44 protein-coding genes and 3 pseudogenes are annotated in these 50,455 nt (G+C 70.3%); 28 read left to right on the top strand and 19 right to left on the bottom strand.

Annotation, left to right across the window (positions count from 1 at the left end):
• Positions 1–603 precede the first annotated feature (603 nt).
• Positions 604–1,203 (bottom strand): short chain dehydrogenase, encoded by a 600-nt coding sequence (locus tag NQU55_RS32360; protein ID WP_168096049.1) that lies wholly within the window; start codon positions 1,201–1,203, stop codon positions 604–606.
• Between the two features lie 167 nt (positions 1,204–1,370).
• Between NQU55_RS32360 and NQU55_RS32355 the strand changes: the two genes are divergently transcribed.
• Positions 1,371–2,240, top strand: coding sequence for a LysR family transcriptional regulator (locus NQU55_RS32355; protein ID WP_168096050.1), 870 nt, complete (start codon positions 1,371–1,373; stop codon positions 2,238–2,240).
• A gap of 530 nt (positions 2,241–2,770) precedes the next feature.
• Here NQU55_RS32355 and NQU55_RS32350 read toward each other — a convergent pair.
• Entirely contained in the window at positions 2,771–3,697 is a 927-nt protein-coding gene (locus NQU55_RS32350; protein WP_256791646.1) for a helix-turn-helix domain-containing protein, read from the bottom strand.
• A 24-nt stretch (positions 3,698–3,721) separates the two neighbouring features.
• The gene (locus NQU55_RS32345; RefSeq protein WP_168096052.1) at positions 3,722–4,465 is read right to left on the bottom strand and encodes a helix-turn-helix domain-containing protein; all 744 of its coding nucleotides are present in this window, start codon (positions 4,463–4,465) and stop codon (positions 3,722–3,724) included.
• A 614-nt stretch (positions 4,466–5,079) separates the two neighbouring features.
• Here NQU55_RS32345 and NQU55_RS32340 point away from each other — a divergent pair.
• Positions 5,080–5,346 (top strand): peptidoglycan-binding domain-containing protein, encoded by a 267-nt coding sequence (locus NQU55_RS32340; protein WP_256791645.1) that lies wholly within the window; start codon positions 5,080–5,082, stop codon positions 5,344–5,346.
• Positions 5,347–5,992: 646 nt separating this feature from the next.
• Here NQU55_RS32340 and NQU55_RS32335 read toward each other — a convergent pair.
• Complete coding sequence (locus NQU55_RS32335; protein ID WP_256791644.1) at positions 5,993–6,652, bottom strand: hypothetical protein; 660 nt, start codon at positions 6,650–6,652, stop codon at positions 5,993–5,995.
• An 887-nt stretch (positions 6,653–7,539) separates the two neighbouring features.
• On the opposite strand from NQU55_RS32335, the gene NQU55_RS32330 reads away from it, so the two are divergent.
• From NQU55_RS32330 to NQU55_RS32290, 8 genes are all read left to right on the top strand, one after another.
• The gene (locus NQU55_RS32330) at positions 7,540–9,897 is read left to right on the top strand and encodes a sensor histidine kinase (protein WP_308402298.1); all 2,358 of its coding nucleotides are present in this window, start codon (positions 7,540–7,542) and stop codon (positions 9,895–9,897) included.
• Positions 9,894–10,298: a roadblock/LC7 domain-containing protein gene (locus tag NQU55_RS32320; RefSeq protein WP_168094701.1), complete on the top strand. Its 405-nt coding sequence runs from the start codon at positions 9,894–9,896 to the stop codon at positions 10,296–10,298. Before NQU55_RS32330 ends, NQU55_RS32320 begins: the two co-directional genes overlap by 4 nt.
• Entirely contained in the window at positions 10,298–10,669 is a 372-nt protein-coding gene (locus NQU55_RS32315) for a DUF742 domain-containing protein (protein WP_168094700.1), read from the top strand. The genes NQU55_RS32320 and NQU55_RS32315 overlap by 1 nt, the downstream gene beginning before the upstream one ends.
• On the top strand, positions 10,656–11,249 hold the full coding sequence (locus NQU55_RS32310) for a GTP-binding protein (protein WP_256791643.1): 594 nt from the start codon (positions 10,656–10,658) through the stop codon (positions 11,247–11,249). The genes NQU55_RS32315 and NQU55_RS32310 overlap by 14 nt, the downstream gene beginning before the upstream one ends.
• A gap of 286 nt (positions 11,250–11,535) precedes the next feature.
• Positions 11,536–11,664, top strand: a complete 129-nt coding sequence (locus NQU55_RS32305) for a hypothetical protein (protein WP_256791642.1) — start codon at positions 11,536–11,538, stop codon at positions 11,662–11,664.
• A 95-nt stretch (positions 11,665–11,759) separates the two neighbouring features.
• On the top strand, positions 11,760–14,927 hold the full coding sequence (locus tag NQU55_RS32300) for a lantibiotic dehydratase (protein ID WP_256791641.1): 3,168 nt from the start codon (positions 11,760–11,762) through the stop codon (positions 14,925–14,927).
• A complete protein-coding gene (locus tag NQU55_RS32295; protein ID WP_168094010.1) occupies positions 14,924–16,240 on the top strand; it encodes a lanthionine synthetase C family protein in 1,317 nt (438 codons plus the stop codon). The genes NQU55_RS32300 and NQU55_RS32295 overlap by 4 nt, the downstream gene beginning before the upstream one ends.
• A gap of 373 nt (positions 16,241–16,613) precedes the next feature.
• Positions 16,614–17,960, top strand: coding sequence for a wax ester/triacylglycerol synthase family O-acyltransferase (locus NQU55_RS32290; RefSeq protein WP_372504855.1), 1,347 nt, complete (start codon positions 16,614–16,616; stop codon positions 17,958–17,960).
• A 214-nt stretch (positions 17,961–18,174) separates the two neighbouring features.
• On the opposite strand, the gene NQU55_RS32285 is transcribed toward NQU55_RS32290, so the two are convergent.
• The 8 genes from NQU55_RS32285 to NQU55_RS32245 form a co-directional block, all read right to left on the bottom strand.
• A complete protein-coding gene (locus NQU55_RS32285; RefSeq protein WP_168094011.1) occupies positions 18,175–18,666 on the bottom strand; it encodes a DinB family protein in 492 nt (163 codons plus the stop codon).
• A gap of 409 nt (positions 18,667–19,075) precedes the next feature.
• The gene (locus NQU55_RS32280; protein ID WP_168094012.1) at positions 19,076–19,441 is read right to left on the bottom strand and encodes a hypothetical protein; all 366 of its coding nucleotides are present in this window, start codon (positions 19,439–19,441) and stop codon (positions 19,076–19,078) included.
• A 444-nt stretch (positions 19,442–19,885) separates the two neighbouring features.
• Positions 19,886–20,902 carry an NADAR family protein gene (locus NQU55_RS32275; RefSeq protein WP_168094013.1) on the bottom strand — a complete coding sequence of 339 codons (1,017 nt, stop codon included), beginning with the start codon at positions 20,900–20,902 and terminating at the stop codon, positions 19,886–19,888.
• A gap of 896 nt (positions 20,903–21,798) precedes the next feature.
• Entirely contained in the window at positions 21,799–22,413 is a 615-nt protein-coding gene (locus NQU55_RS32265) for a hypothetical protein (protein WP_168094014.1), read from the bottom strand.
• A gap of 376 nt (positions 22,414–22,789) precedes the next feature.
• A complete protein-coding gene (locus tag NQU55_RS32260; RefSeq protein ID WP_168096757.1) occupies positions 22,790–23,146 on the bottom strand; it encodes a hypothetical protein in 357 nt (118 codons plus the stop codon).
• Positions 23,147–23,279: 133 nt separating this feature from the next.
• The gene (locus NQU55_RS32255; protein ID WP_168096755.1) at positions 23,280–23,492 is read right to left on the bottom strand and encodes a hypothetical protein; all 213 of its coding nucleotides are present in this window, start codon (positions 23,490–23,492) and stop codon (positions 23,280–23,282) included.
• A 158-nt stretch (positions 23,493–23,650) separates the two neighbouring features.
• Positions 23,651–24,169, bottom strand: coding sequence for a hypothetical protein (locus tag NQU55_RS32250; RefSeq protein WP_168096756.1), 519 nt, complete (start codon positions 24,167–24,169; stop codon positions 23,651–23,653).
• 570 nt (positions 24,170–24,739) lie between these two features.
• Positions 24,740–26,413: a TIGR03767 family metallophosphoesterase gene (locus NQU55_RS32245; protein WP_256791640.1), complete on the bottom strand. Its 1,674-nt coding sequence runs from the start codon at positions 26,411–26,413 to the stop codon at positions 24,740–24,742.
• A gap of 325 nt (positions 26,414–26,738) precedes the next feature.
• On the opposite strand from NQU55_RS32245, the gene NQU55_RS32240 reads away from it, so the two are divergent.
• Complete coding sequence (locus tag NQU55_RS32240) at positions 26,739–27,356, top strand: CBS domain-containing protein (RefSeq protein WP_372504856.1); 618 nt, start codon at positions 26,739–26,741, stop codon at positions 27,354–27,356.
• Positions 27,357–27,751: 395 nt separating this feature from the next.
• On the opposite strand, the gene NQU55_RS32235 is transcribed toward NQU55_RS32240, so the two are convergent.
• Positions 27,752–28,204, bottom strand: coding sequence for a MerR family transcriptional regulator (locus tag NQU55_RS32235; protein ID WP_168096478.1), 453 nt, complete (start codon positions 28,202–28,204; stop codon positions 27,752–27,754).
• A 101-nt stretch (positions 28,205–28,305) separates the two neighbouring features.
• Here NQU55_RS32235 and NQU55_RS32230 point away from each other — a divergent pair, with 101 nt between their 5' ends.
• The 3 genes from NQU55_RS32230 (at position 28,306) to NQU55_RS32220 (ending at position 30,439) form a co-directional block, all read left to right on the top strand.
• Entirely contained in the window at positions 28,306–29,112 is an 807-nt protein-coding gene (locus NQU55_RS32230) for an SDR family NAD(P)-dependent oxidoreductase (protein WP_308402297.1), read from the top strand.
• 171 nt (positions 29,113–29,283) lie between these two features.
• Positions 29,284–29,430, top strand: a complete 147-nt coding sequence (locus tag NQU55_RS32225) for a hypothetical protein (RefSeq protein WP_240977109.1) — start codon at positions 29,284–29,286, stop codon at positions 29,428–29,430.
• Positions 29,431–30,292: 862 nt separating this feature from the next.
• A complete protein-coding gene (locus NQU55_RS32220) occupies positions 30,293–30,439 on the top strand; it encodes a hypothetical protein (RefSeq protein WP_256791639.1) in 147 nt (48 codons plus the stop codon).
• A 181-nt stretch (positions 30,440–30,620) separates the two neighbouring features.
• Here the strand turns inward: NQU55_RS32220 and NQU55_RS36985 are convergent.
• A pseudogene (locus tag NQU55_RS36985) lies at positions 30,621–30,908 on the bottom strand (pentapeptide repeat-containing protein); the annotation flags it as partial.
• Between the two features lie 15 nt (positions 30,909–30,923).
• Complete coding sequence (locus tag NQU55_RS36980; protein WP_308402296.1) at positions 30,924–31,280, bottom strand: pentapeptide repeat-containing protein; 357 nt, start codon at positions 31,278–31,280, stop codon at positions 30,924–30,926.
• 575 nt (positions 31,281–31,855) lie between these two features.
• Between NQU55_RS36980 and NQU55_RS32210 the strand changes: the two genes are divergently transcribed.
• Entirely contained in the window at positions 31,856–35,212 is a 3,357-nt protein-coding gene (locus NQU55_RS32210) for an AfsR/SARP family transcriptional regulator (protein ID WP_168095200.1), read from the top strand.
• A 157-nt stretch (positions 35,213–35,369) separates the two neighbouring features.
• Positions 35,370–35,783, top strand: a complete 414-nt coding sequence (locus NQU55_RS32205; RefSeq protein WP_168095199.1) for a hypothetical protein — start codon at positions 35,370–35,372, stop codon at positions 35,781–35,783.
• Between the two features lie 214 nt (positions 35,784–35,997).
• On the opposite strand, the gene NQU55_RS32200 is transcribed toward NQU55_RS32205, so the two are convergent.
• Positions 35,998–37,197 carry an IS110 family RNA-guided transposase gene (locus NQU55_RS32200; protein ID WP_168095198.1) on the bottom strand — a complete coding sequence of 400 codons (1,200 nt, stop codon included), beginning with the start codon at positions 37,195–37,197 and terminating at the stop codon, positions 35,998–36,000.
• Positions 37,198–38,583: 1,386 nt separating this feature from the next.
• Between NQU55_RS32200 and NQU55_RS32195 the strand changes: the two genes are divergently transcribed.
• The 7 genes and pseudogenes from NQU55_RS32195 (at position 38,584) to NQU55_RS32165 (ending at position 43,672) form a co-directional block, all read left to right on the top strand.
• Complete coding sequence (locus NQU55_RS32195; RefSeq protein WP_256791638.1) at positions 38,584–39,012, top strand: DUF6193 family natural product biosynthesis protein; 429 nt, start codon at positions 38,584–38,586, stop codon at positions 39,010–39,012.
• 481 nt (positions 39,013–39,493) lie between these two features.
• Positions 39,494–40,510 (top strand): NACHT domain-containing protein, encoded by a 1,017-nt coding sequence (locus tag NQU55_RS32190; protein WP_256791637.1) that lies wholly within the window; start codon positions 39,494–39,496, stop codon positions 40,508–40,510.
• The gene (locus tag NQU55_RS32185) at positions 40,417–41,838 is read left to right on the top strand and encodes a hypothetical protein (protein ID WP_256791636.1); all 1,422 of its coding nucleotides are present in this window, start codon (positions 40,417–40,419) and stop codon (positions 41,836–41,838) included. Before NQU55_RS32190 ends, NQU55_RS32185 begins: the two co-directional genes overlap by 94 nt.
• Positions 41,839–42,392: 554 nt before the next feature.
• Positions 42,393–42,605 carry a cold-shock protein gene (locus NQU55_RS32180; protein WP_256791648.1) on the top strand — a complete coding sequence of 71 codons (213 nt, stop codon included), beginning with the start codon at positions 42,393–42,395 and terminating at the stop codon, positions 42,603–42,605.
• Between the two features lie 185 nt (positions 42,606–42,790).
• Positions 42,791–42,946, top strand: a pseudogene (locus tag NQU55_RS32175) (helix-turn-helix domain-containing protein); the annotation flags it as partial.
• Between the two features lie 63 nt (positions 42,947–43,009).
• The gene (locus NQU55_RS32170) at positions 43,010–43,219 is read left to right on the top strand and encodes a helix-turn-helix domain-containing protein (protein ID WP_168095279.1); all 210 of its coding nucleotides are present in this window, start codon (positions 43,010–43,012) and stop codon (positions 43,217–43,219) included.
• Positions 43,220–43,333: 114 nt separating this feature from the next.
• The gene (locus NQU55_RS32165) at positions 43,334–43,672 is read left to right on the top strand and encodes a hypothetical protein (RefSeq protein WP_206329867.1); all 339 of its coding nucleotides are present in this window, start codon (positions 43,334–43,336) and stop codon (positions 43,670–43,672) included.
• 629 nt (positions 43,673–44,301) lie between these two features.
• Here NQU55_RS32165 and NQU55_RS37345 read toward each other — a convergent pair.
• Positions 44,302–44,493, bottom strand: a pseudogene (locus NQU55_RS37345) (DUF8825 domain-containing protein); the annotation flags it as partial.
• 240 nt (positions 44,494–44,733) lie between these two features.
• On the opposite strand from NQU55_RS37345, the gene NQU55_RS32155 reads away from it, so the two are divergent.
• The 5 genes from NQU55_RS32155 (at position 44,734) to NQU55_RS32135 (ending at position 48,512) form a co-directional block, all read left to right on the top strand.
• Positions 44,734–45,798 (top strand): terpene synthase family protein, encoded by a 1,065-nt coding sequence (locus NQU55_RS32155; protein WP_256791634.1) that lies wholly within the window; start codon positions 44,734–44,736, stop codon positions 45,796–45,798.
• A gap of 78 nt (positions 45,799–45,876) precedes the next feature.
• Positions 45,877–47,244, top strand: a complete 1,368-nt coding sequence (locus tag NQU55_RS32150; protein WP_256791633.1) for a cytochrome P450 — start codon at positions 45,877–45,879, stop codon at positions 47,242–47,244.
• Complete coding sequence (locus NQU55_RS32145; protein ID WP_168097147.1) at positions 47,241–47,684, top strand: nuclear transport factor 2 family protein; 444 nt, start codon at positions 47,241–47,243, stop codon at positions 47,682–47,684. The genes NQU55_RS32150 and NQU55_RS32145 overlap by 4 nt, the downstream gene beginning before the upstream one ends.
• 57 nt (positions 47,685–47,741) lie before the next feature.
• Positions 47,742–48,017: a hypothetical protein gene (locus tag NQU55_RS32140; protein ID WP_256791632.1), complete on the top strand. Its 276-nt coding sequence runs from the start codon at positions 47,742–47,744 to the stop codon at positions 48,015–48,017.
• Between the two features lie 216 nt (positions 48,018–48,233).
• Positions 48,234–48,512, top strand: a complete 279-nt coding sequence (locus tag NQU55_RS32135; protein ID WP_168096650.1) for a hypothetical protein — start codon at positions 48,234–48,236, stop codon at positions 48,510–48,512.
• A gap of 292 nt (positions 48,513–48,804) precedes the next feature.
• On the opposite strand, the gene NQU55_RS32130 is transcribed toward NQU55_RS32135, so the two are convergent.
• Both NQU55_RS32130 and NQU55_RS37300 read right to left on the bottom strand, forming a co-directional pair.
• Complete coding sequence (locus NQU55_RS32130) at positions 48,805–49,959, bottom strand: helicase associated domain-containing protein (RefSeq protein WP_375790188.1); 1,155 nt, start codon at positions 49,957–49,959, stop codon at positions 48,805–48,807.
• Positions 49,956–50,455, bottom strand: a 500-nt coding sequence (locus NQU55_RS37300) for a helicase-related protein (protein WP_443744709.1), incomplete at its 5' end; no start/stop codon positions are given. The genes NQU55_RS37300 and NQU55_RS32130, both read right to left, overlap by 4 nt.

Here is a 50,455-nt window from a genome sequence, read left to right as displayed (position 1 = left end):
AACGCCTATGAGCTTGCGGAATTGCCGCTCGGTCAGCCCGGAGAACAGACCTATCCACCCCGGCTCAGACGCCGTGACCACAGCACTCACACCAAGATCATCACATGCCTGACCAGGCCTTACGGGACATCATTTAGCACTACCACCACCTCCTCACCGATGCTGACGGCAGGCTGTTCGTAGACGGTGCGCCGCGGCCCCGGCCAGGAAGTCGCCCCGGCATCACTCAGGGCCGCGCGGCCGGGCTCACCGACCTCGTTCGCACCGGGCCCTGGGCGGAGCCCACGACCGCGACCGGCTACGTGCCGCCGCGCCTGGGCTGACAAGGGGGAAGCACCGGCCGTACGACCCGGGCGACCAAGCCTTCGACCGGTCCCGAGGCCCTCCCTGCGGGACCGCGCGGACTGACGACCAAACTCCACCGCACCGCGGACAGCCGTGGCCGACCACGAGCCGTCCTCCTGAGTGCCGATCAGCGTCACGACAGCGCGACAGCCCGGCCAACTACTGGAGCGTCTCCGGGTGACGACCGCCCCTTCCGACGAAGCAGCGGTCACACTCGTCTCACTCCGGCCCTGGGGAAGATCAGCTCGAAGGCGGACCCTAGTGCACCTGGTACACCTGCCCCGTCTGCGCCCCCTCGATCGAGCGGACGTACGCCGTCGCGACGCGTGCCGCCGGGACGGGCTCCATGCCGGCGAAGAACGGCCCGTAGGCGGGCAGGGATTCCTCGGCCACCGTCGGGCTGACGGCGTTGATCCGCTGCGGCGGGAGCTCGATCGCGGCGGCGCGTACGAACGCCTCGACCGCGCCGTTGGCGGCGGAGGCAGCGGCCCCGGCCACGATCGGTTCCTGCGTGAGGATCCCGCTGACCAGCGTGAACGAGCCGGTCGCGGCCACGTGCCGGGCGCCCTGGCGAACCAGCTCCACCTGGCCGAGGGCCTTGCCGCGGAACGTCGCCGCGAAGTCGTCCGCGGCCAGCTCGGCCAGCGGCTTGAACACGGCGTCGCCCGCCGCGACGGCCACCGCGTCCAGCGGACCGGCCTGTGCGTACATCCGGGCCACGGCCTGCGGGTCGGTGACGTCGCAGAGCAGGTCGCCGCCCGTGCGGCCCACGCCGATCACCTCGTGGCCGCGCTCCGCGAGTGCCTTGTGTACCGCGGAGCCCAGCGTGCCGCCCGCGCCGACCAGAAGAATCCTCACAGCTCACCATCCAATGTGAATAAACGAAGCCCCGGGAAAACCGGGAGATCCCCTGGGAGCGAGTGCCCCAGGGAGGGAAGCCGGGCGAACCACCCGGCGCATCCGACGCTACGGATCGCGCTCCGCACCCGGAAATGCCGTCTGGGCAGCGACTATGCTTCCCATGCATGGATGTGGAGCTGCGTCACCTCAAGGCCCTGGCCGCCATCGCCGAGGCGGGCACCGTCACCGCTGCGGCCGCCCTGCTGCACATGACGCAGCCCGCCCTCTCCCGCACGCTCGCCCAGCTGGAGGCGCGCGTGGGGGTCCGGCTGGTCGACCGCTCCTCCCGGCATCTGCACCTCACCCCGGCCGGGGCCACCCTCCTCGGGCACGGGCGCGCCATCCTCGCCCACCTCGACGCGGCACTCGCCGACACCCGGGCCGTCGACCGGCCGTTGCGGCTCGGCTACACGTGCGCGGTCCTCGGGCAGCAGACCGTCCCCCTGCTGCGCTCATGGCGCCGGGCGCATCCGCACGCGCCGCTCGAAGTGGTCCGGCAGGACAACAGCACCGCGGGCCTGGCCACCGGCGACACCGACGTGGCGGTGCTCCGCACCGTCCCCGCCGACCCGCGCATCCGCACCGAGGCCCTCTACACCGAGGACCGCGTCGCCGCCCTGCCCGACGACCACCCGCTCGCGGATCGCGACCGGGTCCGCCTGGCGGAACTCACCGCCGGCCCGGGCCCGACCCTCCCGCTGGCCCTGTGGCCGGGCACCGGCACCGCCTCGGTCGGCCTGTGGCCCCCTGCACAGCGCCCGGACCGCACGGTCGAGGTGCGCAACGTCGACGAGTGGCTGAACCTCATCGCCACAGGCGGCGCGTTCGGCGTCGGCGCCGCGGGCACGGCGGAGAGCCACGGCCACCCCGGGGTGCGCTTCGTCCGGGTCGCCGACGCGCCCGCCACCACCGTCTACCTCGCCCACCCGGCCCACCCCACACACCCGCGCACACAAGAGTTCCTCGCGGCTGTGCGTGAGGTGGTCAGCGCCTGAAAACTGTCCGGCTGGTGACGAACGGAGCGACCTGCTGCAGCATGAACGCCTGGCGCATGCTCGCCCCGAGGCCCACTCGCGCCGAAGTCCACCAAGCACACAGGGTGGTCCGAGGTCGTCATCGGCGGCACGGCACGAAAGACGCAGGTGCTGTTCTCAAGCGCGACGGCATCCTGGCACACTCCCTGAAGGCCGTCGCTTGACCAGTTGCCCTTGCCCAATGAGATGGACGCAGGTCCGCGTAAATTCAGCCCGCTCGGCACCGGACGACTACCAGCGTTCGAGAGCCCTATGGTTAGCATGTGACGCGCTTGCGGGAACTCACCTGGACCCGACCGTGGCGGTCAGCGATCCGCCGACCAGGGACTTTTTGTCCTTCCCCGGTCAGCGGAGCGATACAGAACATGGATGGCCATCAGGCTGTCGTGCTCGGCGGGCAGACATAGCCCGCGCCGCCTCAGGCGGTCGGTCCGCACGGTGCCATCCGCCGGACCGGCGGAGATACCGCCAGCGCGCTGGACCCTCTCTCATCAAGGGGCGCGCCCTCCGTCTTTCTGGAAGCACTCCACTCCTGGGTGGTGTTCGGGGGCGTAGTAGCAGGCACGCAGTTCTTCGGGGCGTGGGGCGGAGATCATCGGTGTGGTGACAGGACGGCCGGCTTTGCCGAGCCCGGTGGATGCGCCTGTGACTGAGGCGGTGCGCGCCTCCGGCCCTTCGATTTCGATGTGCGCTTCGGCGCTGAGCCGTGGGGTGCGGACCCATGCCGCGCGGCAACGGGGGCTGTGCTCGATCGCCAGCCGTGTGCCGTCGAACGCAACGTGGTCCACCAGTGTTCTGGCGTCCTCGCACACCGCCGGCCCCGGGTCGTTGCCCTCGCAGAGATCCAGCACGCATACGGGCGGCGCGGGCATGGCGGAGGAGCGGGAGAGACGTACCAGGAAAGCCGCTGAGATCATTGCGCCGCAGAGCGCCATGACGGCGAGGGTCGTGATGACGGGGCGCCGGGTGAGCAGGCGGGAACCGGCCGCCAACGCCCTCAGCCACCACGAGGCGCGCCTGTGCTGGTCCCGGATGCCACCCACCGAAGAGTGCGGTGAGGCGGCTGTTTCGCTGACAACGCCATGGCCTGCGACAATGGTGGACGCCCCGCCAGGGGAGGCTTCGGGCGTCCGTCTTCGGCTCCAAGAAGCTTCGGCAGGCTCCCATCGCGCCAGGAGAGCCTCCGACGGCAGGCCTGCCACCGAACAGAGTGCCTCGACCGCCTGCCGAGGCGGGAACTGCTTGCCGTTGAGATACCGCTCCCACGACGACTTGCTGATCGACGTGGCCTCGGCCAGTTCGAGGAGGCTGAGCTCTGAACGGCCCTTCATCGCCCGCATCTCTTCAACCAGACAGACCCACGCAGCGTCCACGTGACCCGGTATCGCCTTAGGCCGCGATTCGCCCGGCCGGGTCATGCCCCGTTGCTCCTTCCCGGATGGTCAGCTGGTATGCCGCAACAACGCCCAGGTCTCCGCATCAACACCTCCGTAGCCATCGATGCCGCCGCGCCGCTGCTCCCGGGCGACCTGACGCGCGGTGCTCTCGCTGAAGCGCCCATCGATCACCCCTATATCCACACCGCGGCGCCGTAGCAGGCACTGCATCTCCGCGACGGCCGGACCGGCGCTGAATACCCCGAGCAACTGGCTGACGGTGGTGCTGTTCCCGGCGTACATCAGACCGCCCTGGCGGACGTAACGGCAGCTGTACCTGTCCACGGCCTGGTCGGCAGTCGCGTTTTCAGGCGACCCCGATGGGCCCACGAGGATCAGCCCGACCGAGACGGCAGCCGACACCAGCACTGCTGTAACCGCCGCGGCCAGCGCGGGCACGTTGATCGCATCACCCTTCCTGCCGTCGTGTCCGGCGCTCTGCTCCGGGCCCCCGTCACCAGCCGCCGCCCGTACTCCCCCCTCCACGGCGCACCAGACCGGCTCAGCCGCAGTGCGCAGCCTCAGCAACGGCTCGGCATCGACACCGACAGCCCTCGCCAGCGCCTCCACAGCCCTGACCGGTGGCAGCGTCCTGCCGTTCAGATACCGCTCCCACGTCGACCTGCTGTAAGGAGTCCTCGACGCAAGAGCAGTCAAGGACAAGCCGCTGCGGTCCTTGACCTCTCGCAACGCCGCGACGAACTCCTTCCCCGCCCGGCTGTGCGACTCCGGCAGCGTCCTCCACCGCACGACCCCTCCTTGCCCGCCGCAACCCCTCTCCCGAAGTGTTCATCAACACAGTCTTCCCGGGAGCCTGATGGGACGACTACCTCCTGATGCAAGCAGCCGTTCCAGCCACTGCTTCCGGGCACGCCATCGCACCTCGGCGTCCGAGTGGCACCGGCACGAGGAGACGACGCCTCCCCGGGATACCACTGGTCACAGCCACACCACCCGACGAGGCTTCCCAGGACATCCCGGGAACGACATCAGAGCTGGTCAACAAAGGGCCGCCGCAGCCAGGATTTGCCCCGTCCGCCAGTAGCCGGGCCTTGCCGATGCGCACAACCGACGCACCGGACGGCAGGACGGCAGACCTGGAGAGCAGCTCACGGGGGTCTTTCCAGAACGCTCACCTGCCGGGTCGTGCCGTGCTCCGCGGCACTGGCGGGCAACCGCAAGGCGCAACACAAACCGCAACACAGCAACACAGGAACGCAAATCGCAACACAAGCTGCGAAACCATACTGGGAGGACACATGCCGATCAGCGCCCGCCTCGCCACCGGACTCGGCGTCGCGATGCTAGCCATTGGCGGATCCACCGCTCAGGCCCAGGCGACACAGGCGTCTGCGCCACCGAGCGTGCAGCGCTACGTGTGCGACTACACGGACAACGAGCCCACGCTGAGCGTCGGCTCCCAGGGCCTGGCGGTCAAGCAGGCGCAGTGCCAGCTCAACAGCGTGCTCGACCGGCTCGTCACGGTAGACGGGCAGTTCGGGGCGGCCACCAAGAGCGCGACCAAGGCGTTCCAGCAGTGCGCAGGCCTCACCGACGACGGCATCATCGGGGCTAACACATGGCGGGAACTCGACTACTGGTGGTGGAACGACATCGACTGCCACAAGTAAGCCCTCGTGGCTGAGACAGCCGGCATCGCGCCGGGGGCCCACCCGCCCCCGGCGCATCCCGTGCCCTTGTCCGCTGGCGATACAGGAACTTGAACAACCCGGACGAGCTTCTCACCCGTCAGGGGGCCGCTGAGGTACATCGGACACGGGAGTCACGATGTACCACGCCGTGCCCCACTCGCCACGGCGGAGGCCGCCGCACACCTCCGGCCGCACGCGAAAGGGTGAGCCGCTCCGAAGAAGGGCGGTGGCGGTCCAGCGGGGGAGCCTCGACCTGCGTGTCATGGCACCGGCTGAGCGGTCGTGGCCCTACGGGCAGAGCTTGCCCGGCTACATGATCGCCATGTCTTCGGGAGTTCGGAGCCCGGACGACGACGCAGGCCCCAACGAGGCCGGTGCCCCCGCCGCTCCCGCCTCCGGCACCCCAGAGGACGCGCCCGGCGACCCGACTCACCATTGAGCCGGATATCTCGGACGGCCGTAGGCGACAGCCCCTGACTCGTGACAAGGCCAGGTGCTTCTCACGGTGCCCGGCGCTCTCGGGCGCCGGATTCGGGTGGCAGGACGTTGGTGCGGCATCTACCGCTGAAGCTGATGACCAGGGTGTGGCAGCGCCGGCACGGGGGTTTCAGTCTCTGCAGGACGGTCATGTCCTGACAGGTCCGTCCATCAGGTTGGTGATCAGCTTCCGCAGGCGTCCCGCGCGTACGGTCTCAACGCCGTGGACGAGTTGCGCTCCGTAGATGACGGCGGTCCCGGCAGGCGGCGCGCTGGTCCAGCGGGTGCGGGGGACGGCGCTCAGCGCGGCGATCTCCTCGGGCCCGGCGTGGTGGGATATCTCCCGTACGAACTGTGTGCCGGGGGCGAAGGCGCTGCCGGACCCGGCGGTCCGCTCCGTCCACAGCGCGTCCGACGCGCTCGTGTCGACGTAGAACTCCCCGCCCTGCTCCGCCTCCTGCAGGTGGAACGCCACCCGTGCCACCCGCTGCGGTCGGCACTCCGGTGCGCTCACGCCGTGCACGTGCGTCTCGATCCGGTCGCCGGGCCCGAGGTCGTGGTAGTCCCACGGCGTGACCGCGGTCGCGGACGGGAACACACGCCGGATCGCGGGCAGCGCCCGCTCCACCGCCGTGCCGAGGATCTCCTGCACGGCGGCGGGCGGTGCCAGCCCGTCACTGGGCCGCGCGGGAACCCAGCGCGTCGTCGCGAGGTGGTCGTCCATCAGCTTGACGACCTCTGCGGCCTCGTCGGGGGTGAGGAACCCCTCGACGGTGTGAACAGCGAGGGTCTCGGTCATATGGATCACGATCCACTCCTCTCGCGGTACGGGTGCTTCCGTCAGCGCATTCCACCGCGAGATGCTGCCAATGCCAATGGTTCCAGCGCACGCCGCGGAAGCACCGGGGCGTACGCGCGGGCGTACCGGGGAGCGCGCTTACGGCCGCTCCTTGCTGCCGCTGCCGAGTAGCCCCCATGCGCTCTCGGCGCGCATCGTACTGCCGGTGCCTTGCCGTGGCCTGGGACAAGGTCGTCCCTGGCCATCGCCTGCGGTGGGAAGGTCACCTCCGGGAATGGCGCCGACGAGCCGGCCTTGGCAGGCCGGAGAGTGATGGTCGTACCTGGTCGCCACGGCACGGAGCCCGCGCGGGACGAGTGCAGGGTGAACTGCCGCCGGCACCGTCGTCGCCTGGAACAAGAGCTGGATCGCCGACTGATCCCCACCCCGCCGCCGGCACCCCCGGAGCGCGCGCAGCTTGGGGCGGGCACTGCAAGGTGGCGGGAGACCGAGGCCGAGGAGCCGGGTACGGCCCCTCCCGAGCGGTTGCCCGAATCGACGCCCCGGCGTGTGAAGATGCACAACGGCGCCGAAGGCCCGGCGCGGTCTGGCCCCCGGCCCGGCCCGAGCGGCTGCAAGGACGGAGCAGGGCGGAACAGGATGGAGCGGGACGGGTAACGACCGTCGCCCGCCTGTCCCGACTTCTCGGGCATAGCAAACAATCACCGCAACCAGCAATGAACTACTCTTGAGCGCCTTTACCATTCCCGCACGTCAACCTCAACCGCTGCTTTTGGAATTGGCTGGTTATGATCGGCATCCACTCCGAAATGGTCGGCTGTGTTTGACGAGGACTGATGACTCCCACAGGATCCGAAGGCCCGGGCGAGCCGGTACGAAGAAGCCGACGTCGAGCCGTGCGCCTGCGTACCCTGCTCGTCGGGCTCGCAGTGGTGCCCACCCTGGCGATGGGCGTCCAGGTCGTCATCAGCTCCGAGCGGTCGGTGCGGGAGGCCCGGCACCTGCGCGAGGACGTGGCGGCCGGGCGGCAGACCGTCGTACCGCTGTACCAGCTCATGACCAGACTGCAGTCGGAGCGCGCGGTCACCGCCGCTTGGTGGTCGGGCATGCCCGTACCCGGGGCCGACCTGCGGAGCCGCCGGGCCGACACCGACCGGGCCGTGACCGCGTTCCTGAAGTCGTCGGACCCCGAACAGGTCCATTCCGACCGGGCGAAGGACCGTCTCCGTGAAGTCGCGCGGGGGTTGGCCGACCTGGGCGCCCAGCGCGAACGGGCCGACGCACGCCACGGGAACCCGGACGACACCGTCAACTACTACACCGAGCTGATCGGCGGGACGGTCCGTTGCTACGGGGACTTCAGCCACGTCGACGACGGCGGGCTCACGCAGGAGACGACGTCGCTCGTGGCCCTGCTCTCGGCGGCGGAGGCGGTGGCTCGCGAGGATTCCATCCTCGCGCTGTCGGGCCCCTCCGGGAGGCTGACGTCCGCCAGATTCGGTGAATTCATCCAAGCCGCCGGAGCGGCCGACTACTTGTACGACTCGGTCGCCCGCGACCTGCCCCTCGACGACCAGGACGCTCTCCAGCGGATCCTCACCTCCACCGCCTGGCAGACCAAGTCCCGCATCGAGAAGGCCGTCGTCGACGAGCACCGGGACGCCTCGTCCGGCGTCGTGCTGCCGCCGGACGTCAGCGACTGGCGGGCGGCCTACGACACCTTCTCCGCCCGGTTGAACACCCTCAACGAGAGCGAGCTGCAGGAGCTGCTCGCCCACGCCGACGACCGGGCAGCCGAACTGGAGCACCAGGTCGTCGTCCTGGTGGCGGCGAGCAGTGCCGCCCTGCTGCTGGTCGTCGCCGTCGTGGTCTTCACGACGCGTTCGGTCCTGCGCCGTTTGCGGGACCTCCACGACCGCACGGTGGCGGTCGCCGAGGAGACCCTGCCGGAGGTCGTGGCCCGCCTCCGGCGCGGAGAGGCCGTCAGCGCCGACGCACTGCCGCAGCCGGGCGGCGAACAGGACGAGGTCGGACAGATCAGCGACGCCTTCGCCCGCGTCGTCGCCGTGTCCGTCGAGGGGCACCGGGAGCTCGCCGACGAGCGGCAGGGCTTCAGCGTGTTCGCCTCCGGCATCGCCGCACGGACCGGGAACCTGGTCAGCCGGCAGCTCGCCCTCACCGAGCACATCCAGGACACCTACGGCCAGGACGAGGCGCTCCTCGCCGACCTCATGAGCTCCGATCAGCTCACGGTCGGCATGCGCAGGCAGATCGAGAACCTGCTCATCCTGGCGGACGGCGAGGTCCCCGACCCGCACATGGAGCCCATGCGCATCGCCGATCTGCTGCGCGAGGCGGCCGCCGAAGTCGAGGACTTCCGGCGCATCGACCGGCACGCCATGGACGAGACCAGCGTGGAGGCCGGCGTGATCAGCCAGCTCAGCCACCTCCTGGCGGAGCTGCTGGACAACGCCACCCGCTTCTCCCCGCCGACGACGAGGGTCGCCATCCGGTCCGAACTGGTCGGCGACGGCCTCTGCATCGAGGTCGAGGACCGCGGCCCGCGGGTCACCGCCGAGAGGTACGAGGAGATGAACGCCCGGCTGCACTCGGCGCCTCCGTACTCCGTGCTCGCCCGCAACGCCCACCGGCTCGGCCTCTTCGTGGTCGGTCACCTCGCCGACCAGCTCGGGGCGACGGTCACGCTGCGCCGGTCGGCGTTCGGGGGAACCTCCGCCATAGTGATCGTCCCGGGTGAGCACCTCGTGACGACCCGGGAGCGCCCTGCGGCGCCTGTACCGGCGGAGGAAGCCGGGTCCGAACCGCAGTCCGCCGAGGAGCGGCGGCCGAAGCTCGTCCCGCAGCGGCCGCCCGTCGACCCGGCCGGTGCCCCGCCCGTCGACCTGGCCGTCGACCCGTCCGGCGCCCCGTCCGGCGAGCCTGCTCCCGGCGAGCCCGCTCCCGGCGCGCCGGGCCTGCCCCGCCGCCTGCGGAAGGAGCGGACCCGGGAGGCCGGGAACACGGCGCCGGAGGCACCGCCGCGGCCCGGTTCCGGGGACACCTCCGGCCGGCCGGCCCTCCCCGAGCGCATCCCGCAGGCCCACTTGGCCCAGCAGCTCCGCGAGCCGCGCACGGCCGGACCGGTGGGCGTGGGCCAGGACGCCGCCACCCCCGAAGAGGTGGCCGACGCCTGGGCCGACTACGAAGACAGCACCAGGCAAGTGGAACTCGAGCTCCGACAGGACCAGCCATGACGACGACACAGAACGATGCGATCTACAGCATCCTGGACAACAACCTGAGCAGGATCGCGGGGATCCAGGGAGCCGTACTCCTCTCCAACGACGGGCTCAAGCTCAGCGCCTACATGCTGGAGCGGGACCAAGCCGAACGGGTCGCCGCCGCGTCCTCCGGCATAGCCTCCACCATGAAGGCCATCTCGCGGGAGATCGACGGCGGCGCAGTGATCCGCCAACTCGTCGAGATGGACGACCGGTACCTGTGCATCGTCGGGTGCGGATCGGGCAGCACCCTGATCGTGGTGGCCTCCCGCAAGGCACGGCTCGGGGAACTGGGCGGCGAGACGGTCCGCGCCGCGCAGGCGCTCGGCGAGTGGCTGGACACCCCGGAACGTTCACAGGCGCCCACCTCGTAATGGCCGCCGACCCCCAGCCCGGACGGCGCCGCCGGACGCGGCTGTACGCCCTCACCGACGGGCGTACAGCCGCGTCCCGCCACGGCCTGACGATGGACACGGTGATCACAGCGGCCCCCGGTGCCGGCAGCCACGGTCACGGCGGCCTGCCCACGGAATGGCAGGAGATCCTCGCCATGTGCCCGTCGCCGAACGGACGGGCGGTCGCCGAGATCGCCGCCCGGATGGGGATGCGCCTGACTCCCATGGTGGTCCTGCTCGGCGAGCTGCTGGAACGCGGCCTGATCCGCCACCGGCCGCCGCTGGACGCCTCCGAGACCTCCAATGTCCATCTGCTCATGAAAATCAGGGACAACCTTGCCCGACTATGACAGCGCCGCCGCGCCGGAAGCGTCCCCCGTCAAGATCCTCGTCGCCGGGGGCTTCGGAGTCGGCAAGACGACTCTGGTCGAAGCAATCTCCGAGATCGATCCGCTGCGGACCGAGGAGCGGCTGACGTCGGCCGGCGTCGGCGTCGACGACCTCGACGGCATCGAGAGCAAGACGGCGACCACGGTCGCGATGGACTTCGGCCGCATCACCCTCGGCGACGCCGGAGTGGCCCTGTACCTCTTCGGCACGCCGGGCCAGGAACGCTTCTGGTTCATGTGGGACGACCTGCTGTACGGGGCGCTCGGGGCCGTCGTCCTGGTCGACACCCGGAGGCTGGACCGCGGCTTCCCCGCCATCGACTTCTTCGAGAACCGCGGACTGCCGTTCATCGTCGGCGCGAACTGCTTCAACGGCGAGCAGCCGTACACCCCCGAGGAGATCAAGGCGGCCCTGCACCTGAGGGACCCGGACACCCCCGTCCTCCTGCTCGACGCACGCTCCCGGGAGGACGTCCGCAGCTGCTTGCTCTCGCTGCTCGACCGGCTCATCGCACAGGCACGCCTCACCGCGCCCGCCTGACGGCATGCCTCACCGCGCCCGCTTGACGGCATGCCTCACCGCGCCCGCCTGACGCCGGGCCTCACCGCGCCCGCCTGACGCCGGCAGGCCGGAGGCGTCACGGTGGCAACAGCAGCACGGCTCCAGCACGACCCACCGCCCCGCACCCAGGGCGGCGGCACCCCACCCCAGTGGCGCCGCCGCCCTTCGGCATGTGTTGACCGCTTGTTGAACGGCCCGGTCCAGCATGCTCTCTCAACCGCTCCACCAGGGCGCGGTGCAAAGGAATGCGAGAGAGGAAATCGCCATGGACGACCTGTTCGACCTGGACGTGGAAGAGATCGCGGCGCCGGCCCTCGAAGGTGTGCCCGGCGAGGCGGGGGTGGCCCTGGTCACCAGCAACGAGTGCCTCACAGGCACGGGCTGCATCTGCTGACCAGCCCCGGTGGACGCCGTACGGGCGGGGCCCGCCCCCGCCCGTACGGCACGCACGCACGCACGTGAACGGTGACCAACGGGAGCGGAGAAAAGGTGTCGGTGACGAGGTCGGCGGACGAGACGAACGGCGGCTATGCCTGCGCCGACGTGGTGCTCCTGAGGGCGGCGATACGGCCGGTGGACACGGCCCCGGACCCGGCGGGGACACCGTCCCCGCGGCAGGCAGCCGCGGACGGACTGCTGCGCGAGGCCGTCGCCCTCGCCAGCCCGTCGCTGTCCGCCGTGCTGGACAGGGCGGCGGCCGGCGCGCCCCTGACGGCCAAGGAGGAGCGCCGCGCGGAGCGGGCCCTGGCCCGCTACGCGCTGCGCATGAGCGAGCGGGCCACCCCCTTCGGCCTCATGGCCGGCGTGGCGACGGCGGGCTTCGCGCGGCGCCCGGAATTCCGCTGGGGCGAGCGGCACACCAAGGCCGTACGAGCCGACATGGGCTGGCTCACCGCTGTCGTCAGCCGCCTGGAGGAGGACCCGGGCGTCCTGGCGGCCCTGAGGGTGACGGCCAACGACCTGTGCACGGTGCGTGGCGACCGGCTGGTGCTGGGATTCGTCCCCGAACCGGCGGACGTCCCCCTCCGGCAACCGGCGGTGCAGGAGATCACCGTTCGCCGTACGGCGGCCGTACGGCGGGCGCTGGAGCTCGCCCGTACCCCCGTGCCCTGGCCCGAGCTCGTCCGGCGGATGACGGAGGACTTCCCGGCCGTGGACGGGGACACCGTCCGGGCGATGCTCACCGAACTGGTCCGGCGCGGGGTGCTGCTCACGGAGCTGCACCCGCCCATGGACGACGGCGACCCGCTGGCCCATGTCCTCGGCCTGGCGGCGCGCGCAGGGGAGGGCCTCTCCGTGCGGAGCCGGGACGTCCTGCGGGACCTGGCGCTCGTCGAGCGGGAACTGGCCGATTACGCGACACGGGCCCCGGGCCGGGGCCGGGCCGCCCTCGCCGTGGCCGAGGCGCGCATGCACCGGACGCACCCGGCCGAGCGTCTGGTGCAGACCGACCTGCGGCTGGACGTCACGGCCCGGCTGCCCGAGGCCGTACGGGCCGAGGCGGAACGCACCGCCGGTGTCCTGGCGACCCTGGCCGCCGCGCGGCCCGGGCCACGGCATCTGCGCGCATACCACGCCCGGTTCCTGGAGCGCTACGGAACGGGGCGCGCCGTCCCCCTGACCGAACTCCTCGACGCCGAGCGAGGCCTGGGTGTCCCCGAGGAGTACCGCGCACCGGCGGCGTCCCGGTCCCTGCCCGGCGCGGAGGGCCTCGACGACCGCGACCGGCTGCTGCTGGCCTGGGCGCAGGAGGCAGCCACGGCCGGGGAACGCGAGCTCGTCCTGGACGACACGCGCGTGGCCCGCCTGACCGGAGCCGGCCGCCCATCGCGGGACGACCGGGACGCCGCCGAGGGAGCGCGGTTCGCGCCGCTGTTGTCCTTCGACCTCGTGGCCGAGGTGCGCGCGGCGTCCCTGGAGGCCATGGCCGAGGGCCGGTTCCGGCTGCTGGTCGGCGCCGTCTCGGCCGTCGCGGGCGCCGTCGCCGGGCGCTTCGCGCCCGCCCTGGGCGAGGAGGCCCAGCGCTTCGGGGAGGTGCTGCGCTCCGTTCCCGCGCGTGACCCGCGCGCCGTCCGCGCCCAGCTGGCCTTCCGCACGCTCGGCGGCCGGGCCGCCAATGTGGGCCGCGTCCCCCGCTGGACGGACCACGTGATCACGGTGGCGGCCTTCACCGACCGGGCGTCGCGGTACGCCCTGGGCCTGGACGACCTGGCCGTGGTGGCGACGACGGACAGGCTCGCCCTCGTCTCGGCCGCGCTGGCCGCGGAGGTCGTCCCCGTCATGCCGAGCATGCTCAGCCTGCGCGGCAACGCCCCCGGGACGGCCCGCTTCCTGGCCGAGCTGCCCCGCTCCGGGGAGTCGGCGCTGCCCGTCTGGGACTGGGGCGCGGCGGCCGCCCTGCCGTATCTGCCCCGCGTGCGCTCCGGCCGCTCCGTTCTGGCCCCGGCCCGCTGGTACCCGGCCGACCCGGACCTGCCCGCGGCCGCCGGCGACCCGGCCACCGGACCGGCCGAGTGGCGGCGGCTGTTCACCGCCTGGCGCGAGCGCGCGGACGTGCCCGACCGGGTCACGGCGGTCCACGGCGACCAGCGCCTCACCCTCGACCTGACCTCCGACGCGCACCTGGAACTGCTCCGGCACGAGTGGCGGCGCCGGCCCACGGCGCACCTGCGGGAGGCGCCGGAGGGCGCGGAGTACGGCAGCGGCTGGTCCGCCGGGCACCGCACCGAGATCGCCTTCCCCATGGTCCGCACCGCCGCCCCCGATACGGCCCGGCAGCCGCTCGCGGCCCCGCCGCGCCGCCGGGCCGCCACCGCCCACCACCCCGGCTCCCGCTGGCTGTACGCCAAGCTCTTCTGCTCGCCGGAGCGCCACGACGAAATCCTGACCACCCGTCTGACCCCCCATCTGCCCGGCCTGCTGAACGGGTCCGGCACCCGCTGGTTCTACCTGCGCTACGCCGACCCCGACCCCCATCTGCGCCTGCGTTTCCACGGAGAGCCCGCCGACCTCGGCGGGCGGCTGCTGCCGCGCCTGGGGGAGTGGGCGGCGCGCCTCGCGGACCAGGGGCTGTGCGGGCGGCTCGCCCTGGACACTTACGACCCCGAGCTCGAGCGCTACGGTGGCCCGTCGGCCATGGCGGCGGCCGAAGCGGCCTTCGACGCCGACAGCAGGGCCTGCCTGGAGCAGCTCGCCCTGCTGCGCGCGGGCACCCTCTCCCTCGACGCCCGGCTCCTGGCGGCCGCGAACTACATCGACCTCCACCACCGGTTCCTCGGCCGGCCCGACGGCGCGCTCCGTCTCCTGGGCGACGACGCCGCGCGTGGCCACGACGACGCCCCCACCGCCCTGCGGGAGCCCGCCCGCCGCCTCCTCGACGCCGACGGCCGCTGGCAGGCCCTGGAGTGTCACCCCGGCGGAGCCGAACTGCTGCGGATCTGGGACCGCCGCGCCACCGCCGTGGCCGCGTACGGGCGGCGGCTGCGCGCCCTGCCCGCGGCGGAGCGGTGGGGCGGGGAGGAACGCGCGCTGGCCTCCCTGCTGCACATGCACCACAACCGGCTCGCGGGCATCGACCGCACCGCCGAACGGCAGTCACTGGCCCTGGCCCGCGCCGCCCTGCGGGCGCACCTCGGCCGGGTCAAGGCGGGGGCGTGACGGCCCGCGGCGCTGCCGAGGCCCTGGCCCTGGCCGCCGGCGTCGCGGAGCGGCTCGCCGACCCATGGCGGGTCGCGGCGCACCACCCCGCCTCCCGGCCCGCCTGGCAGGACCTGACCCTCAGCGAGGGCCTGCCCGGCATCGCCCTGCTGCACCTCGAACGCGGGCACGCCGATGGCGAGGCGCTGCGCACCGCTCACCGCTGGCTGGCCGAGGCGACGGCACGCGCCGCGACGGCACCCTCCGCCGCCCCCAGGCCCAGCCTCTACTACGGCGTGCCCGCGCTCGCCTTCGTCCTGTCGCGCGCGGCGGCGGCCGTCGGCCGTCCCCTACGAGCCGCCGAACGGCTCGGCGCCCAGCTCCGCCGCTACGCCCGCGACACGGCCGCCCGGGAACTGCGGCGCCGGCCCGGGAACGGCGAGTGCGTGACCATGGCCGCCTATGACGTCGTGTCCGGGCTCACCGGCCTCGGCGCCCAGCTGCTCGACGACCCCCCGGGCCGGGACGCGCTGGCCGACGTGCTCGCCGCCCTCGTGGCGCTGACCGTGCCCGTACGCCTGAAGGACGGCCGCACGTTGCCGGGCTGGTGGACCGCCCAGGGCCCCGGACCCGGCTATCCGCCCACCACACCCGAGGCCGGCCATGCCAACGCCGGGCTCGCGCACGGGGCACCGGGGCCGCTCGCCCTGTTCGCCCTTGCCTGGGAACAGGGCGTCGTGGTCCCCGGCCAGGAAGCGGCCATGCACACGCTCGCCGACTGGCTGGCGGACATCCGTGTCCACGACGAGCAGGGAACCCGCTGGCCCAGGGCGCTCGTCCTGCACCCGGCGGGCGGCACCCCCGTGGCCACCGACGACGCCCCGGACCGCCCGGCCTGGTGCTACGGAGCGGTGGGCGTCTGCCGGGCGCTGTACCTCGCCGGCCGGGCCCTGGACGTACCGGAGTGGCGGAGCACAGCCCTGGCCGGCTTCCGCTCGGAGCTCGTCCGGGCACGGCGCGAGGACCGCGAGGAGGAGGCGGATCCGGGGCTGTGCCACGGCTGGGGCGGCGTCCTGCAGATCACCTGGCGCATGGCTCACGACACCGGGGACCCCTGCCTGCGCGACCTCCTGCCCTGGCTCGCCCGGCGCGTCACCGACCGGGCCGCACCCGACGAGCCGTTCGGCCTGCGGCACCCGCCCCCGCCCCGCGGCCGGACGGCCGACCGCGCAGGCTTCCTGACCGGCGCGGCCGGCACGGCCCTGGCCCTGCACACCTTCGCGACGGACACGACACCGGCGACGGGCTGGGACCGTGCCCTGCTGATCGCGTGAGCCCTCGGCGCCCGGCCGGGCCCACCGGGACCCCGGCTCGTACGTTCATGATCACGCACGCGACCCCTGCAGACCACGCGCGATGCCTGTACGGCGACGAATACCAGGACGCGCGCAAATGCGGCGGCGACCACCGCGAGCAGCGACAGCCGGAACGGCGGCCACGGGGGAGGGATCGAGAGTGAGGCAGGTCTGGAGAGTGACCTCTGCCGCCGGATTCAACGAACTACCGGTAACACAGGGTGCCGGAGCCATACTTGACTGTAGCTGATCGACAGCGATTGACTTCTGTTCGCTTACGTTCAGCAGTACTGCTGCCCCCTGGCACCATCCGACGCGCGAGTACCCATACCCCTGTGACCTCGGAGACCCTGTGACCTCTGAAGTGGCGCCCGAACTGCTCGCCCCGCTCGACCTCGCCTTCTGGAACATCGAGTCCGCCGGCCACCCCCTTCACATGGGCGGACTCTTCGTCTTCGACGCCGACACCCCGGACGCCGCCCAGCGTGCTGCCGCCCTGCTCGCCGCCCGCGCTGCCCGCATACCAGGTCTGAACACCCGTATCAGGCCCGTCTGGCTCCCTGTCGGCGGCGCCGCCCGCCATGTCGCCCCTGACTACGACCCGCTGGACCACGTACACCTCGCCGCGCCCGTGCGGGACTTCCGCGTGGCTGCCGGGGCTTTGATGCAGCAGCCCCTGGAGAGGGGACGGCCGCCGTGGGCCGCGCATGTACTGCCCGGCGCGGACGGCACGTCCTTCGCCGTCCTGTTCACGTTCCACCACGCCCACGCGGACGGCATGCGCGCGGCGTCGTACGCCCTGTCGCTCCTGGACCCCGCCGCTGTCGATGGGGCACCGGCCTCGGCCGATGTGCCACGCGCGCAAAGGAACGGCTTCGGCCTGCGCCTACCCGATCCGCGCAAGCTGCCCGGCTTGGTGCGCGACGCCGTCACCGACGCCGGCCGCGCCCTGTCCATCGGCTCCGCCATGGCCCGCGCCGCCTTGAACGTGCACTCCTCGCCCGCCCTCGCCTCCCGTTCCACCGGCGCTCGCCGCGCCGACGGCGCGATCGTCGACCTGCGCGACGTGAACCGTGTCCGCGAGGCCGCGGGCGGCACCGTCAACGACGTCCTCCTCGCCGTGGTCGCGGGCGGCCTGCGGCGCTGGCTCGACAAGCGAGGCGACGGGAGCGACGGTGTACGCCCCCGTGCCCTCGTGCCCGTCTCGCTCCGCGATCCGAGCGACCCGGGCGCCTCGGGCAACAGGCTCTCCGGATATCTGACCCGGCTACCCGTCAGCGAGGCCGAACCCCTCACGCGCCTGCGCGCGGTACGCGAGGTCATGGAGCGCAACAAGCAGGCCGGTCCCGCCACCGGCCCAGGCGCCGCCGCGCTGCTGGCCGACGTCATCCCGCCCCTCGGCCACCGCTTCGGTGGCGGCCTCATCGCCCGCTCGGGCGGCCTCTTCTACGACCTGCTCATCTCCAGTGTTCCGCTGCGCGGCGCCCATGGCCTCACACTCGCGGACAGCCCCGTCCGCGAGGCCTATCCGCTGGCCCCACTCGCTCCCGGGCAGTCCCTTGCCGTGGGCATCACCACGTACGAAGACCGCGTCTGCTACGGCCTGCTCGCCGACGCTGTCGCCGTACCCGACCTGGACGTCCTCGCCCGGTCACTCGTGGAAGAGGCCGCCGAACTGGTCGCCGCTTGCGGCAGCTGACCCCTTCCCGATTCAGACGCCCGGCCGCCCCGGCACTCGACCGGGGCGGCCGGCCCGGGCCGGAACGGGATAGGCAGCACCCTCCCATGCCGGGTTCCCTCTGCCTCCGCCTCTGCCTCCGCTCCGCAGGAGGGCGCACGATATCGGGATCTCCCATGCTCCAGCCCACGATCGGGGTGGAGTCGTGCCCTGGGCGGGATCTGACGGGTCTGGTTCAAGTCCGGCGGGTGGCCTCGGTCTGCTCACGCAGGATGTCGCTGTGGCCGGCGTGGCGGGCGAATTCCTGGATCAGGAGCAGGTAGATCCATCGCAGACTGACGGTGCCGCAAGCAGGGTGCTGCCGGATGGCGTCGAGTTCGATGTCCGCGGCGATCGTTCGCGCGCGGTTGCCGGCGCGCTCGAATTCGGCGATCACGTCGGCCACCGTCTCGTCGTCACTGACCACGAAGCTGTCCTCGCCCACCATCGCGCCGTCGCATTCGGATTCCGGCAAACCTCCCAAGATGTGCTGGAACCACTTCCTTTCTGCGAATGCTGCGTGTTTGACCAGCCCGATCGACGTCGTCATGGACGGGACGAGACGACGGCGGGCCTCTGCTTCGGACAGGCCGCGCACCGTGTCGATCAGCTCGGCGCGGGTGTAGTCCAGCATGTATTCGAGTAGTTGGCGCTCTGGGCCGCTGGTGGTGCCGGTCGGGTTGTTCATGGCGTGCGTGTCCTTTCGCAGTGGGCGCGAGACCGAAGTGGCCTAACAACTGGGGATGTCCACGTGCCCGCAGCTGGGGAGTGAAGTCCGTACGCCGCCAAGCGTGCGAGGCTCTCGGCGAAGTAGCGCTCGTCAGGGGTTGGTACCCAGATGCAGGCAGGTAAGTCAGCCGGCAGGGCAGTGATGCTGCCGACTGCTGCTGGTGGCCGGCTCGCCTGGGGCCCTCAGGAACTGTCCGCGGCGCAGGTAGTTCGCCTTGAGGGGGCCGTGGAGATCGGTCTCCCCTAGCGGAGCGACTCGGACGCTCCCAGGCTGACGAGCGACGGCCGGACCCCACCTGGGGGCCCGGCCGTCGCTGTTCGTCGGTGTATCACGGGCGGCTGAGTGCCACCCCTTCGCCTGCCTCCGGTCAGGAGGTCTTCTGCAGCAGCCAGGCGTTCGGCGTGAAGGAGGAGTTGACGAAGACCACGCAGCCGCCGCTGTAGTAGGTCTGGACCTTGGTCCAGCCGCTCGGCGGTTGAGCGGAGGCACAGGCGTTGACCTGGGTGCCGACGGGGAGGCCGTCCAGTTGCTTGATCATCTTGATGTTCGAGCCGCTCATGGCGCGGCACGAGGCGCTGGTGCCCCAGTTCACGTCGACCCAGCCGTCCGGGGTCATCGAGTCGGCGCACACCGTGCGGGTCTCGCCCGGCGACGCCTGGGCCGGGCTCGCCGAGACGGCGCCGACGAGCGTCGCGCCGAGAAGTGCCAGACCCGCGGTGCGGAATCGTCTCATGGGGTGTCTCCCAAAACGTGAAGAGTGCACTGATGCGCTGATGAGGGATCAGTGTTGGCCATGTGCATTCAAGGGCCTGTGTGAAGAGCTTGTGGAGACTGTTTTCGGCCATGGAGGGCCACGAAAGGCCTTCTCAAGGCTTCCTCAAGGCGTTCTCAAGGCCTTGAGGAAGCCGTGAAGAGCCGTCGTGTCACAGGGGCGCGGGCCCATGCTGCACAGTCGTGGGCGGCGGTAGACGCCTGGCGCGTACCGCCCGCGCTCGTGCGTAGGCCCGCGCGGAGGCGGCCGGCGCGGAGGGCCATGACTGCCCATCGGGCCTCGTCGCTGGGCAACTCGCCATGACCTCGACTGCGAGCTCCTCCACGACCACGCCGTACCGCACCCCGGACACCCCCGTGTGATCGACTAGGGCAGCAGGGTGCGAAAGAACCGCCGGGGTGGAGGTCAGTGGGGCAGGCCCAGGCGGCGGGCGTGGAGTTCGGCTCGGGTCGCTTCCAGGAGGCGGCCCATCCAGTTGCGGCCCGCGCCTTCGTAGCCCCAGAAGGTGACCTCGGAGAGGGTGAAGGAGTTCGCCCGGTAGAGGATGCGGGTCGATCCCGTGGCCATCAGGAGGTCGGCGAGTTCGGGGTGCTGGTCGTACTTGGCCCGCAGGAGCGCGGCCATCACCGCGGTCCGGGCCTCCGGGGCCGGATCGACGGCCAGCCATGCCTCGTGGACGTTCCGATAGGTGACGTCGACGATGCGGACCGGGGCCGGATACTCGTTGCGGAGGGCCGCCGAAGGGCTCGCGTCCTCGGACCAGTCTTCCGGCGCGTGCCACTCGTGGAGCAGGACACTCCCGTCCGCCGGCTCCGGCTCCTGGTCCTGCCGGGCGAGCCACTCCAGCGGATCGCCCCACTCCTCGTCGAAGTAGTCCAGCGCCTCCTGGTAGTCCTCCGCCGTCACGTTCCCGCCCGGGCCCATGGCCAGGTCGTACAGCGGGATGTCCCCCACGGAGTGGTCCGCGAGCGCCGCGTGCCGCTCGTGCTCGGGGATCTCCTCGTACGCGGCGCGCAGGACCGCCCGCCGCTTCTCCGTCGGGTCCGCGCGGAACTCCTGCAGGGCGCGCAAGGCCCGGGCTGTGGAGTCGGGCCGGCCGTTCAGGTCGTCGATGTCGTCGCGGATCTCGGCGTACAGCGACTCCGGCGTGAGATGGCCGTTGACCTTGCTGAACTCCCACTCGACCGTCGCGTGGACCGCCGCCCGCGCCCCCTCCTCGAACCTGGTCACGATCCTGCCCCGGCGCAGGTCGGCGGCGAACTCCTCGAGCGTGAGCAACTCCTCCCAGCAGTCGATCACCCCGTCGGCGTAGATCCCGAGCTGTTCGAGGTAGTGGTGGTCGCCGTTGCGTACGAACACGGGGCGGGAGAGCCCCGGTATCCGCTCGCCGTCGACGATTCGAAAGGTCGGCTGCTTGCTCACGCGGGCAGTCTAGGCCGGGAAGGTCTTTCGGCCGCCGACGGGGACGTAGGTCGCGTCGGCACTTCTTGACGTCGTGCACCCTCCGGTGCTGGAGCTGTGCCAGAACGTCGCTCGGGAGAAGACACTGGGGTGGCTGGAGGAGCCGGTCGCACAGATCCGCCGGGGGAGCGGCGGCAAGCCCCGCACCGGTGAAGGACGGACTGATCGTCGCGGTGTTCCGGCATTACGAGTCGAGGGCCGGGAGACCCACGTCGCGTCCAGTCGCCGGATGCGGACCAACACCACCGCGGGCGCGGGCTACGGCCGCGGAGGTGTGGACGCGGGTGCGGACCGGCTGACGGAAGCTCTGGGGGGGGCGCTGCCACGCTGTCGGCCGCGACCCTGCCTCGGTGGGCGCAATACAAGAAGCAGCTGGAAGCTGCAGATCAGGAGTCGTCTTGACCCACCGTATTTTCGGCGCAGCGTCGTGGCTGGTGCTGGTGCTGGTGAGCATGTGGTGCCACTGCAGGATGCTGGTGCAGCAGGATGCCGTCGACGAATCCGCCGGGGCCCGCTCCGAGGACGATGACGCGGCAGCCGAAGGCTGTTCGGTGTTTCTCTGGACGTCCTGTCCGTTCCAGCCGTGGTGGCCATCACCGTTCTCTGTCCGGTCGGCAGTGCACGGAGACCTTCCGAAAACGGGTTCCCGCCCAGATGCTGCTCCCACCTGCTTCGCGCGGCGATTCCGCCGTTCGGCGATGAGAGGGCAACCTGAGAGGGATGGTGGCTGGCCGCCCACGCGCGGCGGCCCCCGACTCGCGGCCTCCCTATCGCGTCCGTTCCGACGAGTCGGGGCCGGGGGCCGAGGCCGCACTGTTATGCGCTCGCCTGGTGAGCGGGCCTGAGGGGCAGGCCGGTCAGCTCTCGACCGGCCACTCCAGCGGCTTCTTGGTGAAGCCCCGGGTCAGTTCCACCGCGGCGGCCTTCTGGCCCTCCGGGATGAGGAAGGCGGTGCAGATGTTCTCCGACTGGCCGGGGCCGAGCTGCTTGCTGCTCTGCGGCGCCGGGCAGTTCGGCCACTTCGCCTCGCCCATCAGGACGATGAGGGCCCGGGTGCGCTGGCCGCCGTTCGTCTTGATGACCAGGTCGTTGTCCATGTCGCCGAGCTCCATGGGCGTGCCGCTCTTGTGCGTGAGCGTCGACCAGACGTAGACGGGAATCTTGGGCCCGTCCTTGTCGTCCTTCTTCAGTCCGGAATTGTCCATGTCGGCCCGGGTGCCCATCTGTACCTTGGTCGGCGTGACCGTGTACTTGGCATCCGAGGACTTCTGCTTGCTGCTTTCCTGCTCGGGGCTCGTCTCACCCAGGCGGTAGGTCGTCTTCTCGTCCGACTTGCCCGCACCGGAATTCGACGAGTGGGAGCCGGAGCTGCCCCGGCGCTTGCCCGAGCCCGAGTCGCTGCAGCCGGTCAGCACCATGGCCAGAGCCAGGGCGCCCACCGCTGCCGGCACGGCGCGAGTCCACGTACGCATGTTGTCTCACTTTCCCCGTTTAACATTCCTGCGGTGACGGAGGCGAACGCCTTTATCACCCGGAACGGCGGCAGGAACGCGGTGGCAAGGACCGCGACAGTGCGACCCACACGTACAGCATCTGTGACACGGCATCAGTGGTACGGGGCGAGGCGTCGGCTCACGACATCGACGGCGCGACCTTACAGCAGCGATGGAGGGGTCCCGAAATCCCGCCGCGCAACTCGGTGTTCTCCGCCAGATACCGGACTTCGGGGCGGGCGGTGCGGTCGGGATTCCGGGAAGCGCGGGCCGGTGACACCGTCCCTTTCCCATCCGGTCCGGGAGGTCGACCCCGGTCCGGAAGGTCGACGTCCGGGCAGCCGGCTCTGGTCGGTCAGACCGGGAAGGCACCCGCCTGGCTGACTTCCGCGTCCAGGCCGCACCAGACGATGGAGATGCCACCGGAACGGGCGCGGTGGCCCAAGCGCAGGTACATGGAGCCGTCCGGCCGATGGCAGACGGCGTAGGCGGTGAAGGAACTGCCGTAACAAGTGATCGACGCGCCGTGCCCCCTGGTGCCCCTCTCGTACTGCCAGGCGTCGCAGGAGAACGCGGACCCCGCGGTGCTGGTTGAAGCCCCCACCGTGCTTTCGGGTGCCGAAGCCGAGGCGGGCGCGGCGACGCCCACCGCGCCCCCGCCCGCGAGCGCGAGGGATAGGCTGACGGCCGCGACACGGCAGCGGGTACTCATGTTGCCCCCTTGCTGATGTGTGTTCGGATGGATGCGCGGGGTGACGCTACTCGCGGACACGAACACCCGGTAGGCCGGGAGCGGACTTGGCCGGGAACCGGCCATTCCCCGGCCGCAGTCAGGTCAAGGCGGCTCAGGGCCTTGCGCGCGGCTCGTCGGCCGAACGCATCGGGACGGACACCCGCGTGAGGTGACAGCAGAAGCCCTCCGGGTCGCCCTGCTTGCCGATCACGCCCAGCAGGACGTCGTCGGTGAGCCGGCGGAAGTGGTCGATGACGATGGAACGGACAGCTTGCATGCCGGGACGGCTGTCCAGCAGGAGCCCGCAGCAGGGGTTCCAGGTCACGCAATCGCGCACCGACGGCACAGAGGAGTTCAGAACAACCATGCGCAGACGTACGCGACACTACTGGTACCTCGACCTCATGACGGCGGGCGCCGGCACCAGCGAAGGCGCCCGGCGCAGCCCTCCGGCGCCGAGCCCTCCACCGGCTGCCGACCGGCCTACGGCACGGTCTCGGCGCCCGACCACACGTGGCCCTCGCGCCATTGGGACCCGTCCCAGACCATGACGTGGGCCTGCGCTCCGTAGCTACCGGGGCCGCAGGACGCCGATCCGCCGTAGTCGAAGACGATCGAAGGGCCGTAGGGGCTGCCCAGGTCACCGCCTGTCTGGCCGGTGGGGCCGAACTTCCAGTCGGAACTCCGGCACAGCTGCCACTCGGACCCGTTCCAGCGGAACACATGGACCTGCACGCCGGCCTGGCTGGCCGGCTTGGTGAGGCCGGTGCCACAGCCTTGGGTCAGCGCGTAGGCGTTCCCGTACGCGAGATTGCCGGAGAACACGTTCGGCCGGGCGTGGTCGATGCCCGCGTCGCCCTGGACGCACAAGCCCGGGCCGTTGTACAAGGTGACTCCCCGGGCCCAGGTGTAGGCGTGCGCCGACTGCGTCCAGACGGCCGCAAACAGCAGCGCGAAGACCCCGCACAACATGGCTCTCAGCAACGAGCGAATCTTCGTCATGATCTCTCCGTTCCTCGCATGAACCGAGGTCCGGATCCGGCCACTCTCAGCGTTTCACCACGCTTCGACTCGTGCAAACGGGCCGGAACGGCGGCTGAATGCCCGGCTGCCGGTTCTTGGGCGGTTGGGGAAGAAGAAGACGGTGGCGCTGAGGAACTCCGGCACGGTGATCCCTCTTCGGGGATCGTCACCCCCCTCGTCCTCGTCGAAGAATTGGCGAGCGCCCGACCCGGGCGGAGGCAGGAGTTGTGACCGGCGGTCAGGAAGAGGTAGCGATCCGGTATCTCCTTGGTCGCTGGGGTATGTCTCCGCGCTCCTGGAGGGCGTCTCCGCGCGGTCGTGGTTCGTTCGTCATCGCTGCCGCAATGCGGACGTGGCAGGAGTCCGGACAACTCGTTGCTGCTGCCGATCGCACTGGGCGAGGTCCGTTTCCGCCAGAGGTTTCCCCTCCGAGGTCAGGCGTGTCGCCCACAGAACAAGGAGAACGGACGGACCGGCTTCGGCCGAAGCCGAAGCCAAAGGTCCGGGGTCGGTGCCAGGGAGCCTGTGGGAGGTGGCGGCCGTCCGGGTTCATGGCCGGTGCAGGAGGAGTTCTGTGTTCCGGTCCGTCGGTGCTCCTGGGAAGCTCGGGTCGGCGCCCTGGGCGTTGGCCGCGAGTTCGCGGTAGAGGGAGGCGAGGCCGGGCCGTGAGAAGTCGTGGTGGTAGGAGCGGGGCGGGGCCGCCGATTCGATCAGCGTGGTGAACAGGGACAGTGTTCCGTCATGGTTGTCGGTGACCTCGATGACGCGGGCGAGCTGAGGGCTGTCGATGTGGGAGGCAGTGCAGATCTCCCAGAAGGTGCGGCGTGGGCGGATGCGGTTGCAGTGGCTGTGGCCGTTGATCCAGGCCACGACGTTGCGGTGGCTGCGGAGCAGCCGGAGCAGCTCGGCGCCCGCGTGACGGGTTTCGGTGGGACGGGCCGGATCGGGGGTTCCGTTGTTCATGCTCCAGCTGGGGTGGTGGCTGAAGACCAGCGCGTACTCGTCCCGGTGCCGGGTCAGGGTCTCGTCGAGCCACTTCAGCTGCCCGGAGCCGATGGATCCGGCCTTGCCACCGCCGGGATCGGTCGAGTCGAGACTGATGCCGATGACGCCGTCAGCGATGGGGAACGCGTAGTAGAGGGTTCCCTCGGCGAGGTTGCCGGCGGTGTAGCCATGGCCGGCGGGTCCGGGACCGGTGTGGTCCGGATCGAGGTGGGCCGCCAGGTATTCCCGCATGCTGAACGGAGCCCGGCGGGCGTCGGGAGTGACGGTGCGGGCCTCGTACCCGCGCCCGAGGAGCGCCTGGACACAGTTCCCTGCGGGGTCGGTGCCCCGTCCCTCGCCGGCCATGAGGGTCCTTGCCTCGCCGGGCGGGACGGTCTGCAGTTTCCGGCTCCCCGTGGCCGCGGCGGCGATGGTGCTGTGACCCGAGGCGTAGCAGCCGCCGGAGAGCCCGTCGTGGTTGCCCAGTGTGGAGTACCAGGGGATGGCGAGGCCGGGGCTGTGCACCGGTCCGGTGACGGCGCCGAGGAAGCCCTCGAGTTTCGGAAAGCCGGCGAGGCTGTCCTGGTCCCGCAGCAGACTCTCGGGGTGCCAGAAGAGCTCCAGGCCGCTGTTCTGGACGCCTTCGTAGTGCCCCGGCTCGCCTGTGTCCGGAGTGCAGGTGCCGCCGTTCATGGCGGTGAGGAACCAGTCCAGCTCGATCGCGGCGTTGTTGTCGGTGTTGTCACCGGTGGTCATGACGAAGGACAGCGGGGCCCCGGTGGCCGGTCCGCCGCGCAGGCTGTTGACCCGTTCGATGAGAGACACGGCACCGGGCACGGTCAGGGCCTCCTGCGGCCGCCACGCCTTCGGGCTGCCCGCGCGGAGGAATTCGTAGCGCAGCGGGTGCTGGACGTCGGTGATGTGCAGGTCGGTGAAGTGGACGAAGGCGGCCAGGGGCGTGCGGCGATCGGCGCGCCCGGGCCGGGGGCCGGCGATGTCGTTCCGCACGATGCGCGGCCATCCCGGACCGTCCGCGAGGCGCCGGTACCCCGGACCGTCCGGCCGGGTGGTGACGGCCATGAGGGTGGTTCCGGCGGCGAACGGCTCCCTGTCCGTCTCCGGCCGGTCGGCGCGCCCGGTGACTCCTGCCTGGACGACTCCTCCGGCGGCCCCCAGCCCTGCGACGGCCCCGGCGAGGAATACGCGACGCCGGATGCCGGCGGAGGAGGAATGCGGCATTTGCGGACCCTTTCCGACCCATGCGCATGTCATCGTAAGCGTGGGGACGTGGCGCGGCCCGGCAACTACTGCGAACAAATTTTCGAATGCGGTGGGGGTGGTGAGGGCGGTAGGGGCAGGTGTCCGGGGCCGGGTTCGTGCAGAGGCCGGGAAAGCCCGTGCCCTGCACGCTCCGTCGACGGCCTGCGGCGTATGCGCTGCTCGCATCCCGGGGAGTGGAGCGTGAGAACAGCGACCGGCGTACGCGACCTGCGCCGTTGCTCCGTCGGTGAGGGAGGAAACTGGACAGGGACCGGTTGATCCCCGCTGAGAGGAACCACGGATGCTGGAGCACAGGACTGTCGGCCAGTTGATGACGCGCAAGGTCGCTCGGGTGCAGCGCGGCACGATGTTCCGGGAGATCGTGGCGGTGCTGAAGGAGAACGACATCACCGCCGTGCCCGTGGTGGACGACGCCGGCCACCCGGTCGGCGTGGTCTCCGAGGCCGACCTGCTGACCGGCGGCGGGGAGGGCGGGCACGCCGCGGCAACGGCCGAGACCCTGATGACGAGCCCCGCCGTCTGTGCCGGCCCCGGGTGGAGCTTCGTCGAGGCCGCGCACGTGATGAAGGAGCACCGCGTCAAGCGACTGCCCGTCGTGGACGAGGAGGGACGGCTCGTCGGCATCGTGAGCAGGGGAGACCTCCTGGACGTCTTCCTCCGGCCCGACCACGCGATCCGTGCCGAGATCATCGAGGACGTCGTCGTCCGGGCACTGCACGAGCCACCGTCCGCGGTGGGTGTCGAGGTCGGCGACGGACTGGTCACCCTCAGCGGCTCACTGCGCCGCAAGTCCCTGATCCCCGTACTGGTGCAGATGTGCCGCGGTGTCGACGGGGTCGTCGCCGTCCGGGAACACCTGACGTTCGACATCGATGACACTGCTGACACTCCCGGGGAGTGAGCCCGGCGAGGCCGGTGTCCGCCGGTCCGTCGTCAGGCGTCGGCCGCGGTCGCACCGCAGAGCCTCCCCGGTCGGCCACACGGAGATACACGCCATCTTCGAGGAGGACGGTTTTGCGTTCGCAGGCCTGCATGCGCAGTGGCAGCGGATCGGTCTCGGCCCACTGCCGCTGGCGCTCCTGTGCGGCTGGGGCGGCTACGGCGTCGGGGGTGGCCTGGTCGTCCTTGGCGTGCCCGGCGCCGGGCACCACGATCCCTGGTCCCATCTGTCCGGTCCCATCTGTCCGGCTCGGCCGCTGCCGGTGGGGCGCCGTGCGCGCATCGCTCCCTCACCGGCGCTCGCTGCGCTCTGTGCGATGCCGTTGACGCGTCTGCTCGGTGCGGGCTGCCTGGTGATCACGCACCGTCTGACGGTTGGCACTCCTGGCGGGTTTCGGCCTGGGCGGCGTCGGGATGGGAGGGGTTCCAGAGCTGGTGCGCGTCGCCGCGGGCGAGGTGTTCCTCGTAGATCCGGACCTTGTGCCGCATCACGGCCAGGGTCTCGCGCAGCTCTTGGACCTGTGCTTCCACCTGGCGTTCGTGCCGGCGCAGCAGTTCCAGCCGCTGGTGTTCGGTGCCGGGGCCCTGTCGGACCAGCTCGATGTACTGCCGGATCGTGGCCAGCGACATGCCGGAGGAGCGCAGTTTCGTGCAGATCGCCAGCCACTCGAGATCTTCTTCGTAGTAGATCCGCCGGCCGTTGGACAGACGGCGTACCGGGTTGGCGAACAAGCCCTCTCGCTCGTAGAACCGCAATGCGTGGACGCTGAGCCCGCTGCGCTGCGCCACTTCACCAATGCTCAGGTCCATGAGCGACCCCCGTCACACAGTTATTGATCTAGACCCGACTCTAGCTTCTAGCGTCGAGTCGGCGCCCATCGGGCGATGGGCCATCGGAACAGGGGGAGAAGATGAGCGTTTGGTTTGTCACCGGTGCGTCGCGTGGGCTCGGCGCGCAGATCACCCGTGAAGCGCTGGACCGCGGGCACAGCGTCATCGCCACGGCGAGGGATGTATCGGCGGTGCTGCAGGCGTACCCGGAAAAGCCGGACGGCCTGCTGGCGGTCCACGCGGACGTTACGGCGCCGGAGCAGTTGACGGCTGCGGTGGACGACGGTCTGGCGCAGTTCGGCCGGATCGACGTCGTGGTCAACAACGCCGGTTACGGGCTCGTGGGCGCGATCGAGGAGACTTCCGACAAGGCTGCCCGGGCGCTGTTCGACGTCAACGTGTTCGGCGTGCTCAACACCTTGCGGGCGACTCTTCCGGTGCTGCGCGCCCAGCGGTCCGGGCATGTCGTGAACATCGGTTCTGTAGGCGGCTTCGCCACCGCGCCGGCCGTGGGTCTGTACGGCGCGTCCAAATTCGCCCTCGAAGGCATCACCGAGGCACTCCACGGAGAGCTGGCACCGCTCGGAGTCCGCGTCACGATCGTGGAGCCGGGCGGGTTTCGCACCGACTTCCTCAACGGTTCCAGCATGCAGGTCGAAGCTGCCGCCATCGCCGACTACGTTGCTGGTGCGGGACCGGTGCGCGAGGCGCTGGCCCGCAATGACGGCCGTCAGCCAGGAGATCCGGTGAAGGCGGCCAAGGCCGTCGTCGACGTCACCGAGACCGCCGAGCCCCGCTGCGCCTGCAGTTGGGCGAGGACGCGGTGGAGCGCGTCGAGGCGAAGCTGGAGGTGGTACGACGTGAGCTCGACGCATGGCGGCACGTAGCGCTCTCCACTGCCATCTGAATCTCGAGGCGAAAGGGGCCGTCACCGGGCTCGGAGCCCGCATGTGCGGGGACGAGGGCCCGGTGCTGGTCGCACGGCTGCTGGGACTTGATGCGGCCGGGGCGTTGACGTGGCGCAGGTGCGTGCGGGTGTCCGGGGCGGTGGGGTGGGCGTGCGGACGGTGTGGCCCTGGCTGGAGGCGGCGCGGACGGAAGGCCGCCTGGAGCGCCGGTCGCGGGTCCGGCTGGAGTTGTGCGACCGGGCGTGGGAGGTGCTGGCGCAGGCGGGCGGGAACGTGTCGGCGCTGCACGGCATGTGAGGGACGCCGGTGGCCGGGCGCCCTCACTGGCGCCGCTGCACCGGGTGGTTCGCCGGGACCTTCAGGCCGGCGGGGCCCTGCCCGGATCGCGCGGTGGTGCGGCGGGAGCGGGAGGAGCAGTAAACGGGCGGGCGCGCTGGCTGACCTTGCCTTGGTCGGTCCGCGTGAGGGCGTACTGGCGAGGAGGGGGACGGGTCCGGCAACGGGGTGTGTCCCTGGCCTGTGGGAGGGTTCCTGGCGGTCGGGCTCGTTGGGCTCTCCCGTAGTGCTTCCTTTGTTATGAAGGTGGTTCTGCGGACTGGCGTCTGTGAATTACAGGAGAAGTCGGTGCCATGCCGCGCCGCCCTCCCCTGCAGAGGCTCTGCGGGGGAGGGCGGTGTACCGTGATCGCCCTGACGTGCGAAGGCCCCAACGCCATGGCTACCGTCGTCGCCTGCTCGGCCGGCATCGGTGGCAGTACGCGACCTTCACAGAAGGCGGGCGTGACCGAGACCGTGCCGGCCGACGGTTGGCAGTTTGGGCTGTGCGGCCCTGAGCGGAAGCTGGTCTCGTGCATCACGCTCTTCCGGACCGGGCCGCTCGCTTCATCTACGCGGCCAGCCAGCGAATCTCCGACTCGGGTCACTGGTCGTCGGTGAGTGACGAGCGCGGTTCCCGGACCTGCTCGACGGTCTGCTGGGAGATCCGCTTGGACACGACAAGGGCGGCTTTGGCAATGAGGTACCCCGGCCCCAGGGTCGGACGACACCTTTCGGGAAGCTGCATGGACGAAAATACTTAAGACTTCATCAGCAGCGCATTCGGTCCCTCGTACGTCAATGAGCCCGAAGTTCTCAGGGCGAACCTGGCGCACAGCCTTAGCGTGCCGGGCGTCTTCACGAAGACCCGGAAGGCTCAGCGCGACGGGTTCGCCGAGGTGATCCGCATACGCGAGATGTCGCTGACGGCGTGGGACGTTCTCACGGAGGGCGCGATCCGCTTCCCGACCGAGGACGAGATGTACGCGTAACTCCGTCCCGGGCGGTCTCGTTGACGCGGCGCGGATGGTTGCGATCGGATTCCAGGCCTTCGCTGCCGCCAACGGCTGCTGGCGTGGCTGACCCTTACGCCTCAGCCCGTCATGGGTGTAGCCGTACGGTCAGCAGCGGCGGGCAGCAGCCCTGGGCCCTGTCGGTGTCAGCGATCTCTTGTCAGTGGTCCTTCACGGTGAGGCCGATGTGCTGGGCCAGGAGGGGCGCCAGGTCGAACAACTGGGCGGTGCTGATCGTTGCGCCGTTCAGGGATCCGATCCCGGAGGCGATGCCCAGGGCGGTGGCTTCGCGGAGGTCGGTCCTGGTCAGCGTGGCTTTGTCGAATCGCGCCCGGTCCAGGGTGGAGCCGGGGAAGCTGACATCGGCCAGTTTCGCCCCGCTGAAGTCCACGTCGCGCAGGAGGCAGTCGACGAAGGCGACGTCCCTCAGAGCGGTTGCGCGCAGGTTGACCGAGTCGAATTTTCACTGGTGGAAGACGGTGCGGCGCATCTCACTGCCGTGGATCTCCGTGCCGGCGAAGACGCTTGCGGTGCACTGGCTGTCCAGCCAGGTGGTTTCCGCGAGGTTGGTGCCGACCATGCGGACGGTGTGCAGCCACACCTCGTCGAAGCGTGAGCGCCTCAGGCGGCCGCGATCGAAGGTGGCCGAGGAGAAGGCCGACTGGCTGAAGAGGGAACTGCCTGCTTCCGCGTCCTGGAAGACGGGGCCGTCGAAGTGGAGCCATTCGTAGGCGCCCGCGTGTTCGAGCTCGCCGGTGAAGGGCTTCAGGTGCTGCGCGTAGGGCAGTGAGGTCAGGTCGCAGGGGGCAGGGACTGGCATGGGTTCCTTCCGGAGGGGCGGCAGGGCGGGGCGGTCCTCGCCTACGGCCCTGAGGGGCCGTAGGCGAGGGGGAGGGCGGGCACCACGGTTGCGTCACTCGTCTGGTTTGCTCAATCGGCGCGAGTCCGGGCGGCCGGTCGACCGACATCCTGGAATCCTCGCAAAAGGAATAAATAGGGTTATTTTTTCATGCCGATATGGTGATCTTGCTTAACCCAGGGGGAGGCGGGAGCCCCGTCCCGCCACTCGTCGGACGGCCAAGTCGCTCACCGGACTACGAACTTGACGCGTAATGCGGCCCCGGTCCGGCGACCGGCACTGCTGGAGACCTGGTTCCCTGGAATTGATTCTGCGCTTCGCTTCATGATCGCGGCATCTGCGGATTGCGCTCACAGGCCGTTCTGGCGGTGCTTCCCGGTCTGCGGTCGATGGTGGCGGCGCCCGGCTGCACCGAGCACCCCGGCCATCGCCTTGTCCGTTGCCTGTGTCATCGCCTTGGGCATGGTGACCGAGTTCTCGCCGGCGCATCCGCCGTCCGGCTCTCGTCAACCTCAGGTGGTTGCTTAACTGTTGTGGTGGCTATTGATCTGATGCTGCTGTGCCGGGTTTCCTACCGTGACCAGGAGGTCACTGCGCCCAGGCTGCGTGGCCTGCTCGCGCTCCTGGCGAGCGAGCTGCGTACGGGGTGCAGTACGGGGTTCCTGGTGGATGGTCTTTGGGCGGACGGGAGACCGCAGAACCCGGTGAAGGCGCTGCAGACTGTGGTTGCGCGTGCCCGGGGTCTCCTCGGCGCCGGTGTGGTCGCCGGCACTGCGACCGGTTACCGCCTGGTGCTGGGTGAGGAGCAGGTCGACAGTTCTGCTGTCCTGCTCCGTGCCGCGGCGGGCGGGGAGCGGCTGCGGGCCGGTGACCTGGTCGCGGCGCTTGCGGAGGCTGAGGCGGGCCTGGCGTTGTGGGACGCCGGCGGCACCGGCGGCGGTGCCAGCGGTGGCAGTGGTGGCAGTGGCGTACGGTGCGAGAGGGAGACCCCCGGTGACCCCGTATCCGTGCTGCGCGCGGAACGGGCCCCGGCATACCGGTCGCTCGTACGCATCCGCGCTCTCGCGCTCGCGCGGCTCGGCCGCCGTACCGAGGCGGCCGGACCACTCACGCACCTGGTGCGGGACCTGCCGCGGGACGAGGAAGTACTCCTCGAACTCCTGCGCTGCCAGGCGGCCACCGCGGGCACCGCTACCGCTCTGGCTGCATACGAGGGTTATCGTCGCGGGCTGCGCGAGGAGCTCGGTGCCGACCCCGGGCCCGCGCTGCAGGACATGCACCAGGAGTTGCTGCGGGGGGCGTCGCCCGCGGTACGCCACGGGCTGGCGCACGACCCCAATCCCTTGCTCGGCCGTGATCCCGACATCGCCGCGGTGGCGGGGCTGATGCGGGCCTCCCGGGTCACCTCGATCGTCGGGCCGGGAGGCCTGGGCAAGACCCGTCTCGCGCACGCGGTGAGCCGGGAGGCGGAGCAGCGGGTGGTGCATCTGGTCGGGCTCGCCGGTATCTCCAGGGATGCGGAGGTGGCCGGTGAGGTGGCTTCGGCTCTCGGGGTCGGTGAGTCGCTGCGCCTGCACACGCTTTCGCCGGCTGTCCCCGCCGATGTGCTCACCGGCATCGTGGGCGTGCTCGGCCCGGGGCCTGCGCTGCTGGTCCTGGACAACTGCGAGCATGTGATCGGCGGGGTTGCGCAACTGGTGCAGGCCCTGGTGTCGGTGGCCGGTGACCTGCGGGTGCTCACTACCAGCCGGGCGCCGCTGGGCATCTCTGCCGAATCGGTGTACCTGCTGCCGGAGCTGGATCTGCCGACGATCACTGAGCTGTTCCGGCAGCGGGCCCGGGCCGCCCGCCCCGGCGCCGAGCTTCCCGCCGGCACGGTGACCGGGCTGTGCCGCCGTCTGGACGGGCTGCCGCTGGCCGCGGAGCTGGCGGCGGCGCGGGTGCGGGTCATGACGGTTGGTGAGATCAGCGACCGGCTGGCGGACCGGTTCGCCCTGCTGCGGGGCGGGGCGCGGGATGCCCCGCCCCGCCACCGTACCCTGCACGCCGTCGTCGACTGGAGCTGGAACCTCCTGGACGGGGCAGGGCAGGCGGCGCTGCGCGCGCTGTCGGTCTTCCCCAGCGGCTTCACGGCGGACGCCGCCCGGAAGCTGCTCGATGACGAGGAGCTCTCCGGCGGCCTGTTCCGCGATGGCGAGATGCTGGAGGTGCTCACGGATCTGGTCGACCAGTCACTGGTCAAGGTCGTGGACACCGCCTCCGGCGCGCGCTTTGCGATGCTGGAGACGATCCGGGAGTTCTGCACGGCCCAGCGGGCCCGCTCAGGCGAGGACGACTGGGTGACCCGCCAGTACATGGCCTGGGCGCGCGACTTCGGGATACGGCACCACGACGCGCTCTTCAAGGCCGACCCCTGCGAGACCGCGCCCTGCGGGACGGACCCTTGCGGGACTGACTCCTGCGGGACCGCCCCTTGCAGGACCGGCCCCTTCGGTGCCTGGGAGCGGATCAGAGCCGAGCAGGACAACCTCGTCCAGGCACTGCGCCTCGGCCTCGCCCGGGAGGACGGCGCCACCGTCGCGGCCACCACCGCGGTGCTCGCCACCTTGTGGACCACCGAGGCCAATTACGCCCGCCTCCTCCCGCTCGCCCAGGACGCCGGGCCACTGCTCTCCCACTTCCGGCCCGGGCCCGGCTTCGTCGAGGTCACCCGGACCGCCGCCGCCATGTGCGCCACGAGCCTGTTCCTCGGATTCGGCCCCGGACCGGCACGCACCCTCGTCGCCCTGCGCCGGCTGCCTCCGGCCTCACCCGCCACCCTGGTCGGAGCCGTCTCGACCGTCCTGTGCGCCGTACCCCGGCTTCTGGACCCCGACCACTCGGTGCTGCACGCCCTGTGCGACCGCAACGAGCCACTGCTCGCCGGCGCGGCCAACTGCGCGGCCAGCCTCGTGTGGGAGAACGCCTGCGACCCCGAGCGTGCACTGTCAGCGGCCCAGCGGATGCTCGAGGCCTTCAAAGGCCTGCGCATCCCGTGGATCCAGGTCCTGGCCCCCGCCCGGATGGCCAGACTGTGCCTGCGCGCCGAACAGGGCCACCAGGCACTGCACCACCTGCACTCGGCACTGCAGACCCTGGAAAAGCTCGGCGTCCACGGTGACCCGGTCGGGATCCGCTGGGGCATGGCACTGGCCCACCTGCACACCGGCGACCTCGACGCCGCCGAGCACTGGGTCGCACAGGCGACGCTGACCCAGCCGCAGGAGACACCGGACGTCCGCTCACCCGGCCTCGGCATACGCGCCGAGATCGCACTCGCCCGCGGCGACACCGAAACCGGGCTGCGCCTGTGGCGCCGGGCCGCCGAAGGAGCACGAAGCAGCACCGGCCCGGTCTTCGACATCGAAACGGACCTGGAGCCCTGGGCCCTGGAGGTCCAGGCCGCCGCCGTGACCGCCCACGCCCGGTACAGCCGCCCCGGCCTCGTCGAGGACCTCACCCGCACCCTCCAGGACCGCCTGCCGACCCTCCTGGCACCCCCCGCCACCACGCCCTCCCGCCCGGAGCGGGCGCCGGCGAACCTTCCGCTGTGCGGTGCGCTGCTGCTCGCGCTCGGCATGACCGACCTCGACCACGGCCGACGTACCGGCAACACGCGCCGCACCAGGTCGGGAACACGGCTGATCGCCCTGGCCGAACGTTTCCGCTACCTGCGCATCTTCCAGCCGACCATGTCCGGCGAACTGTCCCGGCAGGCAGCAGAACAAGCCGACAAGGCCGCATACACCGAGGCGGCATCGGCGTACGCAGCCCTGGACGGGGACGCCCTACTGGCCACCGCCCTGACAGCGTTACGGCAACGGCAACAGGACCGTGGCCTGAAGCCACTCTGAAGTCACCCTGAAGCCGCCCTGAAGCTCACTGACGCCACGCTCTGCACAGACGTCACCAGATGTCCCGATCCCACATGGACAGATCCCGCAACCGAGGGACCGGAGGCGCACCACACGCCACTCGTCCCTCGGACAACGTCGCAGGAGGGTAAATCAGATGAACGCCAGGAAATGGGCTCTAGCGGTTTCCGCGCTCACCGCCGCTGTCGCGGTCGGCATTCCCCCGGCCATCGCGCAGGCCGCCGCGACCCGGCACGTGGGCGACCGGTGCACCAGCGACAACTACACGACCTGTGCCGGGTCGGCGTCCTTCATCAAGGAGGGCGACCACATGCTGATCTGGGACAACAAGGCCGACGGCCACTCGGTCGTTGTCACCGGGGACCGGTCCGACGGGCTGCCGCTGAAGCTGTGGAACCACTCCGGCTCCGACGGAGACGGGAAGGTCGACCACAACCTCAACCTCCCCGAGAACGGGTGGATCCGCTACAAGGTCTGCCTGGGCGAATACAGCTCCAAGAAGGTCATCGAAAGCACCTGCTCCGCCAGCAAAACGGAGAACGCCTCATAACCAGGCGAGAGTGACCCATAGAGAGAAGAAGTGAGAACCGGCTGGTGACGACCTCGGCCGCCACCAGCCGGCCCAGGCGACAGACAAAGCACGGCCCGCAGGAGACCTCCGCCGACAGGTGTCTCCGGCGGACGTGAGCTTCGACTCTGACGCAGTTCGGGGTATGCCGTTGGCTCGTGTGTGCCGGTGCCGGGGGGCGCCCCTATGGGTTTCGTCAACCTGTGGGGGCGGGGTGGGGTTCGTAGAACGTGCCGTCGCGGAGCATCGCGAAGAGCACGTCAGCTCTGCGTCGTGCGAGGCAGAGGAGGGCTTGGGTGTGGTGCTTTCCCTGGGCGATCTTCTTGTCGTGGTAGGTCCTGGAGGTCGGGTCGGCCAGGGCCGCGAACGCGGACAGGAAGAAGGCGCGTTTGAGCTGCTTGTTTCCCCTCCGGGAGGGTTGTTCGCCGCGGATCGAGGAGCCCGGGCTCCGGGTCGCCGGGGCAAGGCCGGCGTAGGCGGCGAGGTGGGCGGCGGACGGGAAACTGGACCCGTCGCCGACGCCGATGAGGATCCGTGCTCCGGTCCTGACGCCGATCCCCGGCATGGACGTCAGGACCTTCGAAAGAGGGTGGGACTCCAGCAGTTCCTCGATCCTGGCGGTCAGGAGTTTCCGCTGGTCAAGGACCGCCTGAAGTGATCCGGCGAGGCTCGGCACGATCAGCGCGGCCGCGTCCGTGCCGGGAACGACGACGGTCTGTTCGTCCAGAGCTGTGAAGATGTCTTCGACCAGCCGTTCGGCCATCCGCGGGGCCTTCGGCCGGATCAGGCTGACCAGCCGCCGACGTCCGGCCTTGCGGATCTGAGCGGGGGAGCCGAACTGGCCGAGGAGCTTGAGCATGGCCGGGTGCTGCACTCTGGGGCCCAGGACCCGTTCCAGCGACGGATGGATCTGTGTCAGCAGCCCGCGCAGGCGGTTGCTGATGCGGGTGGCTTCGCCGGCCAGGTCGTCATCGAAGCCGACGATCATCTCCAGCTCGGCGATGGTGTCCTCTTCGAGGTCGACCGAGCGGAGCGTGCGCGGCATGACGCGGGCCGCGTCCGCGATGACGAACGCGTCGCGGGCATCGGTCTTGGCCTCACCTGGGTAGAGGTCGGCGATCCGCCGCATGGTCAGGCCGGGCAGGTAGGCAACGGGACAGCCCATGTCCCGGGCCGCCAGTGGCAGAGCCCCGATCGATGCGGGCTGGTCGACCACGACGAGCACAGTTCCGTGCTTGGCCTGCAGTTTCCCCAACACCTCGCGGAGCTTGGGCTCGCTGTTGGGCAGCCGCTTGTCGAAGGCTTTCTTCCCGGTCGGGGTGACGGCGGTGGCGTGGTGTTCACCCTTGCCGACGTCCAGGCCGAGGAAGGCGCCGATGTCACTGACGTCGATCACGTGCGTCCTTCGGTCGTCCTCGCCCGGCCAATCCGACGGCACCGATCGCCACATCCACAACGAAGAGCCTCCCGACCTGCGAAGAAGCCGGTGGTCATGCCCCTAATCAGCGGTCTGTCGATGCCTCCGGAGCTGGTGACACCACCCCCCAGGCCATGTGTTCGACAGGGGGAGAAAGTCATGCCAACTCCAGAGGCCGGGCGCCCCATTGCGGGGCCACCAAGAAGGTAATGGTGAGTCCCGCAGGGGTGAGGGATCCGGGTAGTGGTGGTGTTGCCGGCCCCAGACTCTACGGGCAGGCCCGGCCCGGCTCCGCGGCCATGGTGCCCGCTTTCTCCAGGCCCTGGATGACCGTGGATGACCGGGCCCGGTCATGGATGGCAGTGTGGCGCCGGCTGAGACCGCCGTACCCCGCGAGCGCGCAGTGCCGGCCGCCGGGTCAGCCCGGTACCTGCACGGGCCCCGTGCGGCCCTGGACGGCGACGGCCGCGCCTGTCGTGCAGCAGCTGTTGTGCGCTGGCGGGTAGTTGGCTGGCTGGCGGTTCCTTGTCGGTTACCGGGCCTCGGGCGCTCTGACTGCACCGGGTGGCCGGCCGTGCCCGTCAGTACCGGCGCCAGAAGCATCCCGGTCATCCGCTAAGGCGCCCCCGGAGCGCGCCCACTTGCAGGCCTGGAGGCACTGTGTTCCGGCGTTGCTCACTGGTCTGGGCAGTGTGCCTGCGCCAAGAGACCGAGGCGGGGCGGGTCCAGCTGAATCAGAGGCTCTGCCGCGCCCTGGCGTCTGCCTTTCGAAGGTATTTTGGTGATCTTGTCATTGCTTCGCTGGGGTGGAGGGGTGTTGGTGTGTGTTGGGGTAGCTGGTGCGGGACGGGGCCTTGTTGCTCACAGCCCGCAGCCTCAGATCCTGTCGGCTGCACCTCATGCAGGCCGGGGACCACGCCAAGGCTGAGGTCCGCTGGGCGGCGCGGCCGTTACTGCGGCGGCACCGAGCATCAGCGGATCGCCGCACTGAGCACTGCTGCTCAGGGCCACGCCCAGTTCACTCAAGGGCACATCGAGCGGGCCTGCGCGACGTGGGGCCGTGCCCTGGATGGTGTGACGGGTGTCCGCTCGACCCACATCCGCGTCCGCACTTGCAGCACGGTTATGGCCCTCCGGACGGACTTGGCCCGGCTCCGCAGCCGCGGTGCCCGTTCTGCCCAGGCCTGGGACGACCGCGCCTGGGCGTGGCTGGGCGCCGCAGGATGAGCGGGCCTGGTCGCGGCGACTGGTGGCCACGCTGCATCACCTCGACGTGGGCTCGGTGGAGTGCGTGGCGCCGTGTTTTACGGCCGTAAAACCGGTACCTGACCTGTCTCAGCGAACTTTGGTGAGTCTCATCGAAGTGTGACCGCCGAGGTGGAGCGGGTTGTCGTGGCCGAGCCCAGCCTTCATGATCACGAGATGACTGAAGAGACGGTTGCCGAGAAGACCTGGCGCGGAATACTGGAGGGGCACCCTGGGGCTCGGCGGGGGGAGCCTGCGGTCGTAGCGGCCGCCTACGCAGAACCCCGGCTGCGGGCCCTGTACCCGTTCCCGAGCCACGGGACGCTCACCTTTCACCGGAACACGCAGTTCCCGTGGAGCAACGACTTGCCTTACATCGCGGGCGACGCGCAATCGTGCATCGTCTACGCGCCGCTGCGCGTGGGCGGCATCCTGGGCGAGTCGCTTACGCCGCGGGAGGCGGCCGCGTTGGTGGTGGTCCATCTGCCCGACGACTGCGGGCCGGCCTTCGAGGGGCCCTGGCCCCAGCCCGACCGCCCTGTCGGCTGAGCCGAGTGTGCAGCTGCAGGGCCGGTCAGACTTCGGTGAGACTGATCAAACTTCGATTCAAACTTCGATGAGACGGGTCAACCTGCACGCAACCAGGAGGAGTCGGCGGCCCGCGGCAACCCCGGCAAGCGCACTCCGGGAGACCAACCACCGGCCCTGGAGATCGTGGCGCACGCGCCTGTGCTCGATACGGCCGGCCTGGAGCACCTGGCCGACGCAGTCGCCGACACCCGCCGCTGCAACGACACCTTGCCCGTCACCCACCTGCGTACAGCGCTGGACGAAGCGGCGCGCGCGCCCGGGCCCACTGACATGCGGCACAGCTACGGCGGGCCCCGAAGCCGTGCTTCATGTCGCACCGCCCGGCGCAGCTCCTCGCTCTGCCACCCTTTTGGGTTGATTGCGGACCAGTGCCCGAAATTCGCTGTGCGTATCGGACACGATGCCGTGCATGTGGAGGGGGATTTCGTGGCTCCAACAGGTGCTGTGGGTAGTCGGTGTGGTGTCGGCGGGCTCGGGTCTGGCCGGCTTGTGGTGGGCCGTACCCGAGCTGCATGGCTCTCCCGACAGGTTCCACGAAGTGCTCGGCGTCGGTTTCGGTGCAATGGGGGTGATCGTCGGCACGGCGGCGCTCGCGGTCTCCTGGCTCGGCTACCGAGCCGATCGGCGTGAGTATGTGGGCGGCCTGCAGGTCGGCGGCATCGCGGACTCCTTGGCGCTGGCGGTACGTGGTCAGTGGGAAGCCGAGGCACGGCTGCGGCGGCTGAACGATCCCTACCCGCTGCCCGTGTCCTGGCGCCCCGCCGACGAGAACCTGGTGGAGCCCTGGTCCCTGCTCCTCCAGATGGCCAACCGACATGCCCCGCAGGGCCAGTGGGCCACGCGCCCTGACGACCTTGTCGGTGCCGACACCGAGATCACTGACGTCTTCACCTGCCGCTCCCCAGGCAGCCGCCTGCTCGTCCTGGGTGAACCCGGCGCTGGCAAGACCATGCTGCTCGTCGTCCTCCTGCTCGGCCTGCTCGACCGACGCAGCCCCGGTGGCCCCGTTCCGGTCATATTCCCGCTCGCCTCATGGAACCCAGGGCAGAGCCTGGATACCTGGATGGCGAACCGGCTCAGGGCCGACTACCCGGCGCTGAGCCAACACCCCACCGGGTTCGGCGGGCGGAACGCGGCCCGGGCCCTGCTGGACAACCGATTGATCCTTCCGATCCTGGACGGGCTGGACGAACTCGCGCCGTCCAGCCGCAGCACCGCGCTCGCCGCCATCAACGCCGCCCTTCCCCCGGGCCGACCATGGTCCTCTCGTCTCGGAGCACCGAGTACGGCGAGGCGCTGCGCCCCGACACAGGTGTCCCTCAGCGCCTCAACGGCGCCGCGGGCATCGTCCTTGAGCCACTCGTGTTGGGCACCGTCGCCGCCTACCTGCGCCGAGACGCCGGCGGCGAGGGCACTCCAGCCGCCGATCGCTGGAACCCAGTCCTCGACCGAATGACCCAACCGTCCCCGCTCACCACAGTGCTTGCCACGCCCTTGGCACTGTTCCTGGCCCGAACCATCTACAACCCACGCCCCGACGAAGCTGGCCCCTATCTGCCCGACCCCGCCGATCTCTGCGACACCGGCCGCTTCCCCAGCGAAACCGCGCTGCGTACACATTTGCTGAACGCCTTCATCCCCGCAGCCTTCCGCCCGCACTCGATCCACCCCGCCCCCTGGACATCCGCCCGCGCCGAACACATCTTGCGCAAGGTCGCCCGTCACCTGGAACGCAGACGGCACGGGACGGTGGACATCGCTTGGTGGGAACTCCGATACGCGTTGCCTGCCCCGGTGCTCGCAGCGGTCATCGGATCCGTAGTCGGCCTGTTCACGCTCGTGCTCTCAACCGCGGGCCGTGCCGCCTGGCTCCTCGGGGACTATTACTTCCCTTTCCTCGGCGACTGCGGGGTGCATTGCGACAATCCGGTAGGCAAGTGGCTACGTGGCTTCGGTGTCTTTCCAAACTTCCTCGCCGTCGTCCTGCCGATCCCTCTTGCGGATCATGCCTACCCTCCGGAAGACTGGTGGCTGCTGTTCCTTGACTGGCCCACCGGCGTGGCGAGCGCGTCGATCTACATCGCACTCGGCTTCATCGTTGGCGGTGTCGCACGGCTCGGAAGCCGCTCCGTCCCTGCCCGACGCCTCCGCTGGTCCTTCAATCTGCGTACTCTCGCTCTGGGCCTGCTCTGCTCGCTCACCACCGGAGTGTTTGTCGGACTGGGCTACGGCCGACTGGCCGGGCTCTCATGGGCCACTATCGCCTTGTCTATCTGCACCATCACCACCGGGCTGACGGCGCTATCCGCCGATGCCCGAACTGCTGCATCGCCGATTACCCTGCTGCGCGAAGACCAGCGTAGTTTCGCGCAGATTCTTCTCGTACCTGTCATTGCAGGCAGCCTCTTCCTCGGCCCTGGAATCGCGCTGGGTCACACCGGAACCGACGAGTACCTGGCGCTGAGCGACCATCTCGTGTTCCTGGGAAGCGGCTTCGGATTCTGGGTTGGATGCATCCTCGGCCTGGCACTCGCGCTGAACCGCACCGCCTCTGGACGCTTCATCCTGATCCGCCTCTACCTGATCCTCTTTTGGAGGATGCCGTGGAATGTGTTGGCGTTCCTCGACGACGCCCACCGAAATCGCGGCGTGCTGCGGCAAGTCGGGTCGGTCTACCAGTTCCGGCACGTCGATCTCCAGCGGCACCTCGCAACTCCTGACGCCACGCCGCCAGCCAGTCCGGCTGCGAATGCACCGCCGCCCTCTACCAATCCGCCTTCATGACCGCGTACGGGCAGGGCCTCTCGGTTCCGTGGCGACTACGACCAGTGCACGGTCAGCCTGTACCCCTCCCGATCTCCGGTACTGGTGACAGAAAGGCTGCCGAATGAGCACTTGTGACAAGTCGAATGCATTATTGGTGACAACCACTGTGCTTTGCGCGCTCGAAGCCGCAGGCCAGCTGGTGCCGATGGTGACAACTACCGTGCTTCGGCTCAGTTGTGACTGAGCGCTCCACCCGGCGGCTGAGCGGTCGAGTTGGCGGATTGGGCACTCTGTAGGTCAGGGCACTGGATCGAGCGGTCCGCGCCCTCGCGGCCGCGAGGGCACCAACGGAGGCGCGGGACGTTCTTGCACGTCAGGGCGCTGCAAGCTGAGCACTTCAGCTGGCGAGTGAGTGCTTCGGGTGGCGGATGTGAGCGTCATAGTTGGCGACTACGCCCGGTCCGCCGACGGAGAAGCATGGCCGTAGTAGGCGAGACCCTGTGTACGACCGGCCCCTGCATGCCAGGATCGATTCGGCGACACTGGGTCGCCCACAAGGCTTTGAGGTGGATATGCCCGAGCGGCAAACCGGCGTGGTGAAGTGGTTCAACGATGAGAAGGGCTTCGGCTTCATCACCCCGCAAGGGGGAGGTGACGACCTTTTCGTGCACTTCAAGTCCATCGAGTCTGATGGTTTCAAGTCCCTCAAGGAAGGCCAGACCGTCTCGTTTGTCGTCGAACATGGACAGAAGGGCATGCAGGCGGCGCAGGTCCGCCCGGAGTAACCCGCTTGGAGGCTGTGTGCCCGCGCCCCTTGACCGCAGTCCCGCAGAGTACGCGGTAAGGCCTCAGGCCAGGCAATGGCGTGCCCTGTGGCACCTCGGCATGCGTCGCCGGGGCGTGTGCCGCACGATGCTGGTGACGCCGGGACCCCGCCCGGGCCCGGTGAGGAACGGCTGGGAGCAGGCTCATGGAGAAGGGCAGACGCTATGACGCCCGTACCCGCCTGCTGGTCGGCGCCCAGCTGCGGGAGCTTTATGAGCGTGGGGCGTCCATCAGGGAACTGACCCGTGTCACCGGCCGTTCCCACGCCTATGTCCGGGGTCTGCTGCTGGAGGCCGGCGCGACGCTGCGCAGTGTCTGGGTGCCGGGGGATGCGGCTGCCGGTGCCGGGCGGGATGCGCCGTCGCTGGAGGGAGGCAAGCACTACGACGCCGATCAGCGTCGGCGGATCGGTGCCGAGTTGCGGGCGCTGTATGAGGACGGTGCCTCGATCCGGGACCTGACCCGTTCCACCGGGCGGTCCTACGGATTTGTCCACCGCGTCCTGCTGGAAGCCGGCGTCACCCTGCGCGGCCGGGGCGGGCCGCGGGTCCGAAGGGCCGGCCGGGGCCGGTAGCCGTGTGCGGTGGCCGCTGTCCGGCGGGCCAGTGCCGGGGAGGGGCCGCGTCCGGTGCGGGTGGCTTCTGGCAGTACGCCTGTGACGCGGATGGGCGGGCAATACAGTGCCGGGGTGGCTGACTACTCCCGCTTCATCAGGCAGCAGATTTCTTCCCGTCTGTACCGGCCGGACGGGCGGGTGGAGACCACGCGGGATCCGGCGGTGTGGACGATGGCACACCGCGGGTACAGCGGCAGCGGGCGGCTGGACGTATGGGTGTACGCCACGAAGCAGGAGGCCGTGCGCGAGGGCGCGAAGCTCGCGATGGCCTGCGGGATGGATGAGGATGCGCAGGCCTGCCAGGACTTCGGCGCCGGCCGCTGGCAGAAGGTCCTGGACCGTTATGAGGAAACCCATCCCGACACCCACCTGCTGCGGGTCCAGGCGGCCTTCCTGCAGTTCCCCGGGTAGGGCCGGCCCCGGCGTGCGGGGGGTGTCTCCTTGGTACCGGCCGGGCTGTGGGCCGCTCGCAGTCGCCCTTGGTTCTGTCAGCGCGATTGCTGTGCTGGTCACGAGGGCTGGGGGTCGGATGGCCTGCTCCGACGGGACGGGGCCTGTGCTCACGGTGCGATGGGGCGCCCGGGATGGGCGGGTGAGGCGGCGGGCCATGAGGGTGATCATGGACCAGGTGAGGTGGGCTTCGCTGTCGGAGATGAGCCTCTCGTAATCGCGCACGTTTCTGCGGGCGCGGCGGCGGCCGACTCGGCGGCCAGGTGCAGGTGGGTGGGCAGCCATGCCGGCGTGTGAGGGCCGGCCCCGGCCGTGGCCTTCGGGCCGAGGAGGGGTGCCAAAGCATCACGGCCCGGCTCATGTCCCGGCACGCGTCCCCAGCCTCGCCGCGGGCTCGGCGGCGAGGCCGGTGGTCACCCCGATGGCGTCCGGCGCGCTCGCCAGCGCACCCTGGAACTGTCCGTCCATGACCGGGGCTACGCAGCCGCCGTGCCGTCGGCCGCGGCCTCGTCGCCGGCGGGCTCGTGCACGCGCCTGAGGGCCATCCGCGCCTCGGCCACCTTCCCCTGCGCCACCGTGCTCCAGAAGGGGTGCGTGCCGACGGCGATCGACAGTTCCAGCGCACGGGCCCATAGAGCAGCTACCTGTTGCTGCTGCTCCTCGGTCCAGCCGGGGCTGTCGACTGGTGAAGAAGTAGTGTTGCGACCCCGCGCTATTCGGGGGGACTTTGGCGTCAGTGACGAGCTCGTCTCCCGTCTTCCCTCGTTCGTCCGCCACCGCATCAACGTGTTTGGCCGCTACTCCTTCCAGCTTTCCGGCCTACCTGGCGGCTTGCGGCCCTTGCGCGCCCCCGGGGGGGGGGTATCCGTCGACGCGTAGCCCGCTGGCCTGTGCTTCCACAGAGCACCCGAGAGCATCTGAGTTGCTATCGGATGTCTTGAAAGTCTGGCGTCCGAACGTCTGCTCTGGGTAGGGACTGGCTGTCGATCCGGTCCGTGCGGTTCGCGAAACGGTGTATCGCTGTGGCACAGGAGGAGGCGTTGTCGAAGGTGTCAGCAGCACAGGGGCCAAGTCTGACGGAGTTGTTCGACAGCCGGGGCGGGGCGCTCACCGAGCGGGGTGGGTGGGATGCGCGCATGCATTTGCAGGCCGTCGAGTTCGGTTGTCCGTGGCCGGTCCGCGCCGTGAACCCGCATCTCGGTGAGGTGCGTGAGGGTGCTGTGGCCTGGATGGAGTCGTTTGGCCTCGTCGGCGACAGGCTCCTGAACGCGGACCGGTACGCTCGGTGGCTGCTGGCGGAGAGCGCCGCCTGGTGGCATCCCGAGGCGCCCGCGGAGCGGCTGCAACTGGCCGCCGACTACGTGGGCTGGGTGTTCACCCCTTTCGATGACGTCTTCGATGGCCCCGTCGGCCGGGACCTGGCGGCCACTGGGACGATCTGCCAGGCACTCACAGCCGTCCTCGACGCACCCGACGCCTCCGTCCCCGCCAACGCGCCACCTCGGGTGCGTGCCTTTGCTGATCTCTGGCGGCGGAGTCGGCAGGGCCGCACGCCGGAGTGGGTGGGGCGGGCGACGGTTCACTGGCGGGAGTACTTCGCGGCGCAGGTCGCCGAGGTCGGCAACCGGGTTCACGGGCGGGTGAGCACGCTGCGGCAGCTGGTGGTGATCAAGTGTGCGTACCCGATCTTCGACATGGCCGAGGTCGTGGGCGACTTCGAGGTCCCGCCTGTGGTGTGGCACGCGCCGCTGTTCGCCGAGATCCGCGACTGCATGGCGGAGATCATTACTGCCACCAACGACTTGGTCTCCGCCGACAAGGAAGCCCAGGCTGGCGACGGCAGCAACAACCTGCTGCTGATCGCGGAGCGGCGCGACGGCCTTACCCGCCCCCAGGCCTTCGAACGGCTCAGACGCATGGTGCACGAGAGGTTCGAGCGTGTCCTGGCGCTCGAGGAGCAGGCCGGTGACTGGGACGTCCTGCTGACCGAGGCCCAGCGCCATGAGGTGCGGCGGTATCTGGACTGCCTGCACGACATCGTGGCCGGTGACAACCGCTGGGAACGTGTCAGCGGCCGCTACCACTGACCATCCCCACCGGTCCTGTCCCGAGAGGATAAGGAACAGATGACGCCGCCTTTGCCCGGTTCCGCACCTGCGGGGGGTATGGGTACCCTGCCTGCCCTGCCGTGTGTGCCGGGCGCCGTCCCGGTCCTGGGCCACGCTCTGGCCCTGCTGCGGCGCCCGCTGGAGTTCCTCCGGGACCTGCCCGCCCATGGGGACGTCGTCCAGATCCGTCTCGGCCCTGCCCGGGCCGTCGTGGTGTGCACCGCGGAACTCACCCAGCAGGTCCTGCTCGACGACCGGACCTTCGACAAGGGCGGCCTCCTGTACGACCGGACCCGGGAGGTCATCGGCGCCAGCCTCGCGGCAAGCCTCCACCCCCAGCATCGCCGCAAACGCCGCCTGGTCCAGCCCGCCTTCCACCCCGACCGCACCCACGGATACGCGCAGATCATGACCACCCGGATCACTGAACTCCGGGACTCCTGGCACGACGGGCAGACCATCGACGTCCGCGCCGAAGCCCTCGGCCTCACGTCGCGCATCCTCATGGCGGCCATGTTCGCCAGCACCCTGCCCGCCCCCGCACTGGAACGGGCCCTGGAGGAGATGAACACCATCTCCCACGGACTCCTGCGGCAGACGATCACACCCCCTGCCCTCAACCGCCTGCCTACCCCGGCTAACCGGCGCTACCGGCAGGCCCAGCGCACCCTGCGCGCCATCCTCGACACCGCCATCACCGGGCACACCCCCACCGGCGGCGGAACCGACCTGCTGTCGGTCCTCCTCGCTCAAGGGACCTGCGAACACCCCGCGAAAGATGCCCTGACCACCGACGAGGTCTGCGACGAACTCGTCACCTTCTTCATCGCTGGAACCGAGACCACTGGCCTCACCGTCGCCTGGGCCCTTCACCTCCTCGCCCGCCACCCCGCGATCGCCTCCCGGCTCCACGCCGAAGTCGACACTGTCCTCGCTGGCGGCGCCGCGCACCATCACCACCTGCCCGACCTGCCGCTGACCCAGCAGGTCATCACCGAGACCCTGCGCCTGTATCCACCCGGCTGGCTCTTCACCCGCTGCGCCACCACCGACACCCACCTGGCAGGACACCCCGTCCCCGCCGGCACCAGCGTCATCTACAGCCCCTATCTCGTTCACCACCTGGCCAGTCAGTACCCCGACCCCGAACGCTTCGACCCCGACCGGTGGGCTGATCCCCGCTGCCCTCCGCCACGGGGTGCCTATATCCCCTTCGGTGGCGGCGGCCGCAAATGCGTCGGAGACCAGTTCGGCATCACCGAAGCCGTTCTCGCCCTGGCCACCCTGACCGCCCGCTGGCACTTCACCCCCGCCCCGTGCCACCAGCCCCGGCCCCGCACCCACCTCATGCTCTACCCCGACGACCTCCACTTGAAGGTCACCACCCGCGCCGCCATCACGACGTCGAGGAGTGAACCGGAATGACCGCCATCACTATCCACCCGGACCGCGCCGCCTACGCAAAGGTTTGGTGCGACCTGTGGACGCCGCCCTTCTCCCGTGAGGAGAGCCTCGGCTTCTACGCTGAAGACGGCGTGATGCTCGACCGCAGCTTCGGCGTCGAGATCCGCGGCCACCAGGCCCTCGGTGACTACTTCCAGCAGATCGTCGACGCCGTTCCGGAGATGAACGTCACCGTCATCAACCACTTCTCCGCCCCCACCTTCGAGGTCATCGAGTGGCAGTGGGCAGCCACCTTCCGCAAGGACCTGCCGGTCCTGGGAATGGAACAGTCCCTCGTCGGCAAATCCTTCGACATTAACGGCATCAGCGTCGTGAGTTTCGGCGCCGATGGCCGTATCACTCACGAGGTCGACCACTGGAACAAGGCCGAGCTGCTGCGGCAGATCGGCCTCCTGGGCTGACAGCCGTCCCGCTGTCCCGGCACGGAGAGCAGCGCGCTGGTCCAGCAGCGCGCGAGCATGCCCAGGCAAGAGCCGCATCAGCCCGGTGTCCTGGCAGATGCCGAGGCGGCAGAGCCGGCCTGGCGTCAGCCAGCGGGGCGGGACCACTCGCGCCCGGACTCCGGCGGGCCCGGCGCCGTGTACACCCGCGCCGCGCTCGGTCTGCTGGACGCGGCCCACGCGGCGGTCGCGGCCGCGGTTGCCGCCGACCGCGCCGCCGGCGACGGCTGGGCCGCGATCGGCGCGGCACTGGGCGTCAGCGAAGACACCGCAGCACGCCGCTACCGGCGCTGACGGGCATTGCGGTGTGTCGGCCTGGTGACAGTGACACTGTCTCAGTTCTGTGTGTTCTCGCTGCTGCGGGCGTTGGACGACGGAGCGGGCGCTGTCATGGGGCGATACACCCCCGCAGGACGCCGAGGGGACTGCCACCCGGGGACGCCCGGGTCGGCACGGCCGCGCCCCACCCCAGGCGCCGCCCGGTGAAGGGTGGGGCGGGAGACTGGGCGGGTGAGCATCCCGAACCCCGCCCCCGCCCCTGCGCCCGGTCTGGGGCGTGGCCGTCGCGCCCTGATCCCCGCCGACGACGACACCGACCTGCAGTCGCCAGCCGCCCGCGCCCGCGCCGCCCTGGCCGCTGTCCAGACCGTGCCCGTTCCCCTCGTCGTCCTCGGCGGGATCGCCGGCCTCATGGAAGAGCTGGAGCGCCTGGCCGAAGCAGCCGGGGAAGACGGCAACCAGCAGGCCGCCCGGGAGACGCTGGCGTACCTGCGCACCATCAGCGGCTGACGCTCGCGGCCCCCGCCGTGACATCGCCCGGCGGTGTGTCGTTGGCCGGGTGGGTGCACGAACCCCGTGTGCCGGTGCCTGAAGGAGAGACCCCCTCCGGGCACCGGCACCAGGGTCAGGTGGCCCGGTCGAGCCGGAGAACGGCGACGGCCCCGTAGCCCCTCGCAGGAACTCGGGGGAGTGCCCGGGGGTCCCAGGGCCTGCACGCACTCCAGTGCGATGTCGCGGGCCCCGGGGGCAGCGAAAGATCCCAGGGCCCGCCCAGCGTGCCCGGGGTCCCGTCCGGCAGCCGTCAGGCCGCCGCCCACTCCAGCCCGAGGGCGGCCAGCGCGCCCAGCTTGTCGGCAGTCAGCTTCCCCCGCCGGGTCCTGGTGTTGGACAGGAATACCCCGAGTTTGACCTCTGTCCCGTCTTCCAGCCGCTCGACGTGGCCCCTGGGGACGGTTAGGGAGCCCGTGCGCGTCTTGTACTGGGCCAGGGCGGCAACGCCCCGCTCGAACGCCCCAGCGCCGCCCCTGGACGGTTTGGCGGGCGCTTGCTCGGGGGGCAGCGGCTCGATGCCCAGGTTCTGCAGGCGTTCGCGCTGCCCGTCCGTCAGCCCCTGCCAGACGGCATGCCGGCGTTGCTTCTGGAGCCACCTGCCGACGTCCATCCCGTGGACGGTGACGCCGGGCAGAACCTGCGCCTGGTCCTCACCGGCGAGGAGCTCGCGCACGGCCGCGTAGTGGCGCTGCCAGTCCGCCGGCCAGGCGGGGTTCCAGTCCTCGTCCACCTCACGCAGCGCCTGCTCCCACTCGGGGTGACTGTCGAGCGCACCGGGCCGGCGGAGGTTGGACAACCATTGCCCCAACGGCCGGTCCAGCGCCGTAGCGGTCCGCGGTGCACACAGCGTCCAGTGCTCCTCGCAGTACGCCCGCGCAGCTTCGAGGTTCTCCTGGAACCGCTCGTCCGCGACACTCCAGACCATCCCGAGCTGCTCCAGCCGGCGTGCCCGTACCCCGGTCATCTGCCCGGCCGCGTACGCCCGTCGTTGTTCTGCGACCCATTGCCCAAGGGGAGTTGCGCCCTCTTTGTGTCCATATGGCACTCTGGCGTGCTGCTCGCGTTCGACGAACGCTTTGAGCTTCGCCCACCCTCGCGCCCAGTCCTGCCGCTCGGTGTCGATCACGTTGAACGACACCGACTCGGCGACCATCACCGGGTCGCGGGGGGCGGCAAAGCGCAGCAGCAGCCGGGCTTCTTCTGCGCCTTCCTCCGGCTCCGTTCCGATATACACGGACGGCTGCGCGATATCCTTCTGTGGCTCCTGGGGAATCGCGAGGAGCTCGACCGCCTCTTCGTCGTGAGCCCGAAGACCCTCCAATACCTTCACCAAAGGCCGGTAAGAGGCCGAGGTGAACATGTCTTCCGGCTGTTCTCCGGGCTGGAGGAATACCGGAACAATCAACGACGCCAGTTTCCCTTCCCGGGCTTCTGCCGCAGCGCCCGCCCGATCGCCTGCACGATGTCATGCGGCGCGCCCTTCGGGTCCAACAGGGCTACTGAGTCCACCGCTCTGATGTCGACGCCCTCGCCCAAAACGCGACAATTCGAAAGCACGGCCCGCCGCGCGGTGGTGCCGAAACCGCCCAGCACCTCCCGCCGACGCGCGGCCGGATGCTCCCCGCACAGCCAGTCCGCCCAGATACGCGCCGGGTACGTCTCCGGCTGATCGGCATGCAGCTTCGCCGCAACCCGCGGAAGCCCTTCCGCGTACGCCTGCGCCTCTATCGTCCGGTGATGGAACGTGATGCACGTATTCAGCCGGTGCTCCGCCATCGTCCGCAGCAGCGCCGCATGCAGCGCCCCGATCCGCTCCCCGCGCACCTGTTCGCCGTGCCGCTCCTCGCCCATGAGCCGCTCGGGGGTGACGTCGGGGTCCTGGAGCTCGACCACGATGATCT

The organism is Streptomyces telluris (genome assembly GCF_024519335.1).
In the GTDB taxonomy this organism is placed as follows: domain Bacteria; phylum Actinomycetota; class Actinomycetes; order Streptomycetales; family Streptomycetaceae; genus Streptomyces; species Streptomyces telluris.
This window is presented reverse-complemented; position numbering and strand designations above follow the sequence as displayed.

Coding starts and splice junctions, on each gene's coding strand:
- NQU55_RS32350 (WP_256791646.1), bottom strand. CDS start 3,697: ATGACCCGGCCGGGCGAATCGCGGCCTAAGGCGATACCGGGTCACGTG.
- NQU55_RS32285 (WP_168094011.1), bottom strand. CDS start 18,666: ATGAACAACCCGACCGGCACCACCAGCGGCCCAGAGCGCCAACTACTC.
- NQU55_RS32235 (WP_168096478.1), bottom strand. CDS start 28,204: ATGGACCTGAGCATTGGTGAAGTGGCGCAGCGCAGCGGGCTCAGCGTC.
- NQU55_RS36980 (WP_308402296.1), bottom strand. CDS start 31,280: ATGCCAGTCCCTGCCCCCTGCGACCTGACCTCACTGCCCTACGCGCAG.
- NQU55_RS32320 (WP_168094701.1), top strand. CDS start 9,894: ATGACGACGACACAGAACGATGCGATCTACAGCATCCTGGACAACAAC.
- NQU55_RS32305 (WP_256791642.1), top strand. CDS start 11,536: ATGGACGACCTGTTCGACCTGGACGTGGAAGAGATCGCGGCGCCGGCC.
- NQU55_RS32260 (WP_168096757.1), bottom strand. CDS start 23,146: ATGAGTACCCGCTGCCGTGTCGCGGCCGTCAGCCTATCCCTCGCGCTC.
- NQU55_RS32145 (WP_168097147.1), top strand. CDS start 47,241: ATGACCGCCATCACTATCCACCCGGACCGCGCCGCCTACGCAAAGGTT.
- NQU55_RS32250 (WP_168096756.1), bottom strand. CDS start 24,169: ATGACGAAGATTCGCTCGTTGCTGAGAGCCATGTTGTGCGGGGTCTTC.
- NQU55_RS32245 (WP_256791640.1), bottom strand. CDS start 26,413: ATGCCGCATTCCTCCTCCGCCGGCATCCGGCGTCGCGTATTCCTCGCC.
- NQU55_RS32180 (WP_256791648.1), top strand. CDS start 42,393: ATGCCCGAGCGGCAAACCGGCGTGGTGAAGTGGTTCAACGATGAGAAG.
- NQU55_RS32205 (WP_168095199.1), top strand. CDS start 35,370: ATGAACGCCAGGAAATGGGCTCTAGCGGTTTCCGCGCTCACCGCCGCT.
- NQU55_RS32230 (WP_308402297.1), top strand. CDS start 28,306: ATGAGCGTTTGGTTTGTCACCGGTGCGTCGCGTGGGCTCGGCGCGCAG.
- NQU55_RS32315 (WP_168094700.1), top strand. CDS start 10,298: ATGGCCGCCGACCCCCAGCCCGGACGGCGCCGCCGGACGCGGCTGTAC.
- NQU55_RS32150 (WP_256791633.1), top strand. CDS start 45,877: ATGGGTACCCTGCCTGCCCTGCCGTGTGTGCCGGGCGCCGTCCCGGTC.
- NQU55_RS32265 (WP_168094014.1), bottom strand. CDS start 22,413: ATGCGTACGTGGACTCGCGCCGTGCCGGCAGCGGTGGGCGCCCTGGCT.
- NQU55_RS32280 (WP_168094012.1), bottom strand. CDS start 19,441: ATGAGACGATTCCGCACCGCGGGTCTGGCACTTCTCGGCGCGACGCTC.
- NQU55_RS32140 (WP_256791632.1), top strand. CDS start 47,742: ATGCCCAGGCAAGAGCCGCATCAGCCCGGTGTCCTGGCAGATGCCGAG.
- NQU55_RS32355 (WP_168096050.1), top strand. CDS start 1,371: ATGGATGTGGAGCTGCGTCACCTCAAGGCCCTGGCCGCCATCGCCGAG.